The sequence below is a fragment of the Bacillus sp. 105MF genome (assembly GCF_000374885.1).
Taxonomy (GTDB): Bacteria; Bacillota; Bacilli; order Bacillales; family Bacillaceae_G; genus Bacillus_A; species Bacillus_A pseudomycoides.
Genome location: NZ_KB895572.1, coordinates 115,343 through 173,013, shown reverse-complemented (window position 1 = coordinate 173,013; position 57,671 = coordinate 115,343). Strand labels below are relative to the sequence as shown.

Below are 57,671 nucleotides of genomic sequence, written 5' to 3'. Positions count from 1 at the left end.
TGCCGATTTTATCGTGGTAGGAAATAAAGAAGGGATTCGTTATGCGCATCCTTTGCGAGAGAGAATCGGAAAAGAGATGGTTGGTGGGGATAACGAGGGGGTTTTAACGGATGGGAAATCATATATTTCAAAAGCAACTGGGACGTTAGGTCCTTCTTTACGTGGGAAAGTACCAATTCGTGATCAGACTAATCATATTATCGGTGTTGTATCTGTTGGTTTTTCTATGGAGGATATTCATGAAGTGGCAGAAGCATACGGTAAGAGAGTATTTTGGATTGCTATTGCGGGGTTAGTAATTGGAATATTTGGTTCTATATATTTAGCACGTAGTATAAAAAAATTAATGTTTGGTTTTGAACCAGAAGAAATTTCCTCTCTATATGAGGAACATAGTGCCATCATTCAATCTGTACGGGAAGGAATTATGGTAATAGATAAAGAAGGTTGCATTCGTTTAGTCAATCAGGCGGCGTATGAAATTCTTTCTCTTGAAAAACATCAGACTATCATTGGGGATTCTATTTTGAAAATTATTCCGAACTCCTCAATATTAGAAGTGCTCCGAACTGGAGAAGAGCAATTTGATCGATATTTAGATATAAGGGGACAAGCTGTCATTGTAAATCGATTACCTATTAAAGTAAACAATGTGGTAATGGGAGTCGTTTCTAGTTTTCGCTTGAAGTCAGAAATGGATCAGTTAACTGAAGAACTATCTCAAGCGAGGCGTTATACAGAAGCACTTCGAGCGCAGACACATGAGTATAACAATCTTTTGTATACGCTTTCGGGTCTTATCCAATTAGAGTCATATGATGAAGCATTGGAGCTTATTCATAAAGAGACTGCTGTATACCAAGACTTTGTTCAGTTTATTATGGAGCGTATACAAAATCCGTGGCTAGGTGGAATTTTAATAGGATTTTATAATCGAGCTAGAGAATTGAAAATTGATTTTATTTTAGATCGCGAGAGTAGTTTGCAAAAGTTAGGCTCTCATATTGATAGTAATCATGTTGTTTCTATTGTAGGTAATTTAATTACAAATGCATTTGAAGCAGTTGAATATAATCAGGGATATGAAAAGCAAGTTAGAATGTTTGTGACAGATATTGGAGAAGAGATTGTCATTGAAGTTGAAGACTCAGGTCTTGGGATTGATGATGAGGTAATTACATGTATATTTGATAAAGGCTTTTCGACAAAAGAAGGAGAAAAACGAGGTTATGGATTAGCAAAGGTAAAAGAGTTAGTTGAAGATTTAAATGGGAGTATGGCGCTAGAAAAAGGGGAGCTAGGTGGTGCACTGTTTATAGTTGCATTGCCAAAGGAAAGAGGCGAATTGTAATGAACGAGGGGATTGAAGTACTAATTGTAGAAGATGATATTCGCATCGCAGAGATTCATCGTCGGTTTACTGAAAAAGTAGGGGGATTCAAGGTAATTGGGACTGCAACAACAGGGGAACAAGCGAAAGAGTGGTTAGATCTTGTCTCGCCGCAACTTGTTTTATTGGATGTTTATTTACCTGATATGCAAGGAACGGAACTTGTTACATATATCCGGCGTAACCTACATGATACGGATATAATTATGATTACAGCGGCATCAGAAGTCGAAATTGTCCGTCATGCATTGCGAGGTGGGGTGTCGGATTATATTGTAAAGCCACTTATGTTTGATCGTTTCAAAAAAAGTTTAGAAAACTATCAAAAAAAAATACAACAATTAAAACAAACTGAGCAACTATCTGCAGAACAAATTGAGCATTTGTGGTTTAAAGGACAGGTGGAATATAATCAAATTGTTTATGCCCCAAAAGGAATTGATCCTTTAACACTAATAAAAATTAGAAAATATGTATCTAACGTTGGACAAGAAGGAATTACAGCGGAAATGTTGAGTGTAGAAGTAGGCGTAAGCCGATCGACAGCAAGACGCTATTTAGAGTATTTAATTTCTGAAAAGACGGTTTATGCAGAACTTATATATGGAAATGTTGGAAGACCAGAAAGAAGATATTTTCAGGTCTCTTCATAAAGTGAAATTTTAACCAGTGGAAGTATTACTATCTGCGAATAGCGGAGAAAAACATAGAATAGAAAAAGTAGAGACTTCTATGGTCTCTACTTTTTGAATAGGAAAGATGAGGATATTTATTTCATTTTATATTGGAATGATGCCAGTAATAATACCGACTATTAACATGACCATTGTTGTTCCAACTGCCCAAAGTAAAGTGAAGCGTTGATGTTCACCAAAATCAACTTTTGCCATTCCAACTAATAAATAAGTGGATGGAACGAGTGGACTTAATAAGTGAACTGGTTGTCCAAGTAGAGAGGCACGCCCCATTTCAGCGGCACTAATTCCATAAGCTGCAGCGGCTTTTGTGAGAATTGGCAATACACCAAAATAAAAAGCATCATTGGACATAAAGAATGTGAAAGGCATACTTATAATAGCTGTAATAATAGGAAGCTGTGGTCCGAGCACATCAGGAATAAGGGCAACTAGGCTTTGTGCCATCGCATCTACCATTTTTGTCCCCGATAAAATTCCTGTGAAAATTCCAGCGGCAAATACTAAAGAAACAACCGCTAATACGTTTCCTGCATGAGAAGCAATACGTTCTTTTTGTTCTTCCAGACTTGGATAATTAATCATAACTGCAATAGCAAAAGCAACTGTAAATAATACAGGAAGTGGCATAATCTCTATGATAAGGCAGACGAGAAGAGCGATTGTTAATAAAAAGTTAATCCATAATAATTTGGGACGTTTATAGCTAGTAGCTTCTGTAGTTGCTGCTTGTTCATCCATCAGTGCCTTTTCTTTTTGTGTATATTGTATATCGACAATTCCTAAGCGCTTTCTCTCTTTTTTCCCAAGGAAGTAAGCAACAAAAACAACCCATATTGCCCCACCAATCATTGCTGGAATAAGTGGTGTAAATAACTGTGAAGCATCGAGAGTAAGTGCACTCATAACCCTAGCTGTTGGACCACCCCAAGGTGTAAGATTTGTAACCCCAGCTCCTAGCATAACAACTCCAGCTAATATAAGCGGATTCATTCCAAGGCGTTTATATAGTGGGTACATTGCAGAAACTGTAATCATATATGTTGTTGTGCCATCACCATCCAATGAAACAATAATAGTAAGAATTGCTGTACCAACAACAATTTTTAATGGATCACCGTTTACAATCTTCAAGATTTTACTAATGATTGGATCAAATAATCCACTATCAATCATAATTCCGAAATATAAAATGGCAAACATAAGCATAATACCAGTTGGTGCTAATTTCTTAATCCCGTCTAGCATCATTGGTCCTACATTTGCATAAAATCCTCCAATTAATGCAAATATAATAGGAATTAATATTAATGCAACTAATGCTGACATACGTTTGGTCATAATTAAAAACATAAAGACAAAGACCATCGCAAACCCGAGTACTGCTAACATGTAATCTCCCCCTCTGAAAATGATTGCGCTTTCGATGAATGCTGAAAATTCAGAAAAACCTTTTTGTTTATCATAAAGGATGGAGTATGTATGGTAAATAATTAGAAAAATAACGTTATTAAACGCATAATCGTTATTTTGTTCATTTTGTTCATGAGTTTTATTTTGAATTTTTAAAAATATAAGGTGTTTATTGCAGGAGTGATAGAATAGATGAGAAAATAGAGAAGCGTGAAGTAGGGAGTAGATTTTGAATGGAAGCAATGATTGAAGAGATTTATAGTTCATATAAAGGAAGAGTAGAAGAGATTTTCGTTGATGAATTATCTTACGTATATGAATGGGAAAAATTAATGACGATTCGAAAAAATGACGGAACACTGGAGAAAGTAGCAGTGGGAATTAGTGGTCATATACGATCTGTAAATATAGAGGTTGGTCAGGAAATTGATATGGATACATTGTTACTTAAGTTAGAAGATGATTTATTGATTACGGGCTGCGAATGATAGAAGATGTGTAGAAATTGCTACACATCTTTTTTTATTAGTGAAAATTCCATTTATTACAAAAAACGCATTGTTTTTTCACAAATCTCACACAAATCTCACACAAATTTTTGGTATTCTCCTAAATGAGTAAGTGAATAGAATTTGATAGAGAAGGGAATTACATATGAAAATTATTCGATTTTCTTTTCTCTTATTTTTTGTATTACTTTGTATCCCATTTCGTATTCATGCTGAAACAACAATTCAATCACAAATTGATGATACTCCTGCGTACGGAACTGTAAAGCTAAAAAATGGTATGTATAATGAAGCGATTGAAATATCAAAACCTATTACGTTGGAAGGAGAGAAAAATACGAAGATTCGTTTTTGTGGTAATAAACCTGTTATTAAGGTGAATGGGGAAAATGTTACTGTTAAAAGACTAAAAATAGAGCAGTGTAAGAAAAGAGAGGGAACAGCCGCTGTATATGTTGCAGGAGTCGGGCATAATTTCACTGATTTAGAAATTCGTACACAGCAAATTGGGATGAAGTTGGAAGGTACTCAAAATACGAAAATCCAGAATAGCAGTATTCTAGGAGAAGCTAACGGTAATGGAATTGATTTATGGAAGTCTCATTGGAATCAAATTGAAAATGTTCGAATGAAAAATGTAAGGGATGGGATTTATTTAGAGCAAAGTAATAATAATCAAATATTAAGAAATTCCATTAGGCAATCTCGTTATGGTATTCACCTTATGTATTCTGATGGTACGAATGTGAGCAATAATATATCACAATATAATATAACTGGTGCGATGATTATGGGTACGAAAAGAACGACTGTAAAGGGAAATCAATTTATCAATAATAGAAGAAATGTTCATGCGCAAGGATTACTTTTGTACGATGCGATAGAAACAGAAGTTACGCAGAATCAAGTTACTAACAATAGAGTGGGAATGTATGTTGAAAAGGCGAAAGATAATCGGATTATAAAAAACATCGTTACAAATAACTTTATTGGAGTGCAATTAAAAAATGCAAATGAAAATGAAATAGCTGAGAATACCTTTTTAAGTAATATCAATGGCTCACAAGCTACGAAAAGCACGAATAATGTAATTCATCGTAATTATTGGGATGGTGCTTTAAAAGTAGATTTAAATCATACAGGTATTAGTGCATTACCTTATAAGGCTGATTCTTTTTTTTTAGTTTTAACGCAGGATATTCCTGAATACCAGTTGTTTTTTCATTCGCCTGGGATGCTTGTTTTACAAAATTTAATCAAAATTCCAGATGAATCGATGTTAATTGATTATAAACCAAGTATGAGTATGCAGTTTTCGAAGATAGAAAGAGGTACAGAAAGTCAATTTGAAGCTTGGATTATTAGTGTAAGTATGTTGCTTATGGGAAGTATATTGTTCTTTTTAGGGAGGAAGTATTGATGAAAATAAAACATGTTGTATTTGTTATGTGTATGTGCCTAGTATTTGCAGTGGTAGGGTGTGGAAAGAAGGGCGCAGAGCCAGTCGCGGTCGATGAAAAAAATGATAAGTGTGATGTTTGTAATATGGCAGTAATGGATAATCAATTCGCAACGGAAGTTATTTTAGAAAATGGTAAAGCGCTAAAATTTGATGACATTGGTTGTATGTATAAATGGATGGACGAACATAAAAATGAAAAAACACAAGAAAAATTTGTTCGAGATTATCATACAAAGGATTGGATTTCATTAGATAAAGCTACTTATGTGTATGATAAAACAATTAAAACGCCAATGGCATACAATGTAATTTCTTTTAAAGAGAAAAAAGATGCTGAAAACTTTGTATCTAAACATGCTGGAAAAGTCTTTTCATATAAAGAGTTAACGGATCATAAATGGGAAATGAATAAAGAAATGATGGGGAAAATGAAGAAGGAACATGGGAAAGAGAATAACTCAGGGCACTCTCATTAATATAAAATAAAATGGAAAGAGGCTTTATAGCCTACAAATAGCTGGATAAAAGACAACCTTAGGCGGTTGTCTTTTTCTATAAAAAGGGTGATGATATGTGGAATATATGCTATTCAGAGTGGCGTAGAACAGTAAGAGAAAAGTCTTCGTATACATTTTTATTACTTTGGATTGTAATACTTTCTTTATTATTTTTGATGGAACGGAATGTACCATCCTTAGTGGGATATACGAACACAATGGGAACAATTTTAAACTTAATTTTATACATTATCCCTTTATTTATGTTAATCGCAGGATCATTTTCAATTGCAAATGAGATGGAAAATGGACAATGGCGGCTTCTGTGTACATATCCTTTAACTACATCCTCATATGTAATAGGAAAGATTGCTGGTCAATTTATAGCGCAAATTATTCTTTTTACACTTAGCTTTGGAAGTAGTGTAATGATTGGATTATTAAGTGGAAGTATGTTTAAAAGTAGCTGGATACTAGCAATTTACTTATTTTCTATTATTCTTATATTCTTTTTTATAGTTTTAGGTATAACAATTGGTGCATTTTCTTTGACAAGGTGGCAAGCGTTAGCAATTTCAATTGCAGTTTGGTTTTTACTCATTATGATGTGGCCTACGGCAGTAATTAGTATTCTTAATCTTGTTCCATATACGATGATAGCATCGCTTATAAAAGTTTTTGTGTTTTGTAATCCGGCTGAACTGCTAAGAATCATATTTGTTATTCAATTAGGGGGAGGGGCAGTATTTGGACAATCCTATGATCAGCTTGTGATGTTTTTTCAGAGTGGGGCAGTAGTTATAGTTCTTTTTATGTATAGTGCGATCTATACAGTAATCTTCTTATTATTAGCTGTTTGGCGACTAGAAAGGAGAAGAAACCAATGACAGTATTGCAAATTGATGGAATTTGTAAGCAGTATAAAAAGAAAACGGCATTATTTCCTACTTCGCTACACGGTAGAGATGGGGAATGTATTGTACTATGCGGTGGAAACGGAGCGGGGAAAAGTACGATCCTTAATATATTAGCAGGAATCTCTTCACCTACATCTGGAACAGTAAGGTTACAGGACATAGAATTGCGTGAAAATAGAAGGCAATATGTAGCTGAAATTGGTTATATGCCAGATGATTTTCATGCGCAACAATCTATGACTGTACAAGAGTTTCTATCATTCTATGCAGCTTTTCGAAAGGTAGGAAAAGAGAGAGTTCAGGAAGTAATTGCATTACTTGGATTAGAAGAGAAGCAAAGCGAGTGTTTACACAGACTATCAAAAGGAATGAGACAAAGGCTTTTATTTGGACAAGCGTGGCTCGCCAAGCCTAAATTACTACTATTAGATGAACCAACAAATGGTTTAGATCCATATTGGGTAAATGAATTTGTTACATTATTAAAAGATATAAAGAGAAGTGGTACAATCATTGTTTTTTCTACACATATGATGGATGTAGCAGCAGATATTGGAGATGTGATTCTCTTTATGGAAGATGGAAAGGTTACACAAGAAATAAGAGATGATGGAAATACGGAAAACTTGATATTACAATTATTGCAACTTCATCGTAAGTAACAGAATAGATTTTTTTCATATAATCCAAACAGCTGTTGAATCATTTTCAACAGCTGTTTGGATTATATACCTGTTCTTACTTTTGATAATATAGGCATAGAATATAGTAGGAAAGAAGAGCGATTGCAACGATTATCATTCCTGAAAAAGAATGAGAGGCGAATAGAAATGGGGAAAGAACTGTTTGTGACAATTGAAAGTGCTTTTACACTTCAAGGAACATTAACAATTCCTACATATTATTCAGAAACATATCCAGTTATTATGTTGATTGGTGGTACTGGGAAGGGAAATCGTGATGGAAATACAAGTCGTTTACAGTTAAACTTATATAAAGAATTAGCTGATTATTTTACCTCTTTAGGATTTGCAGTGCTTCGTTATGATAAACGTGGTACTCATAAAAGTAAGGGGAATTACTATAAAGCAGGGGTAACAGATTTTATTGATGATGCTGCTTTATGGATTAGATTTTTAAAGGATCATCCGCAAATAGATCCGAAACGTGTTATTATTGCGGGGCATAGTGAGGGAGCGTTGCTTGCACCAGCTGTCTACGTAAGAGAATCAGTTGTGGGATTAATATTACTTGCTGGTGCAGCAGAACCATCTAAATTGTTGCTCGAGAGACGAGTAGATAAAGTTGCTAACGAGTTAGAAATAGCGTCAGGATTCAGAGGGTGTTTATCTAAAATGTTGAAAATTCCGCAGCATATAAGAAAGCAAAATGAAATACTGATGAAAAAGGTGCAACATTCAACAAAAGCTGTTATATGGATCAAAGGTACGAAAGTGAATGCAAAATGGCTAAGAGAACAGTTACAATATAATGTAGTTACATATTTAGAGCAAGTATCATGTCCTGTTTTAGCAATTACGGGAGACAGTGATATACAAGTGCCACCTGAGCATGCTAAACTGATTGCTTCATATGTTAATGGTGAAGCAGAGTGGCATATCATTCCGAACATGAACCATATTTTAAGAAATTATGAACATAAGCATACAATGATTCGATTAATGAAGGAATATAAGGGGCTTATGGATAAATCTATTGAAGAAGAGTTGTTACATGTGATGAAGGGATGGTTAAAAAAACATTATCTTTCATAGGAGCTGTAGTTGTGAGGAAACAAAATTTTTTATTATTTATGTTGTTAGGGCTTTTCATTATGCTAGTAGCTTGTGAGAAGCAAGAAGAGGTTGAATCTAAACCGGTTCAAGTGAAAAATGAAAAGAAACAAGAGAAGACGCATAAAGAGGAAGAAGAGAACAAAGAGAAAAAGAATATGAATTTAATGGATAAGCAATTATTACTTTCTGCAACACTAGGCGATACAGAAACAGTTATGAAATTAATAAAAGATGGAGCTAACATAAATGTATCAGGGGATAAAGGAGAAACACCTGTAATGGCAGCGACGTATCATAATCATGTTGAGACAGTGAAAGCATTGATCGATGCAGGTGCAGACATTGAATTGCCAGATGAAAATAAAGAAAATCCATTCCTTTATGCGAGCAAAGAGGGCTATGTTAATATTGTGAAACTAACAATTGATGCAGGAACAAATATTAGAGAAACAAATCGTCATGGTGGAACAGCACTCATTCCAGCGGCTGAAAGAGGACATGTGGAAGTTGTAAAAGAGCTAGTAGGTCGCACAGATATCGATGTGAATTATAGAAATGACCTTGGTTGGACGGCATTACTAGAAGCAATTGTTCTTGGAAATGGCAGTGAAAATCATAAACAAATTGTTCAGTTACTCATTGATCATGGGGCAGATGTAAATATGGCAGATCGAGACGGCGTTACTCCACTAGAGCATGCGGAAAATCGAGGTTTTAAAGAAATCGCAAATATGCTAAGAGTAGCAGGAGCAAATGAAACTATCAAACAATCTACAGAATAATGTAGGGTATAGAAAAAGAGATAAGAGGGAATCTTATCTCTTTTTTATTTAAAAGCGATGTTTTTTTGCCATCGGTTCTATACATGTATTTAATATCCAACTTAAGATTCTCCAGACTTTTTGTTGTTTATGTGGCAAATGGTCATTATATATATAGCTGTATTCAATCTGCTGTTTTGCACCACGATTTCGTTTGAACTCTCCAGCTCCAGCGCTACAATGACAAATTAAATTTTTTTCGATAGAATCCATTGTAATAAGGAGGGAAAGAATGCGATATAAGCCTTGTTGCTGATCAGAGTTTGTATCATATCCAAGTATAGGAGTTGTCATAACTCCATCTCTAATAAAGTAAGCAATGACACCATCAATTATCCCCTCTTTTTTTATAACTTTTATCTCAAATAAATGATGCTGAAGTGCGTTCCATAAATAAGCTGGTGTAAACATTGGATTATGATCGGAATATTTCTCGATATATAGTTGATTGTATAACTCGGAAATCTGCAAAATATCCTCTTTTGTTAACTCCTCATTCGTAATTATTTCATAATTACTTTTCTTTAATAAACTTTTATCATTTAATAAGTCTTTTCGTGCTTTTCGGTTCATTTTTTTATAGTCTTTTGGATTAAATAAATATACAGAACGAGACATAATTTTATTGTAACCTACAGTAGACAATGCTTGTGTAATTGTAGGGTATAATTCGCTATTTAAAGAACGGAATAAAATTGTATGCTCTGGAAATTTCTCAACAAGTAAATTCGTAATCTGTTCGATTTGTTGTTTATTGATAGAATGGTAAAGATTTGTTGATAACATCCAATTATTTACTATAATTACTTTATTAATATTCGTTCGTCGTAGCCAGCTTCCGATAAGATGAATCGGATAGGTTAGTAACTTCTCTAACCACGGTTTTTTTAATTCCCATAACTCTTCTAGTGCATAGGATATGTAATGTGTATAAGGAGAACATACATATGAATTTTCAAACTCCTCATGATTAACAGTAACTGGTAATACAAGATCATCAATTTCTAATAGAAAAAGTTGAGTATTAACATTTTCAATAAATGCTGTAATGCCATTTTGTAAGAGGGGTAGGAAGCTGTCTCTTACATATGCTCCATCTCGTTTTGTGGCCCAGTCGATGCTGTGTAGAGAATGAATATCATGTAGCTTAATCATATATTCTCACCATGCTTTATAAGGTTTTCTATTCTTTTTAGTTTTTTATCATATAACTGAATATCATAATGTGAAAAGAAAAAGTGTGGTGCAACACATTTTTTAGTGGCCCATAGTGTATGTAGCTCCTGTATTACGATAGATTTACATGATTTGAAATGTTCAGGTGGTACTTTAAGTTTAATCTCAATTTTTTCTGTGCTGTGCTGAATCACTTTAAATTCTTGAATTTCATTAGATGCAAACATAATTGCTCTTCGAATGAAATCAGGAAAAATAGATATCTCACTCTTATCCAATTCACTTATCCCAATAAATATATCATCACATCGACCATCAATTCGTTCTAAGGCTAAGAAGGGAGAGCCGCAGGCGCATGTTGTTTTTTTCTCAATTAATATGTCATTGAGACGGTAGCGGATTATAGGCTGTGTTTTCCTCATGAAATCAGTAATAATAGGAACGAATATCCCTCTTTCCTGATCTAGGTATTCTTTTTCAATATGAACGAGGTCTTCATTGATATGTAATGTACCATGTTTACATGTTGTAGCAAGAAAGCCTTCTGTACATTGGTAAATTTGGTGTACTGTTTGTTGAAAAATTGTACTGATAAACTCTCTATCAATATCTTCAAGTACTTCTGCTACAGAGATAATTTTTTTGGGACAAATCATAATAAGTCCTTCTTGTTGCCAATGAGCGATTTTTCGCAACATAGAAGGAGGTGCAATTAAAATAGATGGATTTATTTCATTTAGTCGAGCGATATGTTGCTGAAATGAATCTAGTAAATCAAAAAAATGAAATGAGATTCGCTTATTTTTTGTCGCTTCATATAAATTGCTGTTCGCTCGTAGGAAAAAAGCGATAGTGTGTTTATGTAGAATGCTAGAAGGAAGTACTTTACCGATAATAGAACCAGCCCACATCGTTTGTTCTTCCTCAGAAACGAGAAAAACTCCGCGATTTCCACTAGTGCCTGATGATAGCCCAACAGTTATATTACGAATAGTCGGAGAAAAATTCCGGGTCTTTTCAGCCTCAAATGCCACATGAAAGGCTTCTTTCTTTGAAATAGAAACTGTATTTAATGTATCAAAATTTTCCATCATTACCTCTTTATTAATGATAGGGAGTGTAGCCAAGTTCCCTTTTTCGATTTCTTTTGAAAAAGGTGTATATAACTGGCGATAGAAAGGAGACATCTCTACAGTGAACAAAAGTTGTTTTTTTATTTGTTGTTTATGAAATTGTTCCAATTGTTCGCGATTTGAAAATCGTAAGCGATATTTTGTTTTCAAATATTGCTGGAGAATTCGTAATTTATTCATAGTACACCCCTGCTTTAATTTGATTCCATGTGCGTTCGCAATGAGTTGGAAGAATTTCAATTTCAGGTGATATTTGCGATAAATGATGTAGTTTTTCAATGTTGAGACGATAAGATTTTGCATCCCCAGTTAAAAGATTGGCGATCTTACTTGGAAATACAAGGTTTTCATACGTTTTACTTAGCCACACTGCATCTGCACAAAGAAAAACAATTTTATTACTATGTAAATGGACGAATACACCAAATTGTCCAATTGCATGTCCCGTTAAATCAACAGCGAGCAATGAACCATCACCAAACACGTCATAAGCCTCTTCAAATTTTCCATATGTAGGAGGTAAGCTTGATGGTGGGATTTGATCAATGAATGTCAGCCGTTGTTCTAAATCAATTGGTAATGTGTCTTTTAAGCAACCTTTTAATAGAGCGCCAAATTTACTTCTCTTTTTTATATCTTCATAAGCTTTCGCGAAGGTTAGTATTTTTGCTTTCGGAAAGTCAGGTAGCCCTGCTGTATGGTCACCGTGAAAGTGAGAAAGAATAATATATTTAATTTCTTCTGGCTGGATGCCATCAAGAAGTAGTTGCTGTTTAATAGATTGCTCCTCTGTAAAATGAACAGGGGTAAGTTTAGCGTATACAGAGTAAGGAAATTTTCTTGTTGCTTCTTTAAAGTGCCGAGCATATCCGGTATCAAACAAGATATAACCTAAGCTTGGATGTTGAAGTAACCCCACTGTAGCTGGAAAGCTAATTTGCCTCCAACTCCCCTTGGAATATGCAACTTTTTCAGGGTGTGTACAATATCCTGTATCGTATAGCTTTAAAGATTTGATTTTCATTGTGTTTTCCACCATTCTACAAATTTTGTGATTCCTTCTTCTATGCTGATATTCGGAGCATAGCCTAGTTCTTTTTGAGCTTTATCAATGCTTAAAGTCTGACTTTTTGAAAGTACACTAACTGTATATTTTGTGAGAATAGGTTCTTTTCCAAGTAAAATGGTTTTTGAAATACCTTCTAGTATAGCGGCAATTGTAAAAGCGGCTTTGTAGGAAATCTTTTTATATTGAACCTCTTTACCAAGGCGTTTCATCACATTCTCAATTACTTCATATAAATTTACACGTTCACCATTTGTTATATTATATTTTTGACCTAATGTATGTTTAGGTGAATGCATACAAAGAAGTAAGGCATCTACAACATTATCGATATAGGTAATGTCTACGAGTACATCTTCTGTACCGATTCTTGGTAGAGCACCTTTTTCACATACTTTAATAAGGCGCGGGAGAATGGCGTTATCTCCTGGACCAAATAAAGCACGTGGGCGTATCGTGATAACAGGTAAACCATGATTGAATGCTTGATCAATAGATTGCTCAGCTAAGTACTTTGTTTTCGCATAATGGTTTACAAATGTATCAGGAAGTTTCGCATTTTCTACTACATCTTGTCGTTCATCATAATAGAAATAAATACTCGGTGTTGATACATGGATGAGGCGCTTTATACCGGATTTTTGACTTCCTTCGATAATATGCTTTGTTCCTAATACATTCGCATTGTAAAAATCTTTATATTTGCCCCAAGGAGAAGAAAGGGCACCGCTATGAAAGATATAGTCTTTATCTTTACAAACTTGTAGAACACTATGCCTGTCTTCAAGAGGGCAATAGACAAACTCAATTCCATTTCGCTCTAATAATTTTCCGATTGTCTTATTTCTCCCGGTTGCTGTTACTTCATAACCCATACTCGCTAATCGAAAAGCAAGTTTTTGTCCCAGAAAACCAGTTCCTCCAGTTACTAGCGTTTTCATAAATTTTCACCGTCCCATGATATGTCATATGTTGTTTGCTCCAAAATAGTCCGTCCATGTTTATAGCTTTCATGCCATAATTTATACATGCTATAAAACTGATAAAAAAATGTTTTTTTATCAGAGCGACTATAAATAATATCTGGATAGGAACATAGGACTTTCCACCATCGTTTACGTGTTTGTTTGCTTTTTAAGTAAGGAGTTCCGTATAAAAGCATTGCTAATCGAATTGCACATTGGGAGTTGTGCTTAGGAATGCGCATATTGTTCACCTTTTTAGCAAAAAAAGCGGATACTACTTCTTCGTCGAATAAATGTAATCCACTTGTGGTACGTGGATTACATTCAATCGGAATAGCGTTTCCATCTTCTGTAATGATAAAATCAAAGGCGATTTGCCCAGAGAAATTTAGCTCCTTTACGATATGTTCAACAAATTGGTCAATTTTTGGATGGTTAATATGCTCGAAAGCAATAGTAGCACCTAAACCCGCCGTGAATTCCGTTTTGTAAACAGAGTGAGCTAATACCTTCCCAGATTGTACAATACTGTAGGAGCAATGCTGCGTTCCTTTTATAAACTCTTGAATGATATAATTTAGCTTTTCCATCGTGATGCCTTTTTCAATATCTTCTTTTGTAATAAACGCTACTTTGTCAGAAAAACGAGAGAAAATAGGTTTTAACACAAAAGGAGTGGCGGGTGATGTTTGCTGAATCATTTCCTGTATGATTTGTTCGTTATTTGTTCTATATGTTGCAGGAACTTGCCAACCTAATTTCGTTACTAACTGAACAAATTCCCACTTATTATGAAGTAATGCAAGTTTTTGAAAGTCGTCTACAAATATATGACAAAAGCGGCTTAATTTCTCTTTATGTCTGGATATATAAAATATTTCTTCACAAGTAGGAATAAGTAAATCTACATCATGACTTTGAATAATTAATTGTAGTGCAGAGATACATTCATCTGTTTTCCATTTTGGAGAAGGAATTTCATAAAAATAATCAGTGCTCGTTGAAACTTTGCTTAATGGATAAGGAATACTATCTGCAATAATGACGGCATGTCCGTTTTTCTTAAGCAGCCTGCATAAATGCAATGCTGCTGGTGCGCGTGCGCCAGTAATTAATACTGTTTTCTTAGTACTCAAGGAGAATGCCTCCGATAGAAAGCCCAGCAGAAGTACCTAGTAATAATATTTTATCTCCGCGTTGCACTTTCTTTTGTTTAATTGCTTCGAAAAGAGCGACCGGAATGGATGCAGAAATCATATTCCCATAATCTTCAAAAATAGTCATAAAGCGATCCTCATCGACACCTAGCTTTTTACGAATTAGTTTCATAGCTGGTCCACTTGCTTGGTGTGGAACAATTAAATTGATATCATTTAACGAATAACCTGTATGCATAAGTAGTTTTTCAATAAAATCTAACATATATTTAGAGGACAATTTGAAAATAGCTCTGCCATTCATATCGAATAAGAAATCCTCTTTTCGTTCTTCGCTATATTCTCTAGGATGAATCATCGTTCCCCCGCCGCGAATTTCCGATAGATGTGCGCCAGAGCTATACGTTTCCATATGAGAAGCTATAATGGAAGAAGTGTGATCACTTTTGGTTACAACAACGGCTGCTGCGCCATCGCCGAATAAAATGCTGCTTTCATTTTGTCCCCAATTTAATCCTACAGAAGAAATTTCAGAAGAAATGATAACCACATTTTTGTATCTCCCGCATTCAATTGCGTAAGAAATTGTATCAAGTGCTGTTACGAAACTTAAGCATGTTGAGTTAATATCAAAACATGGAATACCAGAATGCTGTAGCCCAAGTTGTTCTTGAATAAGTGATGCAGTAGAAGGAATTGCCTGCTGAATTGTTCCGCTTCCACAGATGATACAATCGATATCTTTCCATGTTAAATTCGCATCTGCTACAGCTTTTTTTGCAGCTTCAGCTCCCATATAAGAAGAAGTTTCCTCATCGACAAAGTATCTCGTTTTCACTCCAGCTTTTTTTAAAGTCCAGCCTTCAGAGACTCCTAACATACGATCTATTTCAAAAGAATCTACTTTTCGTTTTGGAACATATACACCAATGCCTTTTATTTTAATATACCTTTTCATCCCATATCGCCTCTTAATCTTTTCATAAATTTATAAAATTCTATCATATTATATATTAATATAGAAAAAATATAGAAAAAAGTATTTTTGGGAAATTTAGTATTTTTATAAATTATTTCTATTTAATTTGTGTCGCTGTAAGAAAAGAAATAACTAATTTTATAGTGAGAAATAAATAATTAATGTGGTGAAAATTGTAAAAAAAAACAAAAAAATATTAACATGTGATTAACATCTTGTTAACAAATCATCAAAACTAACTTAATAAATAAGTAATATAGTAAAGGTAACAACACATAACTAGGGTAGAGAACATTTGAGAACACCCGCTTACATATAACAATCTATTTATATTTCTTACATTTACTCTAGTTTATAGGGGTTAAGCGAGAAGAAGATTGTTCTATGTAGATTGGTGTTTTAAATTTGCCTACATGCATATTAGAAATACGTAAAAAGCTGAGGGAAATCAATATTTCAGGCCCCCTTCCTTTATACAGTAACTAGTAGGGAAGGTGGTTTTTCCTATTATTGCAGGAAGCTTCATTCAAACGTAAGAAGAGGCGGAGATCGCAGGTAAAGCAGATTTCAATAAGCCGTTGTGAAGTATGGTTATAAGAACAAAAAAGGAGTGCAAACTGATGATTGAATTGAGAGGTGTGTCAAAAGTTTATAAGAATTCAAAGGAAATAGCAGTTGAAAATGTGTCGGTGCAGATTCAAAAAGGTGAATTTTTTGTTCTAGTTGGTCCTTCTGGGTGTGGGAAAAGTACATTATTGCGAATGATTGCAGGTTTAGAAGAAATTACTTCTGGGGCGTTACTTATTAACGAAAATGTTGCAAATGATTTAGAACCGAAAAATCGAAATCTATCAATGGTATTTCAAAATTATGCTTTATATCCACATTTGACGGTAGAAGAAAATATTTTATTTGGATTAAAAATACGGAAAATTCCAAAAGAGGAACGACAAAAACGATTGATAGAAGCAGTAGAAATGGTAGGGCTTACGGAATATACAAAGTCGAAACCAGGTCAATTATCAGGTGGACAAAGACAACGTGTTGCATTGGCGCGAGCAATTGTAAGTCAAGCGCCAATTTGTTTAATGGATGAACCTCTTTCTAACTTGGATGCAAAGTTGCGTGCACAAATGCGCATTGAAATTAGAGAGATCCAGCAGCGACTAGGTATTACGATGATTTATGTGACCCATGATCAAATTGAGGCAATGACAATGGGGGATCGCATTATGGTGTTAAACAAAGGGAGTATACAACAGGTAGGCACACCACTCGATATATATAACTATCCTGCAAATGAATTTGTTGCAGGCTTTATCGGTTCACCATCCATGAATATTGGTAATGGAATCGTAGATAAAGGTATGGGGGGATTACATGTTGATGGATTACAAATCCCGTTGTCTTCGGGGCATTTACAACAGTTTTCAGAACAAAAGGTGCGCTTAGGAATTCGTCCAGAACACATCGTATTAGCTGAAGATGGCCAAGAAGTTACACTGCAATCTGTAGAAGTATTAGGAAATGAAACAATTTTAAATTTTATAGTAAATGAAAAAACATGGAGTGCAAAAGTAATCGGACAACTTATTTTGAAAAAAGGTGATAAAGTTAAATTGCAATTTCCAGTACAGAAACTATGTTTCTTTCATAACAATACAAATGAAAGGATTCGATTCGTTGCCGAAGAAGAGTTGAAGGCGGTGGCGAAATAATGATTGAGGTAGAAAATTTACCTGTTCAAACAGAAGTTTCAAGAAAAAGGGCATTATGGGACCGTACGAAAGATTTGCGCACAGGCTTGTTATTTTTAGCACCTTCCATCATATTATTTACAATTTTTTTGTTTTATCCATTATTTCGTACTATCTATTATAGTTTTTATTTAACAGATGTTCATGGTGAGGCAAATCTTTTCGTAGGACTGGAAAACTATCAATATTTATTGTCTGATCCAACTTTTTATAAAAGCATAAAATCTACTTTACTCTTTGTATTATATACAGTTCCAACTAGTATTTTGTTTGCACTGTTTCTTGCTTTAATTGCAAACGAAAAAATAAAAGGAATAGGCTTGTTTCGAGTTTTATTCTCTTCAACAATGGGAATTTCAGTAGCAGCTAGCGCAGTAATCTGGTTATTTTTATTCCATCCGAGTGTCGGTTTATTCAATAATATACTTGGTTCGATGAATCTTCCTGCAATTGCATGGCTAACAAGTCCAGATTGGGCATTATTTTCTGTATCAGTTACAACAGTTTGGGGAAATACGGGGTTTGCATTTTTAGTTATATTAGGTGGTTTGCAAAATATTGATACGACTCTATACGAGAGTGCATCTATTGATGGTGCTAGCTATTTACATAAACTTCGGCGCGTTACATTACCGATGCTATCTCCTACATTATTTTTTATTATAACAGTTACTTTAATTAGTGCATTTCAAAGCTTTGGACAGATTGATATTTTAACGCACGGTGGGCCGAACGATGCAACAAACTTAATTGTGTACTCTATTTATAAAGAAGCTTTTGCGAATCATCAATTTGGTACAGCGAGTGCACAGGCAATGGTATTATTTATTTTCATTTTTCTTGCCACATTACTTCAATTTAAGTTTGCAGAGAGAAAGGTGCATTATAAATGATTACGAATAAGTGGAAACAGCATATTCTTTTATACATACTGCTTACCATAAGCGCAGTGATGGTCTTTTTTCCAGTTCTATACGCATTTTTGCTAGGGTTCATGACGCCAGAAGACATTCAAATGAGAAGGATGTTCCCGACACAATTTACATTCGATAATTTTGTACATATTTTTCAGAAAGTACCGCTGTTTTCTTATTTATACAATAGTTTTATAGTTTCAACAGCAGTGATGATTGGGCAGCTTGTTGTATCAAGTTTAGCTGCTTATGCATTTGTATTTTTAAATTTTAAAGGACGAAATTTTATTTTCTTTCTGTTTATTTCAACGATGCTTATCCCATGGGAAGCAACGATGGTACCGAACTTTTTAACGGTACAACAATTTGGATGGATTAACACATTTACTGGAATGACGGTTCCGTTCTTTGCAACTGCTTTTGGAATCTTTTTATTACGTCAGCATTTTATGACGCTTCCAAATGAGTTAAAAGAAGCTGCCTTTATCGAGGGGATTGGCCATGTGAAGTTTTTATTCCGTGTTGTCATTCCTTATTGTAAAACAAGTTTTATAACACTAGGTGTATATAGCTTTTTAACAACATGGAATATGTATTTATGGCCTCTCCTAGTTACGAATGATGAGAAAATTAGAACCGTACAAATTGGGGTGAAACAACTTCAATCTCAGGAAGTTGCAACAGATTGGGGCAGTGTGATGGCAGGAGTTACAGTTATTGTGATTCCGACTTTAATTTTATTATTTTTAGGTCAGAAGCAGTTGCAACAAGGTTTAACAAAAGGGGCAATTAAATAAACATACATATGAAAAGGTGGGATTGAGATGAGATTTTGGAAAAAAGGTGCTGTTATTATAATGGCAGTAACGATGGCTTTATCAGCTGCAGCTTGTTCAAGTAGTAAAACAGAGGGGAAATCTGAAGCAAAGGAAAAAGTAGCTCCCGCAGAAAAGAATGGAGATAAAACAGTTATTCGCTTTTGGCATGCAATGGGTGGAAAAACGCAAGGTGTGTTAGATGGAATTGTTGCAGATTATAATAAGTCACAAAATAAATATGAGGTGAAAGCTGAATTTCAAGGTTCCTATGAAGAATCTTTAACGAAGTTTAAAAATATAACAGCTTCAAAAGAATCACCAGCTCTCGTTCAATCTAGCGAAATTACAACGAAATATATGATTGATAGTAAAAAGATTACACCGATTGATAGCTGGATTAAAAAGGATAAATATGATACATCGAAATTAGAAAAAGCGATTACGAATTACTATTCAGTTGATGGGAAAATGTATTCCATGCCATTTAATTCATCTACACCAGTATTAATTTATAATAAAGATGCCTTTACAAAAGCGGGGCTCGATCCGGAAAAAGCACCGAAAACATACGCTGAATTAAAAGAAGCAGCAAAAAAATTAACTGTTAAAGAAGGCGAAAGCGTAAAACAGTACGGTTTTTCAATGTTAAATTACGGATGGTTCTTTGAAGAGCTTTTGGCAACACAAGGTGGGTTATATGTTGATAAAGAAAATGGGCGTAAAGGTGCAGCGAAAAAAGCTGTATTTAACGGAAAAGAGGGACAAAAAGTATTTGGTTTATTAGATGAACTGAATAAAGCTGGTACATTAGGAAAGTATGGGGCGAGTTGGGATGATGTTCGTGCCGCATTCCAATCTGGACAAGTTGCGATGTATTTAGATTCTTCAGCAGGTGTTCGTAATGTGATTGATTCGTCTAAATTTAATGTAGGAGTAGCATATATCCCATATCCAGAAGATGTGAAACAAAACGGAGTTGTTATTGGCGGTGCATCACTATGGATGACGAATATGGTCGCAGAAGAAACACAAAAAGGTGCTTGGGACTTTATGAAATATTTAACAAAAGCAGATGTACAAGCAAAATGGCATACGGAAACAGGTTATTTCTCTATTAACCCAGATGCATATAATGAGCCTTTAGTAAAACAACAATATGAAAAATATCCACAGTTAAAAGTAACGGTAGAACAGTTACAAGCAACAAAACCATCTGTTGCAACACAAGGTGCACTTATTAGTGTATTTCCTGAATCCCGCGATGCAGTTGTAAAAGCGCTAGAAGCAATGTATGATGGGAAAAATAGTAAAGAAGCATTAGATGAAGCAGCAAAAACAACAGATCGGGCAATTAGTATTTCGAACCGTACAAATCAAAAATAAAAGAAAGCCGTATCTGTAAAAAAGATACGGCTTTCTTATCTTTCCTTTGCTTGTTGTCTCATTTCTTACTTTAAGTATAGCGGGTAGCAAGTCTTGTAACTATCGAATTAGGTGACATGAGGATTACAGTGTTGTAAGGGTACAAATTCTCCTTTTTGAAACTTCTTTTGTTAAGGGAAAGTTAAGGAATAGCTTTCATAATAAAGTACATATATAAACGGATGGTAAATGAGCGAGAAAATGATTCATGTTATGACAGGTCTACATAGACAATGATATATAATTATTATAAGTACGTAGGATTTAGAGGAAGCAAGGCAAGGTGAAGTGTTCGGATACAAGCCTGGAAATCGTTTGGAAGTAAGGATAAGTATGTTGTGCTGCTCTCTTTTGTGATTATGAAAAATGGTAACAGTAATTATTTATCCCGCTATTCGCGGGCTACTAATAATCAGTGATGGATGAAGAAAATCACCACCGATTAAAGTTTCACTTTATATTTGATGAAAGGTGAGAAAGTGGTATGCGCTTATTAGTTGTAGAAGATAATGCACCTTTATTGGAATCAATTACACAAATTTTATGTGATGAGTTTGAAGTTGATACAGCAATGAATGGAGAAGATGGTTTATTTTTGGCGTTACAAAATATTTATGATGTAATACTTCTTGATGTGATGTTACCGGTGATAGATGGTTTTGAAGTAATTCAAAGAATACGGAATGACAAAATTGAAACACCTGTCTTGTTTTTGACTGCTAAAGATTCTTTGGAAGACCGTGTGAAAGGATTAGATTTTGGAGGGGATGATTATTTAATAAAGCCATTTCAAGCTCCCGAGCTGAAAGCGAGAATTCGAGCTTTATTACGAAGAAGTGGTAATTTAACAACAAAGCAAACCATTAACTATCGTGGAATCGAGTTGTTCGGAAAGGACAAGGATATTCAAGTGGATGGAGAAGCAATTAAATTAACATTAAAGCAATATGAACTTTTAGAGTACCTCATTCAAAATAGTGGAAAGATTTTAATGCGTGAACAAATCTTTGATCGCGTTTGGGGATTCGATTCAGATACAACGGTAGCCATTGTTGAAGTGTATGTTCATCATTTACGAAAAAAGTTGGAGCCATTTGGTTATCAAAAAGATATTCAAACCGTTCGAGGGATTGGGTATATGTTAAAAGAACAATGAAAAATAAGAGTATGTTTCAAAGAACCCGCATTCAACTTACCGTGTTAAATTCATTAGTGTTTATTATATTAATTGGCATATTGGGAAGCGTTATTTATTCATATACACACGATCGAATTTATAAAGGTATAGATGATTCTATAAGGAATTTTATTGTTAAGCAGACAAAGAATAATAGATCGATGCAAAAACAGTTTGGTTTAAATAAAGATTTACGCATTGGAGATTCACGGATTCTCGTATTGAAATGGAACGAAAAGAATCAGTTGATAGATATGGAACCAAAATTTCGAGGTCCTAATTTTTGGGAAGAAAATCAATCTACGTTATTTCCGAAAAAATTTGGAGGGTTTCATGATATAGAGGTAGAAAGAAAAAGCTTTCGAACATGGGCGTTTCAAATAGATTTGGTATCTGGAGAAAAAGTGACATTTCAAATATTACGCGAAACAACAGCCGAAAAAGAGATGCTCCACACATTATTATTAATTATTATAATTGGATGCAGTATAGGAAGTTTATGTGCAATTGGGATGGGATTTTTCTTAGCTGGAAAAGCTCTTGTACCAATTCGTAATTCTTGGGAAAAGCAACAACAGTTTGTTTCCGATGCATCTCATGAATTAAGAACACCACTAGCGGTCATTCAATCTAAAACGGATGTATTATTTCAGTCTCCTTCCGCCACGATAGAGGAAAAGGCAATTGATATTTCTACAATTTCAAAGGAGTGTAGGAGGTTATCGAAGCTTGTTACTAATTTATTATTATTAGCTCGTTCGGATTCGAATCAAATTGAAATGTATAAAAAGGAATTTGCATTAGATGAATTATTAACGGAAGTAGTAGATCCTTATACAGAAATTGCTGCGTATCAAGAGAAAAAGATGACATTGGAAATCGAATCTAAAGTATCTTTTATTGGTGATAGAGAACGAATTCATCAAATGGTGGTAATTTTATTAGACAATGCGATGAAATATACTGATGTGGGCGGAACCATTCAAGTAGCATGCATGCAAACCAATGGTTCAATTACGATTCAGGTAAAAGACAATGGAATTGGAATAAAAGAAGAAGAGATTCCAAAGTTATTTGACCGTTTTTATCAAGGAGATAAGGCAAGAACGAAGGCAGAAGGTGCTGGTTTAGGTCTTTCAATTGCCAGCTGGATTGTAGAAAAGCATCATGGGAAAATAAAAGTAGAGAGTAAAATGAATGAAGGTACTTGTTTTGAAGTGATTTTACCTAAAAATCAAAGAATATAAAGAAATTGGAGACGATCTTGTTTTTACAAGGTCGTCTTTTTGTTAAGGGAAAGTTAAGAAATATTTTTAATAATAGAGTTTACACAGAATAAGAAGGACAAAAGAGAGAAAAAGTAATCACTTTGTATTCTTTTTGAGGATAGCTAGATAGTTATGTTCATGGGTAATTTTAATAGGAACCGAATTGAGCATATCTTTTACGATAATGTGGGGAAAATGGAAGAGGAAGCATCAGAAGAAAATCACAGTGTAAGAAATGTAAAGGGGAGATGAAATTTGGAAAAGAAAAAGATAGTGTCATTATTTGTTATTGGAATGTTGAGTTTAAGCGTAATGGGAGGCGCATCCTCTTCTATGATGTCAAAAGGAAAAACGGACTTTGTTCAGCGCAGTAAAGAACAACTAAATGATGGGAAAATACATGTGGCACATACAGAGGAAAAAGCAAAAAAACTAGGAATTGAAACGGATGGTAAAGAACAAATCACATTAGAAAAAGAAATTCATGAAACTGAAGTTGATCAGGAAGCAAAACAGCTAGGGATTCCTACTGAGGGAAAAGATGTGGGGGCTCTTTCAGAAGAAATCTATGAAACCAAAGTAAAAAAAGAAGCAGCGAATTTAGGAATAATAATAGATAATACATCTATTGTGGATTTAATAAATCAAATTAATATAATCAAGATCAATGATGAAGCAGATAAACTTGGGGTTTCAACCAAAGGAAAAGAAATAGAAGAGATTGCAACCGAGATTTATGGAACGAAAGTAAAGGAAGAAGCGAAACAGCTAGGGATTTCTCAAAAAGGAAAAGGTATAGAAGATTTGGCACAAGAAGTATACGAGGGGAAAATTCAGGACGAAGCAAAAGAACTTCATATTGATTTATATGGTAAAGATATTTACCAAGTGCTAAGAGAAATAAATGAGCAGAAAGTAATACAAATTGCAGACGAGATTGGCATAGATAGTACAAATACAAATATTCAACAGTTAACAGAGAAAATAAAAAAGGAACAACCTGAAAAGGGAAAAGAACTTGTCTTTTTACCTATGGTTCAAACAGATGCGGATGCATTTTATTCGTATTTAACGAATTAAAAAGGACGTGAAGATAGAAGAATGATGCGAAAGTGGAAGGTGTATATATGTTTGATTGTATTAGGGATATTTATCTGTAGTGTATATATGAAAAGGAGCGGCATAATGCCTGTTACTAAACGTGTAGAAAATGTAAAGAGAATCGTCTCAAACAAATTTGTCCAAAAGGAAAGCGGTAAGAATCAGCTTGTTACTCCAGTTGCGCAAGCAAAAAAGAAAAAGATGCTGGGGAATGCAGATGAAGAAAAAGTATTATTGCAAAATGTACCTTTTATCCAGCAGTTACCAGAGTTAGATAGAGGCTGCGAAGTAACTAGCTTAGCCATGATGTTACAGTACGCAGGTGTTTCAGTAGGTAAGATGACGCTGGCAGATGAAATACAGAAAGTTTCCTTTTCAAATGATGGTGTACGCGGTAATCCACATGAAGGGTTTGTAGGGAATATTTATACTTTTTCTGAATCAGGATATGGTGTGTATCATGAACCGCTTTTTCAGTTAGCAAATAAATACTTACCAAATCAAGTTGTTGATTTAACAGGTGAAAATATAAATGAAATTTATAAAACTGTAATAGAGGGCAAGCCAGTTGTTATGATTACAAATGCAACATATGCTCCTTTGGATGAAAATGAATTTGATACATGGGAAACAGATGCAGGTAATGTCTCTATTACGTACAATGAACATTGTATTCTTCTTATTGGTTATGATAAGGAGTTAGTTTATATTCATGATCCGCTTAGTGATACTGCAAGTGTAAGTGTTCCACGCGAAAGCTTTGAACAGGCATGGGTACAGATGGGGAGTCAAGCTATTAGTTATGTGCAAAATTCAAAGTGAATGGGACAGAAATGGAGTTAAGAAGAGAAAGTGATGATTATATTTAACAAAAACAAGAGGAATTCAGCATAATTTTTTATACTGAATTTCTCTTGTTTTTGTTTAGTTATACATCGGGAGATAGGAGAGAAAAACAATGATGAATATTTCTCGTTTTATTATTTATTTAACTATATTCCCATTTGTTTCTCGTTTGCAAAAATCGCTACCATTTATTATATTACCATTTGCGAACGGTAATATTCTCATCTCAAGATTCAGTAAAAACAAAGAAAATAGGTGGGAGATAAAATCCTCGTAAAATCCCGTTTGCTGAGGCATGATTAAAGTTCAGTTGTATTAAAAAACGTTGTATTCATAAAAAAGAATAAGTAAGATAGATTTCGCGTGTAGTAAAGAAGAAATAAGGGAGACAATAAAGGGATGAGAAAAAGAAAAAAATTGTTAAGTTTATGGAAAACGATTACGTTGCTGGTATGTACTGTTATTTTACTTTCTTTACTTGTAACAGATATATTAATTAGTCATAATGTCGAACGTACGACGGAAGAAAGTCAAGCTGAAAAAGCAAAAACAATCGCGCGTATTGTAGCAAATTCACCACTTGTAATTGATGCTTTAGCAGGAAGAAAAGATATATCTGAAATTCAAACGTATACAAATCGGTTGTTAAAAAATACAGATGTTCAATTTATCGTGGTCATGGATATGAATGGCATTCGCAAATCTCACCCAGATCCTCAAAAAATCGGCCATCACTTTGTAGGGGGGGATGAAGGGATAGCCTTAAAAGGAAAAGAGCATGTATCAATGGCAGAAGGAACATTGGGAATCTCTATGCGAGTGTTTGTACCTGTTTTTTCTGAAACGAGAGAACAAATGGGGGTTGTTGCTGTCGGAATTTCAGCTGATAATGTGCATGAGAGGATAAAAGAGAGTAGATACATTATTTATATCGGTGTCGGTGTTGGAATCTTAGTTGGAATTATAGGTGCTATTTTATTAGCTAGACATATTAAGAAAATTTTATTTGATCTTGAACCTAGCGAAATCGCAAAAATTTTAGAAGAACGGAATACGATGTTACAATCTGTTAAAGAAGGAATTATTGCTGTCGATAAAGATGCGAGAGTTACTTTAATTAATAACGAAGCGAAACGGTTATTTAAGAAAAGTGGTCTCGAAGAAGATTTTATTGGTAAAGATGTTGAGAAGTATATGCCCAACTCATGTATAAAAGAAGTGTTACAAACGGGGAAAGCACAATTGTATGAGGAACAAAATCTTTATGGAATTACCATTGTTACAAATAGAGTTCCTTTATATGTTAAAGGAGAAATTGTTGGTGCTATTGCAACATTTCGTGATAAAACAGAGATTAGGCAATTAGCAGAACAATTAACGGATATTCAACTTTATGCAGAAGCGCTCAGGGCACAATCTCATGAGTTTATGAATAAGATGCATGTTGTATTAGGGCTTACACATATGAAGCATTATGAACAATTAGAGACCTATATTAGTAACATGGTCTCGGAGCATCAATATGAAATTGGTGGTGTGATGCGAAAAATAAAAAATCCTGTATTTGCAGGATTTATGCTTGGTAAACTTAGTTACGCAAGGGAAAAGAGTATACAACTCATTGTAAGCGAAAATTCTTACTTACCAGAGCCATATGATGAAAGTATTATTCATGAACTCATTACAATTGTAGGAAATTTAATTGATAATGCATTAGATGCGGTGATAAATTGTCAATATAAGCGAGTAGATATTTCTATTCAATATCATGATAAGATGATTATCACAGTTAAAGATACAGGAGTTGGAATCCGGCAAGAAGAAATTGACAAATTATTTGTCAAAGGGTATTCCTCAAAAGGAGAAAATCGAGGATATGGTTTGTATCTTGTAAAGGATAGTTTAAAGCGAATAAATGGGGATATACAGGTAGAGTCTTTGTTAGGGAAGGGAACGACTATAACCATTGAAATACCATACAAAAGTAGGGATGAGATAGGGATATGATCAAAGTTTTGATTGTAGAAGATGATCCAATGGTAGCGATGTTAAATAAGCATTATTTAGAGCAAGTAGGAGGGTTTGAACTTGTTCATATAGCTAATTCTGTGAAAGAAGCAGTAGAGATATTAAAGGAATCGTCTATAGATTTCATATTGCTTGATATTTTTATGCCTGTTGATACAGGATTTGAATTGCTACTGCATATTCGGAATCAAGAAAAAGAAATTGATGTTATCATGATTTCAGCTGTGCATGATATGGGAAGTATTAAAAAAGCACTTCAATATGGGGTTGTTGATTATTTAATTAAACCATTTACATTTGAAAGGTTTAAGGAAGCATTAACCGCATATCGAGAAAAATTTATCTTTATGAAAGAACAGCAAAAAATTAGCCAGTCTGAATTAGATACGTTGATTTTACAAAAAGAAAAAGTAGAAACTTATGTGAATAAAGAGCTGCCAAAAGGGCTAACAAGACAAACATTACAGTTAATTTGGAAGCAAATAGAATCACTTCATGGACAAGCATTTACAACAGATGAAATGGCTCAATTAGTTGGAATTTCAAGGGTGTCTATTCGAAAGTATGTAATGTTCTTAACTGAAATTGGAGTTTTAGAAAATGAAATGGTTTATCAACATGTGGGGAGACCAGTAAGTAAATTACGATGCATCGATGAAAACAAAATACGTTTGTATGTATAAGCGGCTTATATAAGCCGCTTATACTTTTTTTAATTACAAAACTAATTACAAAACTTACAAAAACTATTTTTACTATTGAAAGCGTTTTAATATTGTAGATAAGAATATAAGGAGGTGCCTATATGGGGATTCAAAAAAAAGTGGAAGCGGTATCACCCGTGGAAACAACAGAGGTGGAACAAAAGTCTTTTGTTTCAAAAATTATGAATATTAAAATTGGTGTTATACCTTTACCGTTATATATCGTATTAGCAGCTATTATTTATGGAGCATCTGTATATAACAAATTACCTGCTGATATGATTGGTGGATTTGCAGTCATTATGATCATGGGGATTTTCTTAGGTGATATTGGGATGAGGATTCCGATTTTAAAAAATATTGGTGGACCAGCAATTCTTTCATTATTTATTCCATCTTTACTAGTGTTTTTTAATTGGATGAATCCAGCTTCAATGGAAGCAGCGACGATGCTAATGAAAAAGTCGAACTTTTTATATTTATATATTTCTTGTTTAGTAGTCGGAAGTGTTTTAGGAATGAACCGTAAAGTGTTAGTACAAGGGTTTGTTCGTATGTTTATTCCGTTAGTTGTAGGAACAATTGCTTCTATTGCAGTTGGATTATTAGTTGGATCATTATTTGGATTTGAAATGAAGCGAACGTTCTTCTTTATCATTGTACCAATTGTGAGCGGTGGTATCGGAGAAGGTATTTTACCACTTTCCTTAGCTTACAGTGACATTTTAAATCAATCATCAGCAACATTTGTATCTCAGCTTGTGCCAGCAGCGGTTATCGGAAATATGTTTGCGATTGTAAGCGCTGGATACATGAAGCGCTTAGGTGAGAAAAAACCAGAGCTTAGCGGTAATGGTGCATTGGTAAAAACAGGTGATCAAGATGAATTATTAAAAGAACAAAATACAGAAAAACCAATTGACTTCTCATTAATGGGAGCAGGTTTATTAATTGCATGTACGTTCTTTATTTTCGGTGGATTTGCTTCTAAATTTATTGGTATTCCAGGGGCAATCATTATGATCTTTTCAGCAGCACTTGTAAAATACTTTAAATTAATGCCAGCAAAAATGGAGCAAGGTGCATATCACTTATATAAATTTATTTCGACAAGCTTAACGTGGCCATTAATGGTTGGTTTAGGATTGTTATATATCCCATTAAAAGATGTAGCAGCTGTTCTTTCAGTTGGATATGTTGTGGTGTGTGCATCAGTAGTATTAACAATGATAACGACTGGTTTCCTTGTTGGGAAAGTCATGAAAATGTACCCAGTTGAATCTGCGATTGTAACAGGATGCCATAGCGGATTAGGCGGAACTGGAGACGTTGCGATTTTATCAGCTTCAAATCGTATGGAATTAATGCCATTTGCGCAAATTTCCACGCGTTTGGGCGGTGCTGCAATGGTCGTAACAGCAACAATTTTATTAAAAATGTTTTCGTAAATTATTATCATACAAGCTAGCTATGTAAAAACGTAGCTAGCTTGTCAAATTAGGAGGAGCTTATTTATATGTTAGAAAGTCAAATTAATGAACGTTCATTATTACTTCATAAAGAATTGGTAGGGAAAATTGAAATTACAAGTAAAGTAGAAGTAAATTCAGCAGATGATTTAAGTTTGACATATACACCAGGAGTGGCTGAGTCTTGTAAAGCGATCGCTGCAGATGAAGAAACAGCTTATGACTATACAGCGCGCGGTAATATGGTTGCAGTTGTTTCGGATGGAACAGCAGTACTTGGATTAGGTGATATTGGCCCGAAAGCAGCTATGCCTGTTATGGAAGGAAAAAGTATTTTATTTAAAAAGTTTGCGAATGTAGATGCATTTCCGCTTTGTCTTGGAACGACTGATGTAGATGAAATCGTAACCATTGTTAAAAACTTAGAACCTACATTTGCAGGTATTAATTTAGAAGATATTGCAGCGCCGCGCTGTTTTGAAATTGAAAAGCGCTTAAAAGAAGAAACAAATATTCCGGTGTTTCATGATGACCAACATGGAACAGCAATTGTTGTTTTAGCTGCGGTTATTAATGCGTTAAAAGTTGTAAACAAACAGATGGATGCAGTGAAAATTGTCATTAATGGTGCTGGTTCGGCAGGGATAGCAATTGCTAAATTACTGTTACAAGCTGGAGCGCAGCATATTACATTAGTAAGTTTAGAAGGAATTGTTTGTGAGGGTGAATCATGGATGAATCCGGCACAAATAGAGATTGCAAAGAAAACAAATCGCGAATATATACGTGGAACATTAAAAGAAGCGATTCATGAAGCAGACATTTTTATCGGTGTATCTGCTCCTAATGTGTTAACCACAGAACTTGTACAGACAATGAGTGAAAAACCAATTGTGTTTGCAATGGCGAACCCAATCCCAGAAATATACCCAGAGGATGCACTAAAGGCTGGTGCTGTTGTAGTTGGAACAGGGCGTTCTGATTATCCAAACCAAGTAAATAACGTGTTGGCATTTCCTGGTATATTCCGTGGGGCATTAGATGTACGTGCAACAGATGTTACAGAGGAAATGAAATTAGCTGCAGCATATGGGATCGCTAACATCATTACTGATGAAGAACGTAATGAAAACTATGTAATTCCGAATCCGCTAGATAAAAGAGTTGTCCCAAGTGTTGCAGCTGCAGTAGCAAAAGCAGCAATTGAATCAGGAGTAGCGCAAATTACAAAAATGCCAAGTTATTTAAAATAATAATAAAAAAGCAGTGCCATCTTCTTAGAAGGGCGCTGCTTTTTTAGTGAGATAAGAGATCAAAACAATAAAGAAATCGTACTCCCGCTTATTGTTTTATATGATTAGTAATAAATATTTCGCTCTGCATTATTTATTCAACTCCATTGCAACTTGCTTTCCATTTACGAAAACCTCTACCACTGCCACTACAACATCCATCACTTTTTTCATCTCTCATCTCTCCTTGTTTGTTGTTGCATTTCTTATTTTTAGTATAAGAGAGAGAGGGAGATACAACTATCGAAGTAGATGACATAAGAATTACATTGTTGTAAGGAAGAAATTAAGCTTTGTCACTCTTTTCTACATGAATAACAATTTGCTCATAATATTTCTCATCAATATATACATTTAATACCCATAATCCGGGGGAAGGCAGTGACATAAGAAGAGGTAGTTCTTCTGTATTTGAATGAATGGGAGTAGGAGTAGTCCAAGTCTGTTCGGAAGCTTCATCTGGAAAGAGTACGGGAGTGGGTGTTGTAGATCCTTGTTTTAGAGCAATAATAGATAGTTTACCAGATGGCATTTGTGGATCGAGGAAGAACCACATCTGTTTATTTTTCTCATTGGCAATGAAAGTACTATCTGCAATTGCAATCTTTCCTTCAATGCCTTTTAACGGCATCTTTCCTTCTACAAAGGAAGGGCTTTCTTGCCAGTAAACATCCTTTAAGACACTAAGGTGAAAAAAGGTGGGTGCGTTAGTTTGAGGTTTAGAGATTTCGGTTATTTCTTTTATCGGTTCCTTGGAATTTTGCCCTAGTGAGGTACAGCCAGTGATGATACAGGAGAAAAGTAGCACGGTTCCAATTTTTTTCATCTTGCCACACTCCTATTTTTCATAGTTAGTGTAATTGTATTTGCTAGAAGACAGGACAATTCCTTTTAATTCATAAAAAGAGGTCATAAGTTTAGTATGACCTCTTTTGACATTTTGTACTATATTTGTTCAGTTGTAAATGTAGGCTCTGCATCTTTTTCTGGCATTGTTAAGAAAATAACAGCAATGACGATACACACACCGCCTAGTAATTGGTATGTTCCGAAAGATTCTTTTAGCCAAGTGATGGAAACAATGGCTGCTACAAGCGGTTCAATACTAGATAAGATACTTGTCTCTGTTGCTGATAAATATTTTAGACTACCAATGTAAAGAAGGAAAGAAAGTGTTCCACTTACAATGATTAGAATTAGCATAGAGAATGTTTGCAATGTAAAGGTTTGTGAAAGTTGTTTCCATTCGAAGGAGAGATTACAAATAAATAGTGCAAGACCCCCGATTAACATACCCCAGCCAATAATAAGAGTCGTCCCCCATTGTTTAATAAGGGAAGCTGGGTGCAGCGTGTAAAAGGCAAAACCAATTGCTGTTAACAGACCAAATAAAATCGCTTCTTTCGATAAGACAATATTTTGGGCGGCTCCATTTGTAATGATAAAGTATGTTCCTGTCAGGGCAGAGACAATTGCCAATACTTGCATAATGGAAGGAAGCTTTTTATGTTGCACTGCAACATAAATAGTAATGAGAACTGGCCCTAAAAATTGAAATAGAGTAGCAGTAACAGCGTTGCTAATATGCACTGTTTCGATAAAAGCATACTGTGCGCCAAGCATCCCAAGAATAGAGAAAATGATAAGTTGTAAAAGATGGCGTGGGTGTTGCCAAATACGAAATATATTTTGTTTTTTGGTAAGTAAGAAACATAAAATAAAGACCCCAGCAAGCAATAGGCGAATTACTAAAAAATCGATAGATGATACCTTAGTATGTTGAAAAAGCCACTGAATCATCGGACCTGATACTCCCCATAAAGTAGCTCCTGTAATAATCATAATGAGACCGAGTCGTCTGTTATTGTTCATCATCATGATGCTCCTTTCTAAGATTGATTTTTTAAAATTTACATGATAGAAGGAATTATATATAACTTCTGGTACTATAAAAAGTATCAATAATTCATTTTATAAAGGGGTCAGATTTCATGTTAGAATTAACACCAAATTTGAATATGGAGGAAAAAATCCCACTGTATGTACAGTTATACGAGTATATAAAAGCAGAAATAAGAAGTGGAAAAATCCCTCCTTTGACGAAGCTCCCAGCAAAAAGAAAGTTAGCGGCGCATTTAGAGGTAAGTAAAAATACAGTGGAATCGGCATATGAACAGCTTCTTGCAGAAGGATATATTGAATCAGTTTCACGTAAGGGGTATTTTGTATGTGAAATTGAACAAATGATATATACAGTGAAAAAAAGAGAAGTTGTTAAGGAAGTACTGCATAGGGAACAGAAATATAAATATGATTTTACACAAACAGGTGTAGATGTAAATGCATTTCCATTCTCGGTTTATCGGAAGATTTCAAACGAGGTATGGCAATTAGAAAATAAGGATCTACTCTTTCTTGGCCATCCCCAAGGTGAAGCGAGTTTGCGTGAAGAGATGGCGAAATATTTATATGAATCAAGAGGTGTGAGATGTTCAGCAAGTCAAATTGTAATAGGGGCCGGAACACAATTTTTAATAAGAATGTTGTTTCAGCTGCTAAAGGGAAGTCATTTTGCAGTTGAAAATCCAGGATATCACCGGAAATTGGTTACCTTTGAGAAAGGAGAAGAAAATGTTCAGATGCTCTCGCTTGATGAGGATGGGATTTGTATTTCAGATTTAGAAGGTAGTAATGCAAATGTTGTGTTCGTTACTCCATCTCATCAATTTCCGTGTGGAATGATTATGCCAATTAAAAGAAGGATGCAACTATTACAATGGGCACAAGGGGAGCGTGGACGTTATATTATCGAAGATGATTATGATAGTGAGTTTCGTTACTCTGGAAAGCCGATTCCAGCATTGCAAGGGCTTGATACAGAGGGAAATGTAATTTATATGGGAACATTTTCAAAAGCATTGCTTCCATCATTACGTATGAGCTACATGGTGCTGCCTAAACAGCTAATTGAGTTGTATCAAACACAATATTTATTTTATACACAAAGTGTTTCAAGAATCGATCAAGAAATCATTAGAAGGTTTTTAAATGAAGGATATTGGGAAAAACATATTCATAAGATGCGAGTCGTTTATCGGAAAAAGAGAGATGCTCTTGTCTCAGCGATAGAAAGGTACTTTTCTAATAAGGTGGAAGTAATCGGAGAAGATTCTGGCTTACATATCTTATTAAAGGTTCACAATAAAATGTTAGAAGAAGAATTAATAAAAAGAGCAGCTGAAAATAGTATAAAAGTATATCCAGTTTCTATGTACTATAAAGAAGGGACTACTTCAAAAAATACAGTTTTACTTGGGTTTGCTATTTTATCAGAGGCAGAGATTGAAGAGGCAATTCAGTTGTTATATAATTCGTGGTTTGCAATGTAAAATGGTAATAAAAAAATCCTCATACTTGAGGACTTTTTTATTAGTTTTCTTCATCTAAGAATAAAACCATATGCTCTTCATCCCAGTACTGGCCATTATATTTTAAAGAGCGCTCTTGTACACCAAATGTTTTAAATCCTAATGATTCGTAAAGTTTTTTTGCACCATCGTTTCCGACAACAACATCAAGCATAACTTGTTCTACTTCTAATGTTTTTGCAAGTTCAATACACTCTTTAATGAGGGATTTTCCTGCTCCAAGTCCACGTGCTTTTGGAGATACATATACTGAGCCGATTTTTGCTTTATGCTCTTGTTTCACGTATGGTTTCGTTTCCAAGGTTGCAACCCCGATTAATTTATCGTCTTTAAATGCACCTAGTGTATAGTTTTCATCTTGTGCTAATTTCTGTGCTTTATACTCAATCGGGCATTCTTTATTAATAATATCTTCATAAGAAGAACTAAAAGCCTCTGGATTTTGTTTTAATCCTTCTACACGAAGTTCTAAGTAAATTTCTGCCTCTTGTTTTGTTAATACATGGATTTCCAATCGTATCACCCTCCGAACCTTTCACAGTTGTATTTACATTTTATATTGAAATAAGAATAATTTCAAAAGGTCAGCTCGTACTAGTAGTATTTTAATGTGTTTACTAATGATTTGCGAATAAATATTGGCTATTAATATAATATCACCAGCAGTTTTGAAGTAAAGACACTACTGGTGATTTAACGTACATATTATTCAATTGGTAATTCAATAATAAATTCAGTTCCAATTCTTAACTTACTTTTTACTTGAATGGAGCCGCTGTGTAATTCAACAATTTCTTTTGCAACAGCTAGACCGATTCCTTTCCCCCCTGTAGCTCGAGTTCTTGATTTATCAACTCGATAAAAACGATCAAAAATATGTGGAATATCTTCCTGTGGAATACCTTCTCCTTCATCTTGCACACTTATAGAAAAAGTATTCTCATTTTGTGATGCGTGTACAGTAATAATTGATTGTTCATAAGAATGCTGATAGGCGTTGTGTAATAAATTTAGCATAACTTGTTCCATTCGGCGTTCATCCATACATACATCGAGGTTATCTACACAGTAGAACTTAATTTTCATTTGTTTTTTAGCAAGTGTAGTTTTTGTTTTTTCAATCATGCGCTCTAGAAAAGGCAAGAGTGGAACTTTTTGTTTTTTTATAATAAATTGATGTTGTTCTAGCTGAACAAGATCGAATAAATCTTGAACGAGTCCTGTTACACTATCGGTTTCATCTTCGATAATTTGTAGGTATTCTTCACGTTCTTCTTTAGATAAAGAATCTCTTTTAGCAACTTTCGCATAACCTTTCATATACGTGAGTGGTGTGAGCAGTTCGTGTGCTACACTTGCAAGAAATTCATTTCTTTCTTTTTTCATGTAGGCTAATTCACTGGATAATTCTTCAATTGTTGTTGCTAAACTACCGAGTTCATCATTGCGTTTAATTCCTAATTTAATTGGTTTATTCAGCTTTAACATTTTTTCTGTTGCACGTTTCATTTTAATAAGAGGATCGGTAATGACACGAGAAAAGATAAATACAGAAATGGTTGTTAAAATAAGAGTTAGTATACCAATAATAATAAATTGACGTGTTAAACGAAGAATCATTTTTTCTAAGAAGGCTGTATCTAAAAACATATGTACATACCCAGCTATTTGTCTATGAATGATAATTGGCGTTGCTGTTGAAATAAATTTCGATGTTTTCCAATTTTTCTCAACCAAAGTTCCATCTATTGAAGTACAGTTTATTTTGGAAGCAAGTTGCTTTTTCATTTCTTGTGTTACCGGATCAGAAGAGGAAAGGATTTGCCCATTAGTGTCTGTTATGACTAACTTTGTATCTGAATTAGAATGTGATTCCATTGCTGCAGCATGTTCAAAAGCTCGTGGCCCATAACGTCTTGAAATAAAGTTACTATAGCGCTTTCCTTTTTCTAAAAGGGCGGATTTTTCTTCCTCGATACGCATGTTCGCCAGACTTGTATGACAAGATACAAAGGCAATTGTTTCAATACATAAAGCTAATATTAAGAAATATGTACCAATTTTGAGCGAAAGTTTGTTCATTTTTTCACCATACCTTTATTTCACATTAATGGCCAGCGGAAGAAATCTCACCACTGACCAAAGTTTTATCACGTGTTGTTTAACTAATTCTAAGTGTGAGGTGAGTCATGTCCCACTTAGAAAAGTTTCGCATTATTATTTTCATTCGCTTTTCCACTTATATCCCACTTTATAGATAGTCTCTAAGTATTTTTCAACAGGAAAGTCTTTTTTTCGTAATTTATCACGGATATTGCGAATATGTGAGTCAACAGTACGATATTCAATATCTGTTTGATAACCCCATATTTTTTCAATTAAATCATCACGGCTATAAGCTCGGTTTGTATTTTGTAAAAACAGTCCTAGTAATGAAAACTCGATAGGTGTAAGGGGAATTTTCTCGCTGTAAACAGTAACAGTATGTTTTGTTTTATCCCATTCAATGCCATTGAAGCTTATAAAACCATCCTTTTTTGTTCGGCGCAGTACAGCTTCAATTCGTGCAACTAGTACTTGTTCGTCAAAAGGTTTTGTAATATAATCATCGGCTCCCATTGTAAGTCCTTTTACCATATCGTAGTTTTGATTACGAGCTGTTAACATTATGATTGGAACATTGCTGATTTGACGGATTTGATAACATGTATCCCATCCATCCATATTGGGCATCATCACATCTAACAAAATGATATCGAAGTTCTTTTGTTGAATTAGTTCAAGAGCTTCTATACCTGAATTGGCTTTCATACAAAAATAACCACGTGGGCTCAAAAATAAATCTAACAATCGTAACATGCGTTCTTCATCGTCTACTAATAAGATTTTAATCATAGTCTTGTGCACCTCAAAACATTCATTCTACTTTGTATAGTTTACATGAAAATAATAAAAAACTCTGTTTACGTGATTGAATTGTAGTGTATTTTTTCTACTAAGGCAATTGACATAAAAAATGCACTACTTTTGCACAACTCTTTTTTATAATAGAAAGCGTAGCGACACAAAATACCCTATGTTGCGACATAACGTCATGTCATTTTATTTATAAAATGACAATTCCATTCTATTGTGTATGTGAGATAGTGAGGAATTTCGTATTCACCTCGCATCGGATAAGGAAAATCTCCTATCTCACACTTTTTTTATTGTTATAAAGGGGACTATACACGTGAGTAAAAAAGAAGAACGTTTACAAAAAGATAAACAAGAGCGCAATGCTATTGTGATGTGTATTGCCGTATCTATGCTAATTATTGTGACGTGTGCTAATAAATTTTTTGAAATTCTATAATAGATGTAAAGGCTCATTGTTTCATTTTGAGAAACAATGAGCTTTTTTATTTGTACGTAAAAATCCCCTGTATGCTATGTACAGGGGATTTTTGTATAGGAAGGAATCAAAAAATGATAGAAGCTTTATACAATAAACCAAGGAAGAATTGCTAATCCTGAAGTGACGATTATTGTACCAAAAATGAACAAAATAAGATGTTTGTGCTGTTTCATATCTGTTATTCCTCCAATTACTGATTTCATTCTATTACTTCTATTATTTTTTCATCTCTCATGTCTTTTTGTTGTGATTTCGTACTTTTAGTATAGCGAAGAGGAGGGAATAGAACCATTCAATAAGATGACGGGAACATTACATTGTTGTAAGAAAAAACACCTTTATCGAAAGGTGTTTTTTATATAAATTGATGCTATACAATTAGTCATTTAAAAATAAAACCATATGTTCTTCATCCCAATACTGTCCATTGTGCTTTAAGGCACGTTCTTGTACGCCATACGTTTGGAAGCCAAGCGATTTGTATAATTTTTTCGCAGCTTCATTTCCCATAACAACATCAAGCATGAGCTGTTCAACATGTAGTTTATATGCATTTTCAATAATAGCTTTTATTAATGCACGTCCAGCTCCAAGACCACGAGCTTTTGGAGAGACATAAACAGAGCCGATTTTTGCTTTATGTTCTTGTTTAATAAATGACTTTGTTTCTAATGTAGTAATTCCAATTAAATCATTATCTTTAAAGACACCAATTGTATATTTATTAGGGTTATCTAACCGTTTTGCCATTGCAGCAACAGGATCCTCATGTTTTAATACATCTTCATAAGAGGAACTAAAGGCTTCTGGATTTTGTGTTAATCCTTCCATACACACTTTTAAATAAATTTTTGCATCCTCTTTTGTTAATAAACGAATTTCCATAGCTGTAACCTCCTCAGTTTATCCTGCTTTATAGGAAAATAAATAATCTGCTTTAATATTTAAAGAAGAAATTTGTAATCCGTAAGGGTCTGATGATTATATTGATAGAACATCTACTGTGTATTCATAAACATATTCTGTACGTATTCTTTCTTAATTTGTAAAAGAATAAGAAGATATATGCGAGGAAGACAGGTGTCTTCATTTGTTTTTTAGTAATTTACTTTATGTAATGAAATTATATATTAACTTTATTAACTATTCAACAAATAAATATATTACATTTTTATAACTAAAAAACGATCCCTTTAGCAGGAATCATTTTGTTTCTGGTATATATCCTTCAACTCGTTCTGGATGAGTATAAATATTACAGGAGTCATTACGAATAAACCCAACTACAGTAATGCCTAAATCATGAGCGAGCTGTAATGCTAATTTTGTGGGAGCTGATTTAGAAAGAACAATTTCGCAACCGATTTTAGAAACTTTGAGTAAAATTTCAGATGAAATACGACCGCTAAATGCGATGATTTTTCCTTTGACAGATATGTTATTACGTAAACAATGACCATATATTTTATCTAATGCGTTATGTCTTCCAATATCCATTCTTGATATGAGAACGGTATTTCGATCGCACAGGGCGGTATTATGAACCCCGCCTGTTTGACGAAACGTAGTAGAAGATTGCTGTAAGGTGCTCATTAAATGAAAGCATTCTTCTGGAGTAATTGTTACATGTATATCATGTAAAGTTTTTGCTTTTGCTGCATCGTTTACAAAAACAAACCCTTGTCTACTTTTGCCGCAACAAGAAGTGACATATCGTTTGTTATATAGCGTTTGATAGAGTGGATTGATTTGTGATGTTTTTACATGAGCAACCCCTTTGTCTTTCTGTATCCATAACTCATCAATGTTCTCATAAGAAGCAATAATTCCTTCAGAAATTAAAAAACCTATTATCATATCTTCAATATAATTTGGAGTGCATACAACTGTTACATATTCTTCCCCGTTTAATTTAATTGTTACAGGGGATTCTGTAACAACTTCATCTTCTCGTTCGGAAAAGGCTCCTCCTTGATAACGTATCATTTTATATGTTTCTTGGACAGGCTCCATACTATTTTCCCCTTCGTATGTATTTTTCTTCCTATTCATCATAAAACATTGAAAATATAAAAGCATCCGTTATCTATATTATCAGAAGATTATTTGGTGATTATTGTATATGTGAGATATAATAGAGTAGTAGAATAGTGTCATTTTAGGCTTTTGTAGTATACCTTATAGCATCAAGAATCGACTTCTAAGATAGGATTTCAACAGAGCGTTTCAAAAAATGTACAGCAATATAGTTTTGAAAACGGATTCAAAACTATATTGTACAGTTAGTTGTAAGGAGAGGGGAAACTATGGCAGAACAAACGGTTCGTGTAACCGTAGATGGAAAGGAATTTCTTTCATCTGGTGAAAAGACGATACTGCAATTATTTAACGAAAGTAATTTAGAGCACCCACAAATTTGTCACGTACCAGAGGTTGATCCAATTCAAACTTGTGATACATGTATTGTAGAAGTGGATGGAAAATTAATGCGTGCTTGTTCAACGAAATTAGAAAATGGTATGCATATCGAAAGACAATCAGCGCGCGCAAAAGAAGCACAAACGGAAGCGATGGATCGAATATTAGAGAATCATTTATTGTATTGTACAGTATGTGATAATAATAACGGGAACTGTAAAGTCCATAATACGGTACATATGATGGGAATTGAAGAGCAGAAATATCCATATGAACCGAAAGTTAGTGCAAAAGAAGTGGATATGACTCATCCATTTTATCGTTACGATCCCAATCAATGTATTGCTTGTGGACAATGTGTAGAAGTATGTCAAAATTTACAAGTAAACGAAACATTATCGATTGATTGGAGTTTAGATCGTCCGCGTGTTATTTGGGATAATGGGGTGAGTATTAACGATTCCTCTTGTGTTAGTTGCGGACAATGTGTAACAGTTTGCCCTTGTAACGCATTAATGGAAAAATCTATGCTTGGGGAAGCTGGATTCATGACTGGATTGAAACCCAATGTTTTAGACCCAATGATTGATTTTGTAAAGGATGTAGAACCTGGATATAGTAGTATTTTAGCAGTTTCAGAAGTTGAATCTGCAATGCGTGCAACGAAGATTAATAAGACGAAAACAGTTTGTACATTTTGCGGTGTAGGCTGTTCGTTTGAAGTGTGGACGAAGGATCGTCAAATTTTAAAAGTACAACCTGTATCAGACGCACCAGTAAACGGAATTTCTACATGTGTGAAAGGAAAGTTCGGATGGGACTTTGTAAACAGTGAAGACCGTATTACGAAGCCTTTGATTCGTCAAGGGGATATGTTCGTTGAAGCATCATGGGAAGAAGCATTAGAGGTTGTTGCGTCCAATATGCAACATATTAAATCGGAACATGGTAGTGATGCATTTGGCTTTATCTCTTCTTCAAAAGTAACAAATGAAGAAAACTATTTAATGCAAAAGTTAGCTCGTCAAATATATGGAACAAATAATGTGGATAACTGTTCTCGTTACTGTCAATCGCCAGCAACAGATGGTTTATTTAAAACTGTTGGTATGGGCGGTGACGCTGGGACAGTGAAAGATATTGCTGAGGCAGGACTAGTCATTGTTGTCGGCGCAAACCCGACAGAGGGACATCCAGTACTTGCAACACGTGTAAAACGTGCTCACAAATTGCATGAACAAAAACTAATTGTAGCGGACCTTCGCAAACATGAAATGGCAGAGCGTGCTGATCTGTTTGTTCATCCGCGCCAAGGAACTGACTATGTATGGCTTGCTGGTGTAACAAAATATATTATTGATCAAGATTGGCATGATAAAAAATTCTTAGATGAAAATGTGAAGAATTTTGATGAATATAGCAAGATGTTAGAAAAATATACACTTGATTATACGGAAAGTATTACAGGTATTTCTAAAGATACATTAAAAGAAATGGCTCGTATGGTATATGAAGCAGATGGTACTTGTATACTTTGGGGTATGGGTGTTACACAAAATACAGGAGGAAGTACAACATCTGCAGCGATTTCAAACTTACTTCTTGTAACAGGTAACTATCGTCGCCCGGGTGCAGGTGCATATCCACTCCGCGGACATAATAATGTACAAGGTGCTTGTGATATGGCAACATTACCAAACTGGCTTCCAGGTTATCAAGCGGTATCGGATGATGCAATGCGTGCGAAATTTGAAAAAGCATATGGAACTACGATTCCGAAAGAGCCAGGGCTAAATAACATTGCGATGCTACTTGCAGCAGAAGAAGGAAAATTGCGTGGTATGTATGTTATGGGAGAAGAAATGGCTTTAGTAGATTCAAATGCAAATCATGTACAGCATATTTTAGCAAATCTTGATTTCCTTGTTGTTCAAGATATGTTCTTATCAAAAACAGCGCGCTTTGCGGATGTTATTTTACCAGCAGCACCAAGTTTAGAAAAAGAGGGAACATTTACAAATACAGAGCGCCGTATTCAACGTTTATATGAAGTTATGAAACCGCTTGGCGATTCTAAACCAGACTGGTGGATTTTACAAAAAGTAGCACGTGTACTTGGTGGGGATTGGAATTATGAGAACCCAAGTGAAATTATGGATGAAATTGCATCACTTGCGCCGCTCTATTCACAAGCAACATATGATCGTTTAGAAGGATGGAACAGTTTATGCTGGGGAAGTCATGACGGTAGTGATACACCGTTATTATATGTCGATGGTTTTAATTTCCCTGATAAAAAAGCCCGTCTTTCACTAGATGAATGGGTGCCGCCAGTTGTAGCGCCAGAAGACTACGATTTATTATTAAATAATGGTCGTATGTTAGAACATTTCCATGAAGGAAATATGACAAATAAATCAGTGGGGATTCTATCCAAAATTTCTGAGGTGTTTGTTGAGATTTCACCTGAGCTTGCTACTGAGCGGAATGTGAAAGATGGTGGCCTTGTAGAACTGACATCACCGTTTGGGAAAATCAAAGTACAGGCACTTATTACAGATCGTGTGACTGGAAACGAGTTATATTTACCGATGCATGCGACAGTAAATGAAGAAGCGATTAATATTTTAACAGGAACAGCGACAGACCTATATACGTGTACACCGGCTTATAAACAAACGATGGTGAAAATGCGTGTACTACGTGAAAAAGGAAATCGTCCACTTCCTGCTTCAAACCCAAGAGATAAAAAGCGTCATCCGCAAAATGGTGTTGAAATTCAGCAGAAATGGCAGAGAAAGCAGTACGTATCACTTGTGGATCAGAACTAGGGGGCGAAGAACGTGGCAAAAGAAATTACATTGATTCAGAAAAAGGTCATTACAGAAGCAGAAAAGAAACAACAGTTATCAGATGAACTGCTAACCCAATTAGCTGAGAATCGTGAAGCGGTAGAAGAGACGATGCAATTGTTAGCACAGTTGCAACAAGCTGGCATATTAGATGCAGCAATTAGTTTGCTTGCTGCAAAAGAAGATGTTTCTAAAATTGCTGTTGAGCAATTAAATCGTGAACCGGTAAAAAATGCATTAAATAATATGATGGGGGCAGGAGAAGCGCTATCTTCTGTTGATCCAGAAGTAACAAAACAGGTGACATCGAGTTTAGTTACAGGATTACAATTTGCAACAGACGAATTAAAAAAGGGTAAGAAAACAAAGGTTATGGACTTCTTTAAAGTATTAAAAGACCCGGATATTAACAGAGCCATTACTTTTGGATTTAGCTTTTTAAAAGCATTTGGACAAGGATTAGAGAAAAAATAAGGTAAAATTTTAGTCAGTGGGGGTCTTACTGACCGTCAATAGTGTGGTGAAAATGAGAAAGAGTGATGGGGGTGTGCCTGTCACTCTTTTTGGGATGTATAAGAGTGTTCGTATTAAGCGGAATATATTATTATAAAAAAGATGGATTTGAAATAGAAATATGGAATCCATCTCAAATATAGTGTTAGAATTTGGAGGAATTTATGCTACACCGTAAAAGACTATCTATACCAGGAGTCATGAAACATTCCTTTCAAACAGTACAATTTGCTTTTTGGAATGTGTTGGCGTTTCAGCTTGTTTATAAACTATTAGCAGCCATTGTATTTATACCGTTATTCGGTATGATTTTTAATAAGTTGTTGTATTGGGGCGGCTATGCAAATGCGACAAACGATGAATTGTTAGCTTTTTTGAAAACTCCATATGGTATCGCAGCTATTTTCATTTTATCGATATTGGCACTTTTTCTCATTTTTACGGAATTTGCGGTACTTATCATTATTTCGTATTTTGCACATAAACGACAAAGGGTAAAATTGCGTCCGATTCTGTATAAAACGGTAACGTATTTACCTTCTCTTTTCACATATTGTTTACCAGGATTTATTTTGTATGCGGTAATCTTGTTACCTCTTTTAAGCGTCGGTTATAAATCTGCACTAATCCCTGAAATTCAAATTCCTAATTTTATTACAGGAGAATTGTTTAAAACGACAATGGGGCAAGTAGGGTATTATACCTTTTTTGCTGTAGTTGCGTATTTAAATTTGAGATGGATTTTTGTTTTTCCTATTATTGTTTTAGAAGAAAAACCATTTCGCACAGCTGCACGTAAGAGTGCAAAGTTGGTAAAAGAAAGCTTTTTTAAAGTCTTATTCTTTTTAGTCGGACTTTTTATTTCGATAGGGATTATGTTCGTTTTATTTATGGGTCTGTACTTATTACTTTTATGGTGTGTGTATGAATTTACGAATCCAAAAGGAACATTTGCTTTATTAGCGGAATCTACCCTATCTGTATTTTTGACGAGTACATTATATTTATTTAGTTTTATTGTAACGCCGTTTTATATTATGGCATTGACAAGACTTTATTTACAAAAGGTTCCAGTTGAAGATGTTTTATTAGAAGAAGGCTTAGATTATTCCAAAACAAAAGCAGATAAATGTTTTTTTAAAAAGCATCGTTTGAAGTTTATTGGTGTATATATTGTTGGTATTTTCACCGTGGGCGTGGTTGTTGCTTTTATTGTGACGTTTATTACGAATTCATATAAAGAACCCGTTATTATGGCGCATCGTGGATATGTTTCCAAAGGAGTAGAGAATACGAAAGAGGCCTTGCAAGGTGCGATTGATGCAAAAGCAGAGTATGCTGAAATTGATGTGTTGCAAACAAAAGATGGTGAATTGGCAGTGATACATGATTTGAACTTAAAGCGTCTTGCGAATGCCAATGTACAAGTATCGGATTTGACGATGGATGAGCTTCGAAAGCTTACTCTTCATCAAGATGGATTCACGGGAAGAATTAGTACACTTGATGAGATGATTAAGCTTGCGAAAAACAAGATAAAACTCAATATAGAAGTGAAATTGCACGGAAATGAAAAAGATTTTGTAAAGAAAGTATTGAAAACAATAAAGGAAAATGACTTTGAAAAACAATGTGTCATTCAAACATTGCATTATCCGCTCATTAAAGAATTTAAACGTGCAAATCCAAACATAAAGGTAGGATATATTTTATATGCAAGTAGAGCAAATTTAAAATACGTTCAAGCAGATTTTTATGTTGCAGAAGAATATATGTTAAATAAAAGCTTAGTAAAAGCAGCACGAAAGTTAAATAAGCCAATTTATGTATGGACTGTAAATGATATGGAAAGCTTTAAAAAATATTATAAGCTTAATGTCGATGGGATTGTTACAGACTACCCTGTGGATGCACAAGAAACCGTTAAAATGATGAAAGAGCAAGAAGAAAGTGAAACAGATGTGTTTGATAAGATTACAGAAACAACGGAAGATTTATTTTCAAAGTTATTCATAGGTTATCCAGCTGCCGGTTAAATATCGGTAGCTGTTTTTATTATATAAGTACAAATTGAAAAACCGACATAAAATCTAATTTTCAGGTGGGAGAGAGCATCCGGCCATGTATAGAAGCGGTCAGAGTCTTTTTTAGCCCCATGCCAAGAACAACCGAGTGTAAAGTCACCTTCTTCTCTTCATAGCAGTCATTTATATGTTGAAAAATTAAAATGGATTTATATAAAAAAGAATATACTTCTAAAATGTTACAGGGGATTTTAATTGCATATGTATGCGATTTGTATTGTTTTTTCACATTGTTATATTATTGTCAAATAATAAAATGTTAACGTTGGATTGCAAAGGTTATAATAAAAAGAGAGTGATAGATAAACGGAATATGAGAAATTCCCCTGAAAAATAAAGTTCTTTATATTTACACTATTCAAAATATAAAAACTTTTAAAATCTAGTATGTTAGCGTTTTCATAACTTTTAAGTTATGCTAGAATAAGGACATAAGTTATTAATTATTAAAAAAAGAAAAAAGAATTCCTTTTTTCTGTTAATTATAAGGGGGCATTTCATTATGCGTATTGGGGTACCAACAGAAATTAAAAACAACGAAAACCGTGTGGCAATGACACCAGCTGGTGTTGTACATTTAGTTCGTAACAATCACGAAGTATTCATTCAAAAGGGTGCAGGTATAGGATCTGGTTTTACAGATGCTGAGTACGTTGAAGCAGGTGCAAAAATCGTTGATACAGCTGAAGAAGCTTGGGACATGGATATGGTAATGAAAGTTAAGGAACCAATTGAAAGCGAATATAAGCACTTTAGCGAAGGTTTAATCTTATTCACATACTTACACTTAGCTCCAGAACCAGAATTAACAAAAGCATTAATTGAAAAGAAAGTTGTTTCAATCGCTTATGAAACAGTACAATTAGAAAACCGTTCTTTACCATTACTTGCACCTATGAGTGAAGTAGCTGGTCGTATGTCTGCACAAATTGGTGCACAATTCCTTGAGAAAAACAAAGGCGGCAAAGGTATCTTACTTGCAGGCGTTCCAGGAGTAAAACGTGGTAAAGTAACAATTATCGGTGGTGGACAAGCTGGTACAAATGCTGCTAAAATTGCAGTTGGACTAGGTGCGGATGTAACAATCATCGACTTAAGTGCAGAACGCCTTCGTCAATTAGATGACATTTTCGGTAACCAAGTGAAAACTCTAATGTCTAACCCTTACAACATCGCAGAAGCTGTAAAAGAGTCTGATCTTGTAATCGGTGCGGTATTAATTCCAGGTGCAAAAGCGCCAAAACTTGTAACAGAAGAAATGATTAAATCAATGGAACCAGGTTCTGTTGTAGTAGATATCGCAATTGACCAAGGTGGTATTTTCGAGACAACTGATCGTATTACAACTCATGATAACCCAACTTATGAAAAACACGGCGTTGTTCATTATGCAGTTGCAAACATGCCAGGTGCGGTTCCACGTACATCAACTCTTGCATTAACAAACGTAACAGTACCATACGCAGTACAAATTGCAAACAAAGGCTACAAAGAAGCTTGCCTAGGCAACTCTGCATTATTAAAAGGTATTAATACATTAGCTGGTTATGTAACATTCGAAGCAGTTGCAGAAGCTCACGGTGTAGAATACAAAGGTGCAAAAGAATTATTAGAAGCAGAAACTGTATCTTGCTAATTGAAGCATAATACAAATTAAAAATCGAACAATATTTAATACAACATGATAAGAGCTAAGAGAGAAGACCTCTTAGCTCTTCTTAGTCAAAGGGGGCATACATCGTGGCCAACCTATTTAAAAAGAAATCCGTTACGCAACTGTTAGGGGAAAGTCAAAGTAAAACTTTGACGAAAACACTAGGGGCATTTGACCTAACAATGCTAGGGATTGGTGCGATAATCGGTACAGGAGTTCTTGTATTAACTGGATTAGTGGCAGCAAGAGATGCTGGTCCAGCAGTTATTTTTTCATTTATGATTGCAGCAATTGTTTGTGGATTTGCAGCATTATGTTATGCGGAAGTTGCTTCGACACTTCCTGTTTCAGGTAGTGTATACACATATTCTTATGCAACAATTGGTGAGTTTGTAGCCCATTTAATGGGATGGACGTTACTATCTGTATATGTTGTAACAACAGCGGCCGTAGCTGGCGGATGGACAGGTTACTTCCATAACCTGATAAGTGGATTTGGATTGGAAATTCCAAAAGCGCTGTTAACGATTCCATCTCAAGGTGGTATTGTGAACTTGCCAGCAGTAATCATCACGCTCGTATTAACATGGTTGTTATCACGTGGTACGAAAGAGAGTAAGCGTGTAAATAACGCAATGGTATTAATTAAAATTGCTATTGTTGTCTTATTTATTGCAGTTGGTGTATTCTACGTAAAACCAGAAAACTGGGTACCATTTACACCGTACGGTTTAAGTGGAGTCTTTGCCGGAGGAGCAGCAGTATTCTTTGCTTTCCTAGGTTTTGATGCATTAGCAACTTCAGCAGAAGAAGTAAAAAATCCACAGCGTGACCTTCCAATTGGTATCATTGCTTCGTTAGTTATTTGTACGATCATTTATGTTGCAGTTTGTCTTGTTATGACTGGTATGGTTTCTTATAAAGAATTAGATGTACCAGAAGCAATGGCTTATGTACTAGAAGTTGTCGGACAAGATAAAGTAGCTGGTGTAATTGCTATTGGAGCTGTAATTGGTATTATGGCTGTAATTTTTGCTTATATTTACGCAACAACACGTGTATTCTTTGCAATGAGTCGTGACGGTTTATTGCCAGAATCTTTTGCGAAAATTAACAAGAAGACAGAAGCACCAACATTTTCAACTTGGTTAACAGGGATTGGTAGTGCTTTAATTGCTGGATTTATCGATTTAAAAGAATTGTCGAATTTAGCGAATATTGGAGCGTTATTAACATTTGCGATGGTTGGTGTATCTGTTATCATTCTTCGTAAAACACATCCGAATTTAAAGCGCGGATTTATGGTACCACTTGTACCAACTTTACCAATCATTTCAATCGCATGTTGTCTATTCTTAATGTTCAATCTACCATTAACAACATGGATGTACTTCGGTGCTTGGTTAGCAATTGGAGTAGTTGTATACTTTGTTTATTCGAAAAAACATAGTCATTTAAAAGAAGATACAAGTTCGCAAGATAGCTTAGAAAAAGCTAATTAAGGGGATATAATAAATTGTAAGCCTTGTGTGCCTAGGGAGCGCGCAAGGTTTTTTCTTTTGGTCAAAGGAGGAAAAAGTAGTATCTTGTAGAATTTATATGTTGAAATATTCAAAGGGGTGAAATGATGGTTGTAAAAGACGAATTAAAAATTGTTGTTGGTGCAGGAGAAATTAACAATAACCCAGGATGGTTACATACAAATGAAGATGAATTGAATTTATTAAAAAGAGAAGATTGGATAAAAAGGTTTGATAGTAACTCTTTAGAGGTAATTTTAGCGGAGCATGTATGGGAGCATTTATCATATGAGGAAGGTGTAGAAGCAGCGAAAGTGTGTTATGAATTTTTAAAGAACGGTGGTTATATTCGCTGTGCGGTTCCGGATAGCTTTTTCCCGGATGAAGAATATCAAGAAGGGGTACAAGTTGGGGGACCTGGACCACTAGATCATCCAGCGGCGAGCCATAAAATTGTTCACAATTATAAAACGATAATATCCATGTTTGAGAGCGCAGGATTTCAGGTGAAGCTTTTGGAGTATTGTGATGAGAGCGGAGAGTTTCATTATAATGATTGGGATGAAAAAGAAGGATTTATTTATCGGTCTAAACGCTTTGATCATAGAAATCAGGATGGAAAGTTAGGGTTTGTTTCTTTAATTGTTGATGCAGTGAAAGGTGAATAAATGAAGAAAAAAGGATGTACGAAAGGATAGAAACTTTCGTACATCCTTTTTGTATGAAGAATATAACGGATGTGGAAAATAAGTGATATGTTTTTAAATTTGAACAAAATGTTCGGAAAATTTGTTACGGATTTTATTGACACATATGAATGGACGCTCATATAATAAAAGCATAAGATATATGAATGGTTGTTCATATGTTCAAATGAAGAGGTGAGCTATAATGGCTGAAAATAAAGTAGAAACATGTCAAGAAGCATGTTCTCAAACAATTATCCATGGAGAAGTTGTTGATCAAGTGAAACAAACGATTCCAGCTGACGAAAGTTTAAGTAAAGTGGCAGAATTATTTAAAGTATTAGGTGACCGTACGCGTACCCGCATTTTACACGCATTATTTGAAGCAGAAATGTGCGTATGTGACTTAGCGTATTTACTCGGCATGACACAATCATCTATTTCTCATCAGTTGCGTGTTTTAAAGCAAGCAAAACTTGTGAAAAACCGTAAAGAAGGAAAGGTTGTGTATTATTCATTAGCTGACCATCACGTAATTCATATCTTTGAGCAAGCGTTTGAACACGTAAATGAGGAAGAATAGAAAATAAAAGCACAAGGAGGGAGAAAGATGGCAGAAGCACTAGTGAAACGAAAACTTGTGTTAGAAGGATTAGATTGTGCGAACTGTGCGATGAAAATTGAAAAAGGGGTCGGAGGATTAGAAGGTGTCTCCTCTTGTTCCGTGAACTTCGCAACTAAGACAATGACTTTAGAAACAGAACAAAATAAAGAAAATAATGTTGTTGCTGAAGCGAAACAGCTTGTTACGAAATTAGAACCGCACATTCAAGTAAAGGATGAACAGAAAACAAAAGTTGTAAAAGAAGTATTTGTATTAGAAGGGCTAGATTGTGCAAATTGTGCAATGAAGATTGAAACAAAGGTAAAAGAGATGCCTACGGTTTCAGCGGCCGCTGTTGACTTTGTATCGAAGAAATTAAAAATAGAAGTGGCAAATAAAAAAGAGCTTGAAACGACAGTACAAGATATTAAAAATATTGTTCATAAATTAGAGCCAGATGTAAAAGTTGTCCGTGAAGAAAAAACAGGTCATGATCATGGACATAGTCACGATCACGGTGAAGGAAATGTGAAGAAAATGCTATGGCGCTTAGCGATTGGTGGTGTTTTAACAGGAGTCGCTGCACTTGCAGGATTACCACAAATGATAATAATTCCACTTTTCGTTATCGCATATTTACTCATTGGTGGAGATATTGTTTGGCGAGCTGTGAGAAACATAACACGCGGGCAAGTATTTGATGAAAACTTTCTAATGGCAATCGCTACACTTGGAGCATTTGCAATCGGGCAATATCCAGAGGCTGTCGCAGTTATGCTGTTTTATCAAGTAGGTGAGTTATTCCAGAGTATTGCGGTGAATCGTTCTCGAAAATCGATTACTTCATTAATGGATATTCGTCCTGATTATGCAAACGTTAAAGTTGGCAATGAAACAAAACAAGTCTCACCGGAAGATGTACAAATTGGGGATTATATCATTGTTAAACCAGGTGAGAAAGTACCATTAGATGGGAAAGTAGTTGAAGGAACATCAATGGTAGATACTTCAGCATTAACAGGTGAATCTGTACCGCGTGAAGTAGAAGTTGGGAAAGATGTATTAAGTGGTTTTGTGAACCAAAATGGTGTGTTAACAATTGAAGTAACAAAAGAATTTGGTGAATCAACTGTATCGAAAATTTTAGATTTAGTACAAAACGCAAGTAGCCGAAAAGCACCAACAGAAAACTTTATTACGAAATTTGCGCGTTACTATACTCCGGTCGTAGTTATTACGGCAGCGGCATTAGCGTTTATTCCACCTCTTATTTTAGAAGGGGCTACATTCTCTGATTGGATTTATCGTGCATTAGTGTTTCTTGTTATTTCTTGTCCATGTGCATTAGTGGTATCTATTCCACTTGGATTCTTTGGCGGTATTGGTGGAGCCTCTAAAAACGGTATTTTAATCAAAGGAAGTAACTATTTAGAAGCACTGAATGATGTGAAACATATCGTCTTTGACAAAACAGGAACATTAACAAAAGGTGTATTCAAGGTAACAAAGATGGAGCCAAATGGAGCAACTACAAAAGAAGAACTCCTTGAATATGCTGCATTTGCGGAAGTTTATTCAAATCATCCAATTGCACAATCTATTCGAAGTGCATATGGAAAATCAATTGATGAAAATATGATTGAGGATTATAGTGAAATTTCCGGTCATGGTACAGTTGTAAAAGTACAAGGTAAAGAAATTTTTGCGGGCAATGCAAAATTAATGAAAAAAGAAAATATTACATTTGAACAGCCGCAAACAGTGGGCACGCTTGTTCACGTTGCTGTAGACGGTGCATACGCTGGTTATATTGTCATCTCAGATGAAGTAAAGGAGGACTCAAAACAAGCAATTCAAAAGTTGAAAGAACTTGGTATTAAGAAAACGGTAATGTTAACAGGTGATGCGAAATTAGTTGGAGAAGCTGTTGGTAAGGAGCTTGGCTTAGATGAGGTTCACGCTGAATTATTGCCACAACAAAAAGTAGAAGAAATTGAAAAAATTGATAGTGCAAAACAAGCAAAAGAAAAAGTTGCGTTCGTTGGTGATGGTATTAATGATACACCAGTATTAGCGAGAGCAGACGTCGGGATTGCGATGGGTGGATTAGGATCTGATGCAGCAATCGAGGCGGCGGATATTGTAATCATGACAGATGAACCTTCTAAAATCGCAACGGCTGTCAAAATTGCCAAACGTACACGGAACATTGTATGGCAAAATATTATCTTTGCACTTGGTGTGAAAGGACTGGTCTTATTACTTGGTGCATTTGGAATTGCAACAATGTGGGAAGCTGTTTTCTCAGATGTGGGCGTTACGCTACTTGCTGTATTGAATGCGATGCGTGTGCTTAGAGTGAAAGATTTGTAAAATAAAGTGAAACTTTAATCAGTGGGGGATATCTCCCACTGATTATTAGCCCTCACGAATCGTGCTTCTACGGGCAATTTATCTCCCAGCTAACTTCTTTTGCTGAACTTTGAGGTGGGATATTACTGCCCGTAAATAGCGGGATAAAAAGAGAAGCGAAGGCTTCTCTTTTTATTTTTGTATATTTTTTGAAACCTGATCCCGTACGGTTTGAATGTAATTCATTTTATGATCCCAGCATTCTTGGCTTAAATCTACAGGATATTCTTCGGGATTTAGTGTTCTCATATATTCTTCCCAAAATAGTGCTAAGCTGTTTTCTGTGTATTTTTGAATGTCTAATATGTTAGGTAATTCATATGTTCTTTTACCATTTGTGAAAATGTTATGATGAAGCTCGCGTGCTTCAAAGTTTGTCACGAATTTACTGATGTACGTATGGACAGGATGGAACATTTTTAAACGTTCTTCCTGCTCAGGTTCTTCTGATTCTAAAGCGATATAATCACCTTCTGCATGATTGTTAACGCGATTAATGATTCGATAAATTCGTTTTAATCCTGGCGTTGTAATCTTTTCAGGATTAGAAGAGATTTTAATCGTATCATTTAATGTGCCATTCGCATCCTCAATCGCAACTAACTTATAAACAGCTCCTAAGGCAGGTTGCTCAAATGATGTAATTAATTTTGTTCCGACGCCCCATACATCAATTTTTGCCCCTTGTGATTTTAAATGCATAATTGTATATTCATCTAAATCACTAGAAGCGATGATTTTTGTATTTGTAAATCCAGCTGCATCAAGTAGTTTTCGTGCCTCTTTTGATAAATAAGCCATATCGCCGCTATCAAGACGAATACCATAAAAATCAATGCGGTCACCAAATTCTTTCGCGATGCGAATGGCATTTGGTACACCAGATTTTAATGTGTCGTATGTATCGACAAGAAAAACACATTTTTTATGTGTTTCAGCATACTTTTTAAATGCAATATATTCATCACGGTATGCTTGGACAAAGGAATGAGCATGCGTACCAGCAACTGGAATACCAAATCGTTTTCCAGCACGGACATTGCTTGTAGAAGAAAATCCACCGATAAAGGCTGCGCGTGTACCCCAAAGGGCCGCATCAAATTCATGAGCACGGCGTGTACCAAATTCTAATAGTTCATCATTGTTCGCTGCATGTTTCATGCGAGCTGCTTTTGTAGCGATTAATGTTTGGTAATTCACAATGTTTAACAAGGCGGTTTCAATAATTTGAGCTTCACCAAGCGGTGCGTCAACGCGCAATAATGGCTCGTTATTAAAAACCACTTCTCCTTCTTGCATACTACGAATTGTCCCGGTAAACCTCATGTTTTGTAAATACTGTAGAAACTCTTCTTCAAATTGTAGCTCTTTTAAATAAGTGATATCACTTTCGGTAAAACGAAAATTCTCTATGTATTCTATAATTTTTTCAAGACCAGCAAAAATGGCATAACCATTTTTAAATGGAAGCTTTCGGAAATATAAATCAAAAACAGAGCGGCGATTATGAATGCCGTCTTTCCAATATGTATAAGTCATGTTGATTTGATATAAATCTGTATGTAAGGCGTAACTATCATCTTTATAATGATTCATTGTGAAAACACCTCCGTAATTTGGTTATATTATATCGTTTTTTCTAGTTTATGCCAAAGAATCCATTTCTAATAAGAAAGAGTGATTTTAATGTTTGGTAATATAGGTGATATAACATGTTTTTAGCATGAAATTTAGCTACTTCAATTGAAATAAAACAAATTTATCGAAAAACTTTTAGAAAATTTACATTTATCAATTTATATTTTTGGCATTTTTATGTATTATTAAAGTAGTGGGGGTAAATGAGAATGGAGGAGGACAATGCAACAAACTTTAGAAAAAATCGGCAAACAAGTTTTTTATAAGCGGCTGCAGCAAAAAATGACACAAGAAGAATTATGTCAGGGCATTTGTTCCGTCTCATATTTAAGTAAGATTGAAAATGGAAAAATAGAAGCATCGGAGGAAATCTTGCAGTTGCTCTGCGCGAGGTTAGAGATTGCCGTGTCGGATTTGAGAGATGTAGAAGAAGAAGTGAAAGAGAAATTAGATGATTGGTTAAATGCATTAGTTCATTTGGACAAGCAACAGGTTGAACGCATATATAACGAATTACAGTCTGAAATGAAAAATGTCTTAGATTTTGAAATTATAAATTATTATAATCTGCTGTATACACGTTATTTGATTATGAAAAGAGATCTTCCTGCGCTTGAAGAAGAACTAGAGAAATTAAAGAAGATGTATAAGAAGTATTCTCCGTTTCAGAAGTTGCTGTATACGTATAGTAGGGCTTTATTATATTGTATGCAATATAAATATAAACAGGCATTAGAGCATTTGTTAAAAACAGAGTCTATGGCGAAAGAACAAGGTTATTATGAAACGGGGATATATTATAATTTAGCACTTACGTATAGTCAGATGGAAATCGATCATATGACATTGTACTTTGCGAATGTTGCGTTAGAAGGTTTTCGAAATGAATATAAGTTTCGGCATGTAATCAACTGTCAACTTTTAATCGCTTTCAGTTATATACGAAAAAAACAGTATAGTGAAGCTATGGGAATTTATAATCATATTTTAAGAGAGGCTGATTCTTTTGCAGATAAAGATAATATCATGTCAATTGCCTTGAATAATATGGGGTACTTATATTATCGTCAAAATAATTATGAAAAAGCAAAAGAATATTATTTGGAGGGTCTACAGTATAAAAAAGAAGAAGATTTAAATTATATTGATGCTATGTATGAGATTTCTTTGCAATGTATTCAGTTAAAAGAATTTGAAGAAGCGAGAGGTTGGATTGAAAAAGGAATTTCTGCTGCAAGAAAAGATGACAGATATAAAAGTATGTTGCACTTATTATTAATTCTTCAATATAAGTATTATGGAAAAAAAGAGGTATATAAGAAGTTTTTAGAAATAGAAGCAGTGCCTTTCTTTAAGGGTGAAAAAAATATGAAAGATTTAAAGAAGGTATACTTAGAATTAGCGGAATACTTTGAAGAATCATCGGAATTTCAAGAAAGTAATCGATATTATAAATTAGCAATTATGTTGTTAGAAGAAGAAGGAGGGGTTATAGTATGAAAAAGATAATCTTAGGAACCTTTGTAATTATAACGGTTTTAGCGGTAGCATTCGATGTGCAGTGTGCTTGGAAACCAGATAACTATGGTCAAGAAACGAATGCAGCAGAAACAGTAAATGTATAATAAATTACCAAGAAAGGCCCTTTCCAAACGGAAAGGGCCTTTCTCAATAATTGTTCGCCAAAATTCTACAAAACTTGAGAAAAGATTTTTTTGAATTTTCAGTATATCAATATTGGAAACCTAATGCTAATATAAAATTACTCTTTTTCAAAAAAATTTTTATTAGGGGGAAGGTTATATGAAAAAGAAGAGTTTAGCATTTGTATTAGCGGCAGGAATGGCAGTTACAACATTTGGAGGGACAAGTTCTGCATTTGCAGATTCAAAGAATGTGCTCTCTACGAAAAAGTACAATGAAGCAGTACAGTCACCTGAGTTTATCTCTGGAGATTTGACTGGAGCAACTGGAAAGAAAGCAGAATCTGTTGTATTTGATTATCTAAATGCAGCAAAAGGAGAGTATAAGTTAGGGGAAAAGAGTGCAGAGGATTCTTTCAAAGTGAAACAAGTGAAAAAAGATTCTGTAACTGATGCAACAGTGGTACGTATGCAACAAGTATATGAAGGTACACCAGTATGGGGGTCTACTCAACTAGCTCATGTTAGTAAAGATGGTTCATTGAAAGTTTTATCTGGAACAGTTGTACCTGATTTAGATAAAAAAGAAAAATTAAAAAATAAAAATAAGATTGAAGGCAAAAAAGCAATTGCAATTGCACAGCAAGACTTAGGATTAACTCCAAAATATGAGGTAGAGCCATCAGCAGATTTATATGTATATCAAAATGGTGAGGACACAACTTATGCATATGTTGTAAAATTAAACTTCTTAGAGCCAAAACCAGGAAACTATTATTATTTCATTGAGGCAGAAAGTGGTAAAGTATTAAATAAATACAATACAATTGATCATGTGAATGGTGAAAATCAAGCACCACTTAAGCAAGAAAATGCTAAACAGGAAGGTCAAGCAGTTGTAAAACCTGTTACAGGGACAAATAAAGTTGGAACAGGTAAAGGTGTACTAGGAGATACAAAATCTATTAATACAACACTATCTGGATCTACTTATTATTTACAAGATAATACACGTGGAGCAACGATTTTCACATATGATGCGAAAAATCGCTCTACATTACCAGGGACATTATGGACAGATACAGATAATGTTTTCAATGCAAGCCGCGATGCAGCTGCAGTAGATGCTCATTATTATGCGGGTGTAACATATGATTATTATAAAAATACGTTTAATCGAAACTCCGTTAATGATGCAGGGGCGCCGTTAAAATCAACGGTCCACTACGGAAGTAATTACAATAATGCTTTCTGGGACGGTTCACAAATGGTATATGGAGATGGTGATGGAGTTACATTCACTTCACTTTCAGGTGGATTAGATGTAATTGGACATGAATTAACGCATGCTGTTACAGAAAATAGTTCGAATTTAATTTATCAAAATGAGTCAGGTGCGTTAAATGAAGCGATTTCTGATGTTTTTGGTACATTAGTAGAATACTATGATAATCGTAATCCAGATTGGGAAATTGGTGAGGATATTTATACGCCTGGCAAATCGGGAGATGCGCTTCGCTCTATGAGTGATCCAGCGAAATATGGCGATCCAGATCATTATTCTAAACGTTATACTGGTTCAAGTGATAACGGTGGTGTTCATACGAACAGTGGTATTATTAATAAAGCGGCTTACTTACTAGCAAATGGTGGTACGCATTACGGTGTAACAGTAAATGGCATTGGTAAAGATAAAGCAGGCGCAATCTATTATCGTGCAAATACACAATATTTCACTGAATCTACTACGTTTAGTCAAGCGCGTGCTGGCTTAGTACAAGCAGCTGCGGATTTATATGGTGCGAACTCTGCTGAAGTTACAGCGGTGAAGCAGTCATATGATGCAGTTGGTGTAAAATAAGGTCCATTCTTCTTTAGAAAAAATAAAAAGGAGCAGATGCTCCTTTTTATTTTTTCTTCCACTTCTTCCATATATATAATACTCCGATGCAACCGGCAATCGTGATAATCCACTTTGCTTCACTTGTTCCGTTCATGACATGGTATGCAGAATACACTTCAATGAGTAATGCCGGTATTTTTCCTAGTG

At 34.8% G+C, this 57,671-nt stretch carries 50 protein-coding genes (2 of these 50 running past the window's edge); 34 read left to right on the top strand and 16 right to left on the bottom strand.

The annotated features are described in order from the left end of the window. Together C564_RS0113035 and C564_RS0113030 are read left to right on the top strand one after the other, a co-directional pair. Positions 1 to 1,351, top strand: partial view of an ATP-binding protein gene (locus C564_RS0113035; RefSeq protein WP_098205864.1) — the 3' portion only. It extends 260 nt beyond the left edge of the window; the window shows 1,351 of its 1,611 coding nt (coding positions 261-1,611); the start codon falls outside the window, past its left edge; it ends in the stop codon at positions 1,349 to 1,351. Next, a complete protein-coding gene (locus C564_RS0113030) occupies positions 1,351 to 2,043 on the top strand; it encodes a response regulator (RefSeq protein ID WP_006093454.1) in 693 nt (230 codons plus the stop codon). The genes C564_RS0113035 and C564_RS0113030 overlap by 1 nt, the downstream gene beginning before the upstream one ends. Positions 2,044 to 2,169: 126 nt before the next feature. Here the strand turns inward: C564_RS0113030 and C564_RS0113025 are convergent, their stop codons facing one another. Next, positions 2,170 to 3,477, bottom strand: coding sequence for a CitMHS family transporter (locus C564_RS0113025; RefSeq protein ID WP_018765614.1), 1,308 nt, complete (start codon positions 3,475 to 3,477; stop codon positions 2,170 to 2,172). Between the two features lie 254 nt (positions 3,478 to 3,731). Here C564_RS0113025 and C564_RS0113020 point away from each other — a divergent pair, with 254 nt between their 5' ends. The 7 genes from C564_RS0113020 to C564_RS0112990 all read left to right on the top strand — a co-directional run bounded on the left by C564_RS0113020 (position 3,732) and on the right by C564_RS0112990 (position 9,461). Further along, the gene (locus C564_RS0113020; RefSeq protein WP_003195017.1) at positions 3,732 to 3,986 is read left to right on the top strand and encodes a hypothetical protein; all 255 of its coding nucleotides are present in this window, start codon (positions 3,732 to 3,734) and stop codon (positions 3,984 to 3,986) included. 166 nt (positions 3,987 to 4,152) lie between these two features. After that, entirely contained in the window at positions 4,153 to 5,427 is a 1,275-nt protein-coding gene (locus tag C564_RS0113015) for a right-handed parallel beta-helix repeat-containing protein (protein ID WP_018765613.1), read from the top strand. Next, complete coding sequence (locus C564_RS0113010; protein ID WP_003195015.1) at positions 5,427 to 5,945, top strand: nitrous oxide reductase accessory protein NosL; 519 nt, start codon at positions 5,427 to 5,429, stop codon at positions 5,943 to 5,945. The genes C564_RS0113015 and C564_RS0113010 overlap by 1 nt, the downstream gene beginning before the upstream one ends. A gap of 95 nt (positions 5,946 to 6,040) precedes the next feature. Continuing rightward, the gene (locus tag C564_RS0113005) at positions 6,041 to 6,853 is read left to right on the top strand and encodes an ABC transporter permease (RefSeq protein WP_003195014.1); all 813 of its coding nucleotides are present in this window, start codon (positions 6,041 to 6,043) and stop codon (positions 6,851 to 6,853) included. Beyond that, positions 6,850 to 7,545, top strand: a complete 696-nt coding sequence (locus tag C564_RS0113000) for an ABC transporter ATP-binding protein (RefSeq protein ID WP_018765612.1) — start codon at positions 6,850 to 6,852, stop codon at positions 7,543 to 7,545. Before C564_RS0113005 ends, C564_RS0113000 begins: the two co-directional genes overlap by 4 nt. 168 nt (positions 7,546 to 7,713) lie before the next feature. Continuing rightward, entirely contained in the window at positions 7,714 to 8,658 is a 945-nt protein-coding gene (locus C564_RS0112995) for an alpha/beta hydrolase family protein (RefSeq protein WP_018765611.1), read from the top strand. Next, entirely contained in the window at positions 8,631 to 9,461 is an 831-nt protein-coding gene (locus C564_RS0112990; RefSeq protein ID WP_018765610.1) for an ankyrin repeat domain-containing protein, read from the top strand. Before C564_RS0112995 ends, C564_RS0112990 begins: the two co-directional genes overlap by 28 nt. Before the next feature lie 48 nt (positions 9,462 to 9,509). Here the strand turns inward: C564_RS0112990 and C564_RS0112985 are convergent, their stop codons facing one another. Genes C564_RS0112985 through C564_RS0112960 form a run of 6 tightly spaced genes read right to left on the bottom strand, consistent with a single transcriptional unit; the run spans position 9,510 to position 15,955 of the window. Beyond that, entirely contained in the window at positions 9,510 to 10,655 is a 1,146-nt protein-coding gene (locus tag C564_RS0112985) for a hypothetical protein (RefSeq protein ID WP_018765609.1), read from the bottom strand. Next, the gene (locus tag C564_RS0112980) at positions 10,652 to 11,989 is read right to left on the bottom strand and encodes a F390 synthetase-related protein (RefSeq protein ID WP_018765608.1); all 1,338 of its coding nucleotides are present in this window, start codon (positions 11,987 to 11,989) and stop codon (positions 10,652 to 10,654) included. Before C564_RS0112980 ends, C564_RS0112985 begins: the two co-directional genes overlap by 4 nt. Further along, positions 11,982 to 12,833, bottom strand: a complete 852-nt coding sequence (locus C564_RS0112975; protein WP_018765607.1) for an MBL fold metallo-hydrolase — start codon at positions 12,831 to 12,833, stop codon at positions 11,982 to 11,984. The genes C564_RS0112980 and C564_RS0112975 overlap by 8 nt, the downstream gene beginning before the upstream one ends. Further along, the gene (locus C564_RS0112970; RefSeq protein ID WP_018765606.1) at positions 12,830 to 13,816 is read right to left on the bottom strand and encodes an NAD-dependent epimerase/dehydratase family protein; all 987 of its coding nucleotides are present in this window, start codon (positions 13,814 to 13,816) and stop codon (positions 12,830 to 12,832) included. The genes C564_RS0112975 and C564_RS0112970 overlap by 4 nt, the downstream gene beginning before the upstream one ends. Further along, the gene (locus C564_RS0112965; RefSeq protein WP_018765605.1) at positions 13,813 to 14,976 is read right to left on the bottom strand and encodes an ATP-grasp domain-containing protein; all 1,164 of its coding nucleotides are present in this window, start codon (positions 14,974 to 14,976) and stop codon (positions 13,813 to 13,815) included. Before C564_RS0112965 ends, C564_RS0112970 begins: the two co-directional genes overlap by 4 nt. Then, on the bottom strand, positions 14,966 to 15,955 hold the full coding sequence (locus tag C564_RS0112960) for a beta-ketoacyl-ACP synthase III (RefSeq protein ID WP_018765604.1): 990 nt from the start codon (positions 15,953 to 15,955) through the stop codon (positions 14,966 to 14,968). The genes C564_RS0112965 and C564_RS0112960 overlap by 11 nt, the downstream gene beginning before the upstream one ends. A 641-nt stretch (positions 15,956 to 16,596) precedes the next feature. Here C564_RS0112960 and C564_RS0112955 point away from each other — a divergent pair. From C564_RS0112955 to C564_RS0112895, 12 genes are all read left to right on the top strand, one after another. Then, positions 16,597 to 17,694 carry an ABC transporter ATP-binding protein gene (locus C564_RS0112955; protein WP_018765603.1) on the top strand — a complete coding sequence of 366 codons (1,098 nt, stop codon included), beginning with the start codon at positions 16,597 to 16,599 and terminating at the stop codon, positions 17,692 to 17,694. After that, complete coding sequence (locus C564_RS0112950) at positions 17,694 to 18,626, top strand: carbohydrate ABC transporter permease (protein WP_018765602.1); 933 nt, start codon at positions 17,694 to 17,696, stop codon at positions 18,624 to 18,626. The genes C564_RS0112955 and C564_RS0112950 overlap by 1 nt, the downstream gene beginning before the upstream one ends. Then, positions 18,623 to 19,444: a carbohydrate ABC transporter permease gene (locus C564_RS0112945; protein WP_018765601.1), complete on the top strand. Its 822-nt coding sequence runs from the start codon at positions 18,623 to 18,625 to the stop codon at positions 19,442 to 19,444. Before C564_RS0112950 ends, C564_RS0112945 begins: the two co-directional genes overlap by 4 nt. 27 nt (positions 19,445 to 19,471) lie before the next feature. Then, a complete protein-coding gene (locus tag C564_RS0112940) occupies positions 19,472 to 20,848 on the top strand; it encodes an ABC transporter substrate-binding protein (protein WP_018765600.1) in 1,377 nt (458 codons plus the stop codon). A 523-nt stretch (positions 20,849 to 21,371) separates the two neighbouring features. Continuing rightward, complete coding sequence (locus tag C564_RS0112935; RefSeq protein WP_003194987.1) at positions 21,372 to 22,043, top strand: response regulator transcription factor; 672 nt, start codon at positions 21,372 to 21,374, stop codon at positions 22,041 to 22,043. Continuing rightward, positions 22,040 to 23,311, top strand: a complete 1,272-nt coding sequence (locus C564_RS0112930) for a sensor histidine kinase (RefSeq protein WP_018765599.1) — start codon at positions 22,040 to 22,042, stop codon at positions 23,309 to 23,311. Before C564_RS0112935 ends, C564_RS0112930 begins: the two co-directional genes overlap by 4 nt. 315 nt (positions 23,312 to 23,626) lie before the next feature. Beyond that, positions 23,627 to 24,412 carry a hypothetical protein gene (locus C564_RS0112920; protein WP_051107065.1) on the top strand — a complete coding sequence of 262 codons (786 nt, stop codon included), beginning with the start codon at positions 23,627 to 23,629 and terminating at the stop codon, positions 24,410 to 24,412. A gap of 21 nt (positions 24,413 to 24,433) precedes the next feature. Continuing rightward, positions 24,434 to 25,255, top strand: a complete 822-nt coding sequence (locus C564_RS0112915) for a C39 family peptidase (protein ID WP_026008553.1) — start codon at positions 24,434 to 24,436, stop codon at positions 25,253 to 25,255. 423 nt (positions 25,256 to 25,678) lie between these two features. Beyond that, positions 25,679 to 27,286 carry a sensor histidine kinase gene (locus tag C564_RS0112910; protein WP_003194978.1) on the top strand — a complete coding sequence of 536 codons (1,608 nt, stop codon included), beginning with the start codon at positions 25,679 to 25,681 and terminating at the stop codon, positions 27,284 to 27,286. Continuing rightward, positions 27,283 to 27,990, top strand: a complete 708-nt coding sequence (locus tag C564_RS0112905; RefSeq protein WP_018765595.1) for a response regulator — start codon at positions 27,283 to 27,285, stop codon at positions 27,988 to 27,990. Before C564_RS0112910 ends, C564_RS0112905 begins: the two co-directional genes overlap by 4 nt. A 122-nt stretch (positions 27,991 to 28,112) precedes the next feature. Next, positions 28,113 to 29,459, top strand: a complete 1,347-nt coding sequence (locus C564_RS0112900) for a 2-hydroxycarboxylate transporter family protein (RefSeq protein ID WP_003194975.1) — start codon at positions 28,113 to 28,115, stop codon at positions 29,457 to 29,459. Positions 29,460 to 29,527: 68 nt separating this feature from the next. Next, positions 29,528 to 30,733, top strand: a complete 1,206-nt coding sequence (locus C564_RS0112895; RefSeq protein WP_003194973.1) for an NAD(P)-dependent malic enzyme — start codon at positions 29,528 to 29,530, stop codon at positions 30,731 to 30,733. 325 nt (positions 30,734 to 31,058) lie between these two features. Here C564_RS0112895 and C564_RS0112885 read toward each other — a convergent pair whose 3' ends face one another. Beyond that, the gene (locus tag C564_RS0112885) at positions 31,059 to 31,598 is read right to left on the bottom strand and encodes a DUF4871 domain-containing protein (RefSeq protein ID WP_018765594.1); all 540 of its coding nucleotides are present in this window, start codon (positions 31,596 to 31,598) and stop codon (positions 31,059 to 31,061) included. A 119-nt stretch (positions 31,599 to 31,717) separates the two neighbouring features. After that, the gene (locus C564_RS0112880; protein WP_026008552.1) at positions 31,718 to 32,644 is read right to left on the bottom strand and encodes a DMT family transporter; all 927 of its coding nucleotides are present in this window, start codon (positions 32,642 to 32,644) and stop codon (positions 31,718 to 31,720) included. Between the two features lie 119 nt (positions 32,645 to 32,763). On the opposite strand from C564_RS0112880, the gene pdxR reads away from it, so the two are divergent. Continuing rightward, the gene (pdxR, locus tag C564_RS0112875) at positions 32,764 to 34,161 is read left to right on the top strand and encodes a MocR-like pyridoxine biosynthesis transcription factor PdxR (protein WP_003194967.1); all 1,398 of its coding nucleotides are present in this window, start codon (positions 32,764 to 32,766) and stop codon (positions 34,159 to 34,161) included. Between the two features lie 40 nt (positions 34,162 to 34,201). Here the strand turns inward: pdxR and C564_RS0112870 are convergent, their stop codons facing one another. From C564_RS0112870 to C564_RS0112860, 3 genes are all read right to left on the bottom strand, one after another. Next, positions 34,202 to 34,714 carry a GNAT family N-acetyltransferase gene (locus tag C564_RS0112870; protein ID WP_018765592.1) on the bottom strand — a complete coding sequence of 171 codons (513 nt, stop codon included), beginning with the start codon at positions 34,712 to 34,714 and terminating at the stop codon, positions 34,202 to 34,204. A gap of 191 nt (positions 34,715 to 34,905) precedes the next feature. After that, positions 34,906 to 36,282: a HAMP domain-containing sensor histidine kinase gene (locus C564_RS0112865; RefSeq protein WP_003194963.1), complete on the bottom strand. Its 1,377-nt coding sequence runs from the start codon at positions 36,280 to 36,282 to the stop codon at positions 34,906 to 34,908. 141 nt (positions 36,283 to 36,423) lie between these two features. Beyond that, positions 36,424 to 37,095, bottom strand: coding sequence for a response regulator transcription factor (locus C564_RS0112860; protein ID WP_003194961.1), 672 nt, complete (start codon positions 37,093 to 37,095; stop codon positions 36,424 to 36,426). A 337-nt stretch (positions 37,096 to 37,432) separates the two neighbouring features. Between C564_RS0112860 and C564_RS38045 the strand changes: the two genes are divergently transcribed. Then, on the top strand, positions 37,433 to 37,555 hold the full coding sequence (locus tag C564_RS38045; RefSeq protein WP_018765591.1) for a hypothetical protein: 123 nt from the start codon (positions 37,433 to 37,435) through the stop codon (positions 37,553 to 37,555). Positions 37,556 to 37,975: 420 nt separating this feature from the next. Here C564_RS38045 and C564_RS0112845 read toward each other — a convergent pair whose 3' ends face one another. Together C564_RS0112845 and fdhD are read right to left on the bottom strand one after the other, a co-directional pair. Beyond that, the gene (locus C564_RS0112845) at positions 37,976 to 38,482 is read right to left on the bottom strand and encodes a GNAT family N-acetyltransferase (protein WP_018765590.1); all 507 of its coding nucleotides are present in this window, start codon (positions 38,480 to 38,482) and stop codon (positions 37,976 to 37,978) included. A 318-nt stretch (positions 38,483 to 38,800) separates the two neighbouring features. Beyond that, positions 38,801 to 39,610: a formate dehydrogenase accessory sulfurtransferase FdhD gene (fdhD, locus tag C564_RS0112840; protein WP_018765589.1), complete on the bottom strand. Its 810-nt coding sequence runs from the start codon at positions 39,608 to 39,610 to the stop codon at positions 38,801 to 38,803. Between the two features lie 293 nt (positions 39,611 to 39,903). Here fdhD and fdhF point away from each other — a divergent pair, with 293 nt between their 5' ends. The 8 genes from fdhF to C564_RS0112800 all read left to right on the top strand — a co-directional run bounded on the left by fdhF (position 39,904) and on the right by C564_RS0112800 (position 52,301). Continuing rightward, positions 39,904 to 42,846, top strand: coding sequence for a formate dehydrogenase subunit alpha (fdhF, locus tag C564_RS0112835; RefSeq protein WP_003194950.1), 2,943 nt, complete (start codon positions 39,904 to 39,906; stop codon positions 42,844 to 42,846). A 12-nt stretch (positions 42,847 to 42,858) separates the two neighbouring features. Next, positions 42,859 to 43,341 (top strand): DUF1641 domain-containing protein, encoded by a 483-nt coding sequence (locus C564_RS0112830; protein WP_003194949.1) that lies wholly within the window; start codon positions 42,859 to 42,861, stop codon positions 43,339 to 43,341. A 203-nt stretch (positions 43,342 to 43,544) separates the two neighbouring features. Beyond that, positions 43,545 to 45,416 carry a glycerophosphoryl diester phosphodiesterase membrane domain-containing protein gene (locus C564_RS0112825; RefSeq protein ID WP_018765588.1) on the top strand — a complete coding sequence of 624 codons (1,872 nt, stop codon included), beginning with the start codon at positions 43,545 to 43,547 and terminating at the stop codon, positions 45,414 to 45,416. Positions 45,417 to 45,966: 550 nt separating this feature from the next. Beyond that, positions 45,967 to 47,100, top strand: coding sequence for an alanine dehydrogenase (gene ald, locus C564_RS0112820; protein WP_018765587.1), 1,134 nt, complete (start codon positions 45,967 to 45,969; stop codon positions 47,098 to 47,100). 104 nt (positions 47,101 to 47,204) lie between these two features. After that, positions 47,205 to 48,620 (top strand): amino acid permease, encoded by a 1,416-nt coding sequence (locus C564_RS0112815; RefSeq protein ID WP_018765586.1) that lies wholly within the window; start codon positions 47,205 to 47,207, stop codon positions 48,618 to 48,620. 122 nt (positions 48,621 to 48,742) lie between these two features. Next, positions 48,743 to 49,306, top strand: a complete 564-nt coding sequence (locus C564_RS0112810; RefSeq protein WP_003205860.1) for a class I SAM-dependent methyltransferase — start codon at positions 48,743 to 48,745, stop codon at positions 49,304 to 49,306. A 223-nt stretch (positions 49,307 to 49,529) separates the two neighbouring features. Continuing rightward, a complete protein-coding gene (locus C564_RS0112805) occupies positions 49,530 to 49,907 on the top strand; it encodes an ArsR/SmtB family transcription factor (protein ID WP_003195140.1) in 378 nt (125 codons plus the stop codon). A 27-nt stretch (positions 49,908 to 49,934) separates the two neighbouring features. Then, positions 49,935 to 52,301: a heavy metal translocating P-type ATPase gene (locus tag C564_RS0112800; RefSeq protein ID WP_006093495.1), complete on the top strand. Its 2,367-nt coding sequence runs from the start codon at positions 49,935 to 49,937 to the stop codon at positions 52,299 to 52,301. A gap of 171 nt (positions 52,302 to 52,472) precedes the next feature. On the opposite strand, the gene C564_RS0112795 is transcribed toward C564_RS0112800, so the two are convergent. Further along, positions 52,473 to 53,936: a nicotinate phosphoribosyltransferase gene (locus C564_RS0112795; RefSeq protein ID WP_006093496.1), complete on the bottom strand. Its 1,464-nt coding sequence runs from the start codon at positions 53,934 to 53,936 to the stop codon at positions 52,473 to 52,475. Positions 53,937 to 54,200: 264 nt separating this feature from the next. On the opposite strand from C564_RS0112795, the gene C564_RS0112790 reads away from it, so the two are divergent. From C564_RS0112790 to C564_RS0112780, 3 genes are all read left to right on the top strand, one after another. Further along, positions 54,201 to 55,478 carry a helix-turn-helix domain-containing protein gene (locus C564_RS0112790; RefSeq protein ID WP_018765585.1) on the top strand — a complete coding sequence of 426 codons (1,278 nt, stop codon included), beginning with the start codon at positions 54,201 to 54,203 and terminating at the stop codon, positions 55,476 to 55,478. Further along, positions 55,475 to 55,603 (top strand): NprX family peptide pheromone, encoded by a 129-nt coding sequence (locus C564_RS36165; protein ID WP_018765584.1) that lies wholly within the window; start codon positions 55,475 to 55,477, stop codon positions 55,601 to 55,603. Before C564_RS0112790 ends, C564_RS36165 begins: the two co-directional genes overlap by 4 nt. Positions 55,604 to 55,781: 178 nt before the next feature. Beyond that, positions 55,782 to 57,482 (top strand): M4 family metallopeptidase, encoded by a 1,701-nt coding sequence (locus C564_RS0112780; RefSeq protein WP_018765583.1) that lies wholly within the window; start codon positions 55,782 to 55,784, stop codon positions 57,480 to 57,482. A gap of 46 nt (positions 57,483 to 57,528) precedes the next feature. Here the strand turns inward: C564_RS0112780 and C564_RS0112775 are convergent, their stop codons facing one another. Continuing rightward, positions 57,529 to 57,671, bottom strand: the end of a protein-coding gene (locus C564_RS0112775) for a TVP38/TMEM64 family protein (protein WP_006093499.1). The gene runs 406 nt beyond the window's last position; only the last 143 of its 549 coding nucleotides appear in the window; its start codon lies off the right edge, out of view; it ends in the stop codon at positions 57,529 to 57,531.

Coding starts and splice junctions, on each gene's coding strand:
- C564_RS0112790 (WP_018765585.1), top strand. CDS start 54,201: ATGCAACAAACTTTAGAAAAAATCGGCAAACAAGTTTTTTATAAGCGG.
- C564_RS0112940 (WP_018765600.1), top strand. CDS start 19,472: ATGAGATTTTGGAAAAAAGGTGCTGTTATTATAATGGCAGTAACGATG.
- C564_RS0112900 (WP_003194975.1), top strand. CDS start 28,113: ATGGGGATTCAAAAAAAAGTGGAAGCGGTATCACCCGTGGAAACAACA.
- C564_RS0112885 (WP_018765594.1), bottom strand. CDS start 31,598: ATGAAAAAAATTGGAACCGTGCTACTTTTCTCCTGTATCATCACTGGC.
- C564_RS0113010 (WP_003195015.1), top strand. CDS start 5,427: ATGAAAATAAAACATGTTGTATTTGTTATGTGTATGTGCCTAGTATTT.
- C564_RS0112985 (WP_018765609.1), bottom strand. CDS start 10,655: ATGATTAAGCTACATGATATTCATTCTCTACACAGCATCGACTGGGCC.
- C564_RS0112780 (WP_018765583.1), top strand. CDS start 55,782: ATGAAAAAGAAGAGTTTAGCATTTGTATTAGCGGCAGGAATGGCAGTT.
- C564_RS0112800 (WP_006093495.1), top strand. CDS start 49,935: ATGGCAGAAGCACTAGTGAAACGAAAACTTGTGTTAGAAGGATTAGAT.
- C564_RS0113030 (WP_006093454.1), top strand. CDS start 1,351: ATGAACGAGGGGATTGAAGTACTAATTGTAGAAGATGATATTCGCATC.
- C564_RS0113015 (WP_018765613.1), top strand. CDS start 4,153: ATGAAAATTATTCGATTTTCTTTTCTCTTATTTTTTGTATTACTTTGT.
- C564_RS0112920 (WP_051107065.1), top strand. CDS start 23,627: ATGTTGAGTTTAAGCGTAATGGGAGGCGCATCCTCTTCTATGATGTCA.
- C564_RS0113020 (WP_003195017.1), top strand. CDS start 3,732: ATGGAAGCAATGATTGAAGAGATTTATAGTTCATATAAAGGAAGAGTA.
- C564_RS0112930 (WP_018765599.1), top strand. CDS start 22,040: ATGAAAAATAAGAGTATGTTTCAAAGAACCCGCATTCAACTTACCGTG.
- C564_RS0112915 (WP_026008553.1), top strand. CDS start 24,434: ATGATGCGAAAGTGGAAGGTGTATATATGTTTGATTGTATTAGGGATA.
- C564_RS0112880 (WP_026008552.1), bottom strand. CDS start 32,644: ATGAACAATAACAGACGACTCGGTCTCATTATGATTATTACAGGAGCT.
- C564_RS0113025 (WP_018765614.1), bottom strand. CDS start 3,477: ATGTTAGCAGTACTCGGGTTTGCGATGGTCTTTGTCTTTATGTTTTTA.
- C564_RS0112860 (WP_003194961.1), bottom strand. CDS start 37,095: ATGATTAAAATCTTATTAGTAGACGATGAAGAACGCATGTTACGATTG.
- pdxR (WP_003194967.1), top strand. CDS start 32,764: ATGTTAGAATTAACACCAAATTTGAATATGGAGGAAAAAATCCCACTG.
- C564_RS0112960 (WP_018765604.1), bottom strand. CDS start 15,955: ATGAAAAGGTATATTAAAATAAAAGGCATTGGTGTATATGTTCCAAAA.
- C564_RS0112970 (WP_018765606.1), bottom strand. CDS start 13,816: ATGAAAACGCTAGTAACTGGAGGAACTGGTTTTCTGGGACAAAAACTT.
- fdhF (WP_003194950.1), top strand. CDS start 39,904: ATGGCAGAACAAACGGTTCGTGTAACCGTAGATGGAAAGGAATTTCTT.
- C564_RS0113000 (WP_018765612.1), top strand. CDS start 6,850: ATGACAGTATTGCAAATTGATGGAATTTGTAAGCAGTATAAAAAGAAA.
- fdhD (WP_018765589.1), bottom strand. CDS start 39,610: ATGGAGCCTGTCCAAGAAACATATAAAATGATACGTTATCAAGGAGGA.
- C564_RS0112950 (WP_018765602.1), top strand. CDS start 17,694: ATGATTGAGGTAGAAAATTTACCTGTTCAAACAGAAGTTTCAAGAAAA.
- C564_RS0112975 (WP_018765607.1), bottom strand. CDS start 12,833: ATGAAAATCAAATCTTTAAAGCTATACGATACAGGATATTGTACACAC.
- C564_RS0112905 (WP_018765595.1), top strand. CDS start 27,283: ATGATCAAAGTTTTGATTGTAGAAGATGATCCAATGGTAGCGATGTTA.
- C564_RS0112810 (WP_003205860.1), top strand. CDS start 48,743: ATGATGGTTGTAAAAGACGAATTAAAAATTGTTGTTGGTGCAGGAGAA.
- C564_RS0112895 (WP_003194973.1), top strand. CDS start 29,528: ATGTTAGAAAGTCAAATTAATGAACGTTCATTATTACTTCATAAAGAA.
- C564_RS0112995 (WP_018765611.1), top strand. CDS start 7,714: ATGGGGAAAGAACTGTTTGTGACAATTGAAAGTGCTTTTACACTTCAA.
- C564_RS0112825 (WP_018765588.1), top strand. CDS start 43,545: ATGCTACACCGTAAAAGACTATCTATACCAGGAGTCATGAAACATTCC.
- C564_RS0112935 (WP_003194987.1), top strand. CDS start 21,372: ATGCGCTTATTAGTTGTAGAAGATAATGCACCTTTATTGGAATCAATT.
- ald (WP_018765587.1), top strand. CDS start 45,967: ATGCGTATTGGGGTACCAACAGAAATTAAAAACAACGAAAACCGTGTG.
- C564_RS0112945 (WP_018765601.1), top strand. CDS start 18,623: ATGATTACGAATAAGTGGAAACAGCATATTCTTTTATACATACTGCTT.
- C564_RS0112980 (WP_018765608.1), bottom strand. CDS start 11,989: ATGAATAAATTACGAATTCTCCAGCAATATTTGAAAACAAAATATCGC.
- C564_RS0112795 (WP_006093496.1), bottom strand. CDS start 53,936: ATGAATCATTATAAAGATGATAGTTACGCCTTACATACAGATTTATAT.
- C564_RS0113005 (WP_003195014.1), top strand. CDS start 6,041: ATGTGGAATATATGCTATTCAGAGTGGCGTAGAACAGTAAGAGAAAAG.
- C564_RS36165 (WP_018765584.1), top strand. CDS start 55,475: ATGAAAAAGATAATCTTAGGAACCTTTGTAATTATAACGGTTTTAGCG.
- C564_RS0112990 (WP_018765610.1), top strand. CDS start 8,631: ATGGTTAAAAAAACATTATCTTTCATAGGAGCTGTAGTTGTGAGGAAA.
- C564_RS0112955 (WP_018765603.1), top strand. CDS start 16,597: ATGATTGAATTGAGAGGTGTGTCAAAAGTTTATAAGAATTCAAAGGAA.
- C564_RS0112910 (WP_003194978.1), top strand. CDS start 25,679: ATGAGAAAAAGAAAAAAATTGTTAAGTTTATGGAAAACGATTACGTTG.
- C564_RS0112845 (WP_018765590.1), bottom strand. CDS start 38,482: ATGGAAATTCGTTTATTAACAAAAGAGGATGCAAAAATTTATTTAAAA.
- C564_RS0112805 (WP_003195140.1), top strand. CDS start 49,530: ATGGCTGAAAATAAAGTAGAAACATGTCAAGAAGCATGTTCTCAAACA.
- C564_RS0112865 (WP_003194963.1), bottom strand. CDS start 36,282: ATGAACAAACTTTCGCTCAAAATTGGTACATATTTCTTAATATTAGCT.